At 60.2% G+C, this 57,239-nt stretch carries 53 protein-coding genes and 1 pseudogene (2 of these 54 cut by a window edge); 19 read left to right on the top strand and 35 right to left on the bottom strand.

Annotated features, from left to right (window positions below; genetic code table 11):
* The 5 genes from JQN68_RS04885 to JQN68_RS04860 all read right to left on the bottom strand — a co-directional run.
* Positions 1 to 422 carry the 5' portion of an Hsp20/alpha crystallin family protein gene (locus JQN68_RS04885; protein WP_225073161.1) on the bottom strand. It extends 25 nt beyond the left edge of the window, so only the first 422 of its 447 coding nucleotides appear in the window; its start codon is at positions 420 to 422; its stop codon lies off the left edge, out of view.
* A gap of 250 nt (positions 423 to 672) precedes the next feature.
* Complete coding sequence (locus JQN68_RS14595; RefSeq protein WP_349632298.1) at positions 673 to 2,133, bottom strand: sigma-54 interaction domain-containing protein; 1,461 nt, start codon at positions 2,131 to 2,133, stop codon at positions 673 to 675.
* Positions 2,134 to 2,281: 148 nt separating this feature from the next.
* Complete coding sequence (gene shc / locus JQN68_RS04870) at positions 2,282 to 4,363, bottom strand: squalene--hopene cyclase (RefSeq protein WP_225073160.1); 2,082 nt, start codon at positions 4,361 to 4,363, stop codon at positions 2,282 to 2,284.
* A 76-nt stretch (positions 4,364 to 4,439) separates the two neighbouring features.
* The gene (locus JQN68_RS04865; protein WP_225073159.1) at positions 4,440 to 5,195 is read right to left on the bottom strand and encodes a TetR/AcrR family transcriptional regulator; all 756 of its coding nucleotides are present in this window, start codon (positions 5,193 to 5,195) and stop codon (positions 4,440 to 4,442) included.
* A gap of 65 nt (positions 5,196 to 5,260) precedes the next feature.
* Positions 5,261 to 5,560 (bottom strand): hypothetical protein, encoded by a 300-nt coding sequence (locus JQN68_RS04860; protein WP_225073158.1) that lies wholly within the window; start codon positions 5,558 to 5,560, stop codon positions 5,261 to 5,263.
* Positions 5,561 to 5,657: 97 nt separating this feature from the next.
* Here JQN68_RS04860 and JQN68_RS04855 point away from each other — a divergent pair, with 97 nt between their 5' ends.
* The 6 genes from JQN68_RS04855 to JQN68_RS04830 all read left to right on the top strand — a co-directional run bounded on the left by JQN68_RS04855 (position 5,658) and on the right by JQN68_RS04830 (position 10,600).
* The gene (locus tag JQN68_RS04855; protein ID WP_225073157.1) at positions 5,658 to 6,410 is read left to right on the top strand and encodes an HAD family hydrolase; all 753 of its coding nucleotides are present in this window, start codon (positions 5,658 to 5,660) and stop codon (positions 6,408 to 6,410) included.
* A 234-nt stretch (positions 6,411 to 6,644) separates the two neighbouring features.
* Positions 6,645 to 8,072 carry a DegQ family serine endoprotease gene (locus tag JQN68_RS04850; protein ID WP_225073156.1) on the top strand — a complete coding sequence of 476 codons (1,428 nt, stop codon included), beginning with the start codon at positions 6,645 to 6,647 and terminating at the stop codon, positions 8,070 to 8,072.
* 84 nt (positions 8,073 to 8,156) lie between these two features.
* Positions 8,157 to 8,426, top strand: a complete 270-nt coding sequence (locus JQN68_RS04845; protein ID WP_225073155.1) for a hypothetical protein — start codon at positions 8,157 to 8,159, stop codon at positions 8,424 to 8,426.
* Positions 8,427 to 9,416 carry an RluA family pseudouridine synthase gene (locus tag JQN68_RS04840; protein ID WP_225073154.1) on the top strand — a complete coding sequence of 330 codons (990 nt, stop codon included), beginning with the start codon at positions 8,427 to 8,429 and terminating at the stop codon, positions 9,414 to 9,416.
* Between the two features lie 54 nt (positions 9,417 to 9,470).
* A complete protein-coding gene (gene pgeF / locus JQN68_RS04835) occupies positions 9,471 to 10,283 on the top strand; it encodes a peptidoglycan editing factor PgeF (RefSeq protein WP_225073153.1) in 813 nt (270 codons plus the stop codon).
* Between the two features lie 17 nt (positions 10,284 to 10,300).
* On the top strand, positions 10,301 to 10,600 hold the full coding sequence (locus JQN68_RS04830) for an HNH endonuclease (RefSeq protein WP_225073173.1): 300 nt from the start codon (positions 10,301 to 10,303) through the stop codon (positions 10,598 to 10,600).
* A 38-nt stretch (positions 10,601 to 10,638) separates the two neighbouring features.
* Here JQN68_RS04830 and JQN68_RS04825 read toward each other — a convergent pair whose 3' ends face one another.
* The 7 genes from JQN68_RS04825 to JQN68_RS04795 all read right to left on the bottom strand — a co-directional run bounded on the left by JQN68_RS04825 (position 10,639) and on the right by JQN68_RS04795 (position 21,889).
* A complete protein-coding gene (locus JQN68_RS04825) occupies positions 10,639 to 10,851 on the bottom strand; it encodes a hypothetical protein (protein WP_225073152.1) in 213 nt (70 codons plus the stop codon).
* Positions 10,844 to 12,298, bottom strand: a complete 1,455-nt coding sequence (gene glgA / locus JQN68_RS04820) for a glycogen synthase GlgA (RefSeq protein WP_225073151.1) — start codon at positions 12,296 to 12,298, stop codon at positions 10,844 to 10,846. Before glgA ends, JQN68_RS04825 begins: the two co-directional genes overlap by 8 nt.
* Before the next feature lie 84 nt (positions 12,299 to 12,382).
* Positions 12,383 to 15,715, bottom strand: a complete 3,333-nt coding sequence (locus tag JQN68_RS04815; protein ID WP_225073150.1) for an alpha-amylase family glycosyl hydrolase — start codon at positions 15,713 to 15,715, stop codon at positions 12,383 to 12,385.
* 63 nt (positions 15,716 to 15,778) lie between these two features.
* On the bottom strand, positions 15,779 to 16,819 hold the full coding sequence (locus tag JQN68_RS04810) for a galactose-1-phosphate uridylyltransferase (protein WP_225073149.1): 1,041 nt from the start codon (positions 16,817 to 16,819) through the stop codon (positions 15,779 to 15,781).
* 41 nt (positions 16,820 to 16,860) lie between these two features.
* Positions 16,861 to 18,963, bottom strand: a complete 2,103-nt coding sequence (locus JQN68_RS04805; RefSeq protein ID WP_225073148.1) for a glycoside hydrolase family 57 protein — start codon at positions 18,961 to 18,963, stop codon at positions 16,861 to 16,863.
* 20 nt (positions 18,964 to 18,983) lie between these two features.
* Positions 18,984 to 21,503: a mannose-1-phosphate guanyltransferase gene (locus JQN68_RS04800; RefSeq protein WP_249621036.1), complete on the bottom strand. Its 2,520-nt coding sequence runs from the start codon at positions 21,501 to 21,503 to the stop codon at positions 18,984 to 18,986.
* Positions 21,500 to 21,889: a response regulator gene (locus JQN68_RS04795; protein ID WP_225073146.1), complete on the bottom strand. Its 390-nt coding sequence runs from the start codon at positions 21,887 to 21,889 to the stop codon at positions 21,500 to 21,502. Before JQN68_RS04795 ends, JQN68_RS04800 begins: the two co-directional genes overlap by 4 nt.
* A 288-nt stretch (positions 21,890 to 22,177) precedes the next feature.
* On the opposite strand from JQN68_RS04795, the gene mnmL reads away from it, so the two are divergent.
* The 3 genes from mnmL (at position 22,178) to JQN68_RS04780 (ending at position 26,018) form a co-directional block, all read left to right on the top strand.
* Entirely contained in the window at positions 22,178 to 23,089 is a 912-nt protein-coding gene (gene mnmL / locus JQN68_RS04790; protein WP_225073145.1) for a tRNA modification radical SAM protein MnmL/YtqA, read from the top strand.
* Positions 23,090 to 23,483: 394 nt separating this feature from the next.
* Positions 23,484 to 25,517, top strand: a complete 2,034-nt coding sequence (locus JQN68_RS04785; RefSeq protein ID WP_225073670.1) for an ATP-dependent helicase — start codon at positions 23,484 to 23,486, stop codon at positions 25,515 to 25,517.
* A 78-nt stretch (positions 25,518 to 25,595) separates the two neighbouring features.
* Positions 25,596 to 26,018: a fasciclin domain-containing protein gene (locus JQN68_RS04780; protein ID WP_225073669.1), complete on the top strand. Its 423-nt coding sequence runs from the start codon at positions 25,596 to 25,598 to the stop codon at positions 26,016 to 26,018.
* Positions 26,019 to 26,096: 78 nt separating this feature from the next.
* Here JQN68_RS04780 and JQN68_RS04775 read toward each other — a convergent pair whose 3' ends face one another.
* Positions 26,097 to 26,321 (bottom strand): hypothetical protein, encoded by a 225-nt coding sequence (locus tag JQN68_RS04775; protein ID WP_225073668.1) that lies wholly within the window; start codon positions 26,319 to 26,321, stop codon positions 26,097 to 26,099.
* A 47-nt stretch (positions 26,322 to 26,368) separates the two neighbouring features.
* Here JQN68_RS04775 and JQN68_RS04770 point away from each other — a divergent pair, with 47 nt between their 5' ends.
* The 4 genes from JQN68_RS04770 to JQN68_RS04755 all read left to right on the top strand — a co-directional run bounded on the left by JQN68_RS04770 (position 26,369) and on the right by JQN68_RS04755 (position 31,423).
* Positions 26,369 to 27,061 (top strand): response regulator transcription factor, encoded by a 693-nt coding sequence (locus JQN68_RS04770; RefSeq protein WP_225073667.1) that lies wholly within the window; start codon positions 26,369 to 26,371, stop codon positions 27,059 to 27,061.
* Entirely contained in the window at positions 27,009 to 28,313 is a 1,305-nt protein-coding gene (locus JQN68_RS14700) for a sensor histidine kinase (RefSeq protein WP_349632299.1), read from the top strand. Before JQN68_RS04770 ends, JQN68_RS14700 begins: the two co-directional genes overlap by 53 nt.
* 96 nt (positions 28,314 to 28,409) lie before the next feature.
* Positions 28,410 to 30,041 (top strand): phosphoethanolamine transferase, encoded by a 1,632-nt coding sequence (locus JQN68_RS04760; protein WP_225073665.1) that lies wholly within the window; start codon positions 28,410 to 28,412, stop codon positions 30,039 to 30,041.
* 242 nt (positions 30,042 to 30,283) lie between these two features.
* Positions 30,284 to 31,423 carry an MFS transporter gene (locus JQN68_RS04755; RefSeq protein WP_225073664.1) on the top strand — a complete coding sequence of 380 codons (1,140 nt, stop codon included), beginning with the start codon at positions 30,284 to 30,286 and terminating at the stop codon, positions 31,421 to 31,423.
* A 518-nt stretch (positions 31,424 to 31,941) separates the two neighbouring features.
* Here JQN68_RS04755 and JQN68_RS04750 read toward each other — a convergent pair.
* The 12 genes and pseudogenes from JQN68_RS04750 to JQN68_RS04700 all read right to left on the bottom strand — a co-directional run bounded on the left by JQN68_RS04750 (position 31,942) and on the right by JQN68_RS04700 (position 40,895).
* Positions 31,942 to 33,324: an FAD-dependent oxidoreductase gene (locus JQN68_RS04750; RefSeq protein WP_225073663.1), complete on the bottom strand. Its 1,383-nt coding sequence runs from the start codon at positions 33,322 to 33,324 to the stop codon at positions 31,942 to 31,944.
* A gap of 515 nt (positions 33,325 to 33,839) precedes the next feature.
* Positions 33,840 to 34,649, bottom strand: a complete 810-nt coding sequence (locus JQN68_RS04745) for a penicillin-binding transpeptidase domain-containing protein (RefSeq protein WP_225073662.1) — start codon at positions 34,647 to 34,649, stop codon at positions 33,840 to 33,842.
* 68 nt (positions 34,650 to 34,717) lie between these two features.
* Entirely contained in the window at positions 34,718 to 35,164 is a 447-nt protein-coding gene (locus tag JQN68_RS04740; protein WP_225073798.1) for a putative signal transducing protein, read from the bottom strand.
* Positions 35,145 to 35,450 carry a type II toxin-antitoxin system RelE/ParE family toxin gene (locus JQN68_RS04735; protein WP_225073797.1) on the bottom strand — a complete coding sequence of 102 codons (306 nt, stop codon included), beginning with the start codon at positions 35,448 to 35,450 and terminating at the stop codon, positions 35,145 to 35,147. The genes JQN68_RS04740 and JQN68_RS04735 overlap by 20 nt, the downstream gene beginning before the upstream one ends.
* Entirely contained in the window at positions 35,447 to 35,725 is a 279-nt protein-coding gene (locus JQN68_RS04730) for a type II toxin-antitoxin system Phd/YefM family antitoxin (protein WP_225073796.1), read from the bottom strand. The genes JQN68_RS04735 and JQN68_RS04730 overlap by 4 nt, the downstream gene beginning before the upstream one ends.
* A 427-nt stretch (positions 35,726 to 36,152) precedes the next feature.
* Positions 36,153 to 36,914, bottom strand: coding sequence for an MBL fold metallo-hydrolase (locus JQN68_RS04725; protein WP_225073795.1), 762 nt, complete (start codon positions 36,912 to 36,914; stop codon positions 36,153 to 36,155).
* A gap of 29 nt (positions 36,915 to 36,943) precedes the next feature.
* On the bottom strand, positions 36,944 to 37,519 hold the full coding sequence (locus JQN68_RS04720) for an LOG family protein (RefSeq protein WP_225073794.1): 576 nt from the start codon (positions 37,517 to 37,519) through the stop codon (positions 36,944 to 36,946).
* A gap of 81 nt (positions 37,520 to 37,600) precedes the next feature.
* Positions 37,601 to 37,838, bottom strand: a pseudogene (locus JQN68_RS14695) (transposase); the annotation flags it as partial.
* Positions 37,839 to 37,901: 63 nt separating this feature from the next.
* Complete coding sequence (locus JQN68_RS04715) at positions 37,902 to 38,216, bottom strand: hypothetical protein (RefSeq protein ID WP_225073793.1); 315 nt, start codon at positions 38,214 to 38,216, stop codon at positions 37,902 to 37,904.
* Positions 38,217 to 38,371: 155 nt separating this feature from the next.
* Positions 38,372 to 38,701, bottom strand: a complete 330-nt coding sequence (locus tag JQN68_RS04710) for a hypothetical protein (protein WP_225073792.1) — start codon at positions 38,699 to 38,701, stop codon at positions 38,372 to 38,374.
* Positions 38,702 to 39,376 carry a hypothetical protein gene (locus tag JQN68_RS04705; protein ID WP_225073791.1) on the bottom strand — a complete coding sequence of 225 codons (675 nt, stop codon included), beginning with the start codon at positions 39,374 to 39,376 and terminating at the stop codon, positions 38,702 to 38,704.
* Positions 39,377 to 40,232: 856 nt separating this feature from the next.
* Positions 40,233 to 40,895 carry an HAD hydrolase-like protein gene (locus tag JQN68_RS04700; RefSeq protein WP_249621035.1) on the bottom strand — a complete coding sequence of 221 codons (663 nt, stop codon included), beginning with the start codon at positions 40,893 to 40,895 and terminating at the stop codon, positions 40,233 to 40,235.
* Positions 40,896 to 41,011: 116 nt separating this feature from the next.
* On the opposite strand from JQN68_RS04700, the gene JQN68_RS04695 reads away from it, so the two are divergent.
* Positions 41,012 to 41,329: a BrnT family toxin gene (locus JQN68_RS04695; RefSeq protein ID WP_225073103.1), complete on the top strand. Its 318-nt coding sequence runs from the start codon at positions 41,012 to 41,014 to the stop codon at positions 41,327 to 41,329.
* The gene (locus JQN68_RS04690) at positions 41,298 to 41,573 is read left to right on the top strand and encodes a BrnA antitoxin family protein (RefSeq protein ID WP_225073102.1); all 276 of its coding nucleotides are present in this window, start codon (positions 41,298 to 41,300) and stop codon (positions 41,571 to 41,573) included. The genes JQN68_RS04695 and JQN68_RS04690 overlap by 32 nt, the downstream gene beginning before the upstream one ends.
* Positions 41,574 to 41,805: 232 nt before the next feature.
* On the opposite strand, the gene JQN68_RS04685 is transcribed toward JQN68_RS04690, so the two are convergent.
* Positions 41,806 to 43,098 (bottom strand): B12-binding domain-containing radical SAM protein, encoded by a 1,293-nt coding sequence (locus JQN68_RS04685; RefSeq protein WP_249621034.1) that lies wholly within the window; start codon positions 43,096 to 43,098, stop codon positions 41,806 to 41,808.
* Between the two features lie 153 nt (positions 43,099 to 43,251).
* Here JQN68_RS04685 and JQN68_RS04680 point away from each other — a divergent pair, with 153 nt between their 5' ends.
* The 3 genes from JQN68_RS04680 to JQN68_RS14690 all read left to right on the top strand — a co-directional run bounded on the left by JQN68_RS04680 (position 43,252) and on the right by JQN68_RS14690 (position 45,510).
* Positions 43,252 to 43,644 carry a phage holin family protein gene (locus JQN68_RS04680; protein WP_225073100.1) on the top strand — a complete coding sequence of 131 codons (393 nt, stop codon included), beginning with the start codon at positions 43,252 to 43,254 and terminating at the stop codon, positions 43,642 to 43,644.
* 57 nt (positions 43,645 to 43,701) lie between these two features.
* Positions 43,702 to 44,097: a hypothetical protein gene (locus JQN68_RS04675; protein ID WP_225073099.1), complete on the top strand. Its 396-nt coding sequence runs from the start codon at positions 43,702 to 43,704 to the stop codon at positions 44,095 to 44,097.
* 99 nt (positions 44,098 to 44,196) lie between these two features.
* Positions 44,197 to 45,510, top strand: coding sequence for a M23 family metallopeptidase (locus JQN68_RS14690; protein ID WP_225073098.1), 1,314 nt, complete (start codon positions 44,197 to 44,199; stop codon positions 45,508 to 45,510).
* 41 nt (positions 45,511 to 45,551) lie between these two features.
* Here the strand turns inward: JQN68_RS14690 and JQN68_RS04665 are convergent, their stop codons facing one another.
* From JQN68_RS04665 to JQN68_RS04635, 7 genes are all read right to left on the bottom strand, one after another.
* Positions 45,552 to 46,667, bottom strand: a complete 1,116-nt coding sequence (locus tag JQN68_RS04665; RefSeq protein ID WP_225073097.1) for a hypothetical protein — start codon at positions 46,665 to 46,667, stop codon at positions 45,552 to 45,554.
* Between the two features lie 257 nt (positions 46,668 to 46,924).
* Positions 46,925 to 48,073 carry a MalY/PatB family protein gene (locus tag JQN68_RS04660; protein ID WP_225073096.1) on the bottom strand — a complete coding sequence of 383 codons (1,149 nt, stop codon included), beginning with the start codon at positions 48,071 to 48,073 and terminating at the stop codon, positions 46,925 to 46,927.
* The gene (locus JQN68_RS04655; protein ID WP_225073095.1) at positions 48,057 to 48,725 is read right to left on the bottom strand and encodes an L-fuculose-phosphate aldolase; all 669 of its coding nucleotides are present in this window, start codon (positions 48,723 to 48,725) and stop codon (positions 48,057 to 48,059) included. Before JQN68_RS04655 ends, JQN68_RS04660 begins: the two co-directional genes overlap by 17 nt.
* 131 nt (positions 48,726 to 48,856) lie before the next feature.
* A complete protein-coding gene (locus tag JQN68_RS04650; RefSeq protein ID WP_225073094.1) occupies positions 48,857 to 49,450 on the bottom strand; it encodes a MarC family protein in 594 nt (197 codons plus the stop codon).
* 20 nt (positions 49,451 to 49,470) lie between these two features.
* On the bottom strand, positions 49,471 to 49,944 hold the full coding sequence (locus tag JQN68_RS04645) for a YiiD C-terminal domain-containing protein (protein ID WP_225073093.1): 474 nt from the start codon (positions 49,942 to 49,944) through the stop codon (positions 49,471 to 49,473).
* Positions 49,945 to 49,995: 51 nt separating this feature from the next.
* Positions 49,996 to 53,196 (bottom strand): carbamoyl-phosphate synthase large subunit, encoded by a 3,201-nt coding sequence (carB, locus tag JQN68_RS04640; protein ID WP_225073092.1) that lies wholly within the window; start codon positions 53,194 to 53,196, stop codon positions 49,996 to 49,998.
* Positions 53,197 to 53,389: 193 nt separating this feature from the next.
* Positions 53,390 to 54,538: a S1C family serine protease gene (locus JQN68_RS04635; RefSeq protein ID WP_225073091.1), complete on the bottom strand. Its 1,149-nt coding sequence runs from the start codon at positions 54,536 to 54,538 to the stop codon at positions 53,390 to 53,392.
* Between the two features lie 182 nt (positions 54,539 to 54,720).
* Between JQN68_RS04635 and JQN68_RS04630 the strand changes: the two genes are divergently transcribed.
* Positions 54,721 to 55,425, top strand: coding sequence for an FKBP-type peptidyl-prolyl cis-trans isomerase (locus JQN68_RS04630; protein WP_225073090.1), 705 nt, complete (start codon positions 54,721 to 54,723; stop codon positions 55,423 to 55,425).
* A 62-nt stretch (positions 55,426 to 55,487) separates the two neighbouring features.
* Here the strand turns inward: JQN68_RS04630 and JQN68_RS04625 are convergent, their stop codons facing one another.
* Both JQN68_RS04625 and JQN68_RS04620 read right to left on the bottom strand, forming a co-directional pair.
* Positions 55,488 to 56,531 (bottom strand): hotdog domain-containing protein, encoded by a 1,044-nt coding sequence (locus tag JQN68_RS04625; protein WP_225073089.1) that lies wholly within the window; start codon positions 56,529 to 56,531, stop codon positions 55,488 to 55,490.
* Positions 56,532 to 56,567: 36 nt separating this feature from the next.
* A protein-coding gene (locus tag JQN68_RS04620) for a zinc ABC transporter substrate-binding protein (protein WP_225073088.1) crosses the window boundary here: on the bottom strand, positions 56,568 to 57,239 show its 3' portion. The gene runs 276 nt beyond the window's last position; the window shows 672 of its 948 coding nt (coding positions 277–948); its start codon lies off the right edge, out of view — the gene reads right to left on this strand; it ends in the stop codon at positions 56,568 to 56,570.

Here is a 57,239-nt window from a genome sequence, read left to right as displayed (position 1 = left end):
TTCGGCCGCGCCGCCATGGACTTCGGCAAGGTCACGGTGAGCACGCCGTCCCGATAGTTGGCCTTGACCTGATCCGCATCAACTTCGACGGGCAATTCCAGGGTCCGCATGAAGCGACCTGTTTCACGCTCCCGACGGTGCCACGTCTGGCCCTGCTCTTCCACGGCCTGGCGTTCGCCGGATATGGTCAGCACGTTGCCTTCCACGGTCACGTCCAGTTTTTCCGGAGCCACACCCGGCACCAGCGCTTCAACATAGAGTTTATCCGCGTCGCCATAGAGGTTCAGGCGCACCTGCCGGCGCAGCCCGGCAGCCGGCAGCAGCCTGGCGCCCCGCAGGCCGCGCCCGCCAAAACCACGAAACGCTTCATCGATTTCACGGCGCAGATTATCCATTTCCCTGAACAGATCCCAGTTGGCCATATGCTCCTCCTTGAATGGTGGTGATGACTGAGGTTTTTGTCTTTTCGACTGTTTGTCATAACAACCTTCGTGCCAAATTCGGCTTTGAGAAGTTTTTCTTGTGGTATTAACAGGTTAGCAGAAAAAGGCCGGTGCGCTGAAAAAACTTGCAACGTCGCAAATGCGTCGCAAACAAGTTTGCGACGTTGCAAGTTGACTCACTTGCAACATTCGCGGCGCCAGTCATCCACGTGGGAAATGGGGAAAAATTTCAGAAATCGGCGCGAGACAGACCGAGCTTGGAAAGATAGCGGTACAGGGTGGCGCGATGCACCCCGAGATAGCGGGCCGCTTCCGTCAGATTGCCGTTGGCGCGGTGCATGGCGGCGCGGATGGCAGCGACATCGAGACGCACCGGAGACGTCCGGCCCCGTCGCGAGCGGTCCGGCGGAAAGGGTTCCGACAGCCGCGAAAATTCGGCGGCATCCATGGGTGTCGACCTGCCGGCCAGGGCCGGATCATAGGGCAGCACTACCGTTGCCGGACGGGGTTGGGACTCCTCGGAGGACCAGGAACTGCCGACAAAATCCTGGCGCTCCCGGACCCATTCCAGGAAGGCTCGGCTGCCGATGACCTCGCCCTGGGTTTCAATGAACACCCGCTCCAGAACGTTGCGCAACTCACGAATGTTGCCGGGCCACAGATAAGCCTGCAGCAGACCGACCGCCTCCGGAGTCAGACGCTGAATGCGCCGCTGATATTTGCGACTGAAAAGCCGCAGGAAATGCTCAATTAGGAGGGGAATATCCTCGGGCCGTTCGCGCAGGGGCGGCAGATGAATGCGCAGCACCGACAGACGGTGGTAGAGGTCGGCCCGAAACCGCCCCGTTCCGACGGCCTGCTCCAGGGGAATATTGGTGGCCGCCACGATGCGCACATCGACGCGAACCCCCCGCTCGCTGCCGAGGCGCTCGACCACGCCTTCCTCCAGCACCCGCAGCAACTTGGCCTGGGTGGCTAAAGGCATGTCGCCGATCTCATCCAGGAACAGGGTCCCGCCATCGGCCCTTTCAAAGCGTCCATGATGGCTGCGCACCGCTCCGGTGAAGGCGCCCCGTTCGTGGCCGAACAGTTCCGACTCCAGCAATTCTTCGGAAATGGCCGCGCAATTCACGGCTATGAAGGGTCCGTCACTGCGCAGGCTCTGATCGTGCAGGGCGCGCGCCACCAACTCCTTGCCGGTTCCGGTTTCTCCCGTAACGACCACCGCCGCCGGGGACGGCGCATAGAGGGCAATCTTGCGAAAAACCTCGCGCATGGCCGGGCTGTCCCCGACCAGACCGTGCAAGGTCCGCGGCCTGAGCTGTTCGTCGGCAGGAGGCCGGTTCAGAAAAAAGGCAACCAACCGTTTCCCGTCCTCCTGCCTGCCGGCCGGCCGGACTTCCAGCGACCAGAGCGCCGCGCCATCCGTCAGATAGGTGCGAATATCGGACAGAGCCTGTCCGGTCTGCGCCACTTCCGTCGCCAGTTCGACCAACGACGGCACGCTGCGGGGCAGCAGCCGGGACAAGAAACTGCCGCGAGCGGCAAGCGGATCGAGGCCCAAGGCCTCAGCCAGCCGTGGCGAGACGCTGCGCACCCGCCACGTCCCACCCGGATCCTCAATCGCCAACAAATCCGGAGCGGGAACCGGAAGATGTGAGTCATCTGCGCTGCGCAGCCTTGCCGTCACTGCCTATCCTTTCCCATAATCGGCCCGCCCCAGCAGACCCCAAGGCCTGGCCTTGCCACGAAAAAAGCCGTCCGGCACCCTGGCAGACGGCTTTTCCCAAAACCTTCTCTTCACCGGCGGCCCGGCAACGACAAGCACGGCATGAGACCTAGCACTCGCCGCCGACCGCTCCCTTGACCCAGGCGTGCTCCATCGGAATCGGCTCGGTCCGCCCTTGCGGCGCCAAGCCGAAATGGCTCCGAGCCCGGCCGAGGGCGATGAGCGGAAAGTAGTGCCGGTACATATTGTAGTTGATCATAAATCCGCGGGCCAGTTCGGCGCCCTGATCGAGGGTGGACCCGACCTGTTTCAGATTGGTCCGCTCGCCGACGCCGTAACCGGGAAAGCCGGTGCCGGTATATTCGGGCTCCGCCCAGGAGCCATCGGACTGGCGGGCAAGCAGGAATTCCATGCCACGCCGCAGAGCCGGATCATAGTCGTGGCTGCCCGTGGCCAGCAGGGCCATCATCGCCCAACCGGTCTGGGAAGCGGTGCTGGCACCCCGTCCCCGCATGGCATCATCCATGTAGGAAGCGCAGCTCTCCCCCCAGCCGCCATCGGCGTTCTGGTGTTCGACCAGCCATTGGGCGGCTCGCCGCACATAGGGCGCCGACATATCTTCACCGACAGCGGCCAAGGCCGGCAGCACTGCGGCCGTGCCATAGATATGATTGACCCCCCAGCGCCCGAACCAGCTGCCTTCAGGCTCCTGCTCACGACGCACATAAGCCAGGGCCCGCGCCACGGCCGGATCGTCCATCCCGCGCCCGCGGGCTGCCAGGGCTTCAATGACGTGCGCCGTGACATCGACACTGGGCGGATCCAGAACCTCGCCGAAATCGCAGAAGGGGATCTTGGTGACGATGGCGCTACAGTTGTCACGGTCGAAGGCGGCCCAGCCGCCGTTGCGGCACTGCATGCCCAACAGCCAATCCTCGGCCCGGCCGATGGCCTCATCGATGGGACCCGGATCGGCCACCTGCTCGCGGGCCATGGACAACACAATCAGCGCCAGGGCCGTGTCATCGACATCGGGATAGCGGGTGTTGGCCCGTTCGAAGGCCCAGCCGCCGGAAGGCACGCCGCGGACCTTGACCTGCCAGTCCCCCCAGGTGGTGATCTGCTTGCTCAGCACCCAGTCCAGGGCCGGGCCCAGCATGGGCTGGTCGGTCAGGGTGTGGCCACACTCGAACATGGCCAACAGGGTGAACAGGGTGTCCCAGATGGGGGATTCGCTGCACTGCAGATAGGTGCCCCCGTTCTTTTCATAAGCCCAGGGCGGATTGAACGCGTCCAGGCCCTTGACCATCACCGGGTGATCCAAGGCATAGCCTTCGCCGTGCAGCGCCATCAGGGAGTAGATAAGGGGAGGCTGGATGCCGCCCCAACCGCCATCATAGTCCTGATGCCGCAGGATCCACTCAAGACACAGATGAATGGCTTTTTCCCGCCCAAACTGAACCGGCAAACGGTTGTAGCGCTTCAGGAGCCAGTCCACCACCAGGAAAAACCGCTCCATCAAGCCCTTTTCCACCTCGGGAAGGCTGTAATCGGCATTTTCGCGACCGGCCGGGAACAGTTCGTCCAGCCGCCGCTCGGCGGGCAGCGCCCGCACCGGCTGGCGTACCGAGAGGATGCACAGGGGGACCAGAGTGGCACGGGCCCAACTGGCGAAGTCGTAGATATTCAGGGGACACCAAGCCGGCAGATAGATGATTTCCGGGGCCAGAGCCGGTGTTTCATCCCACGGCCATTCGCCAATCAAAGCCAGCCAATAGCGGGTAAACACCCGCACCTGGCGCAATCCTCCGTGGGCGAAAATCCACTCCCGGGCACGTACCAGCCGCTCATCGTCCCGGCTGAAACCGGCCGCTCGCAAAGCGGCATAGCATTCCACCGTGGCATTGATGTCACCGGCCGGAGCATCGTGGTACACTTCCCAAGATCCGTCGGCCCGCTGCTCATTGAGAATGGCACGCAACACCCCGGAATACTTGGGATCATCCTTGATGCCCAGGATATGCATGAGCAGAATCCATTCTGCTTCAATGCAGGAATTGGATTCCAACTTGCCGACCCAGAAACCCGCCTCTTCCTGATGGCGGGCCAACCAGTCGATGGCGCTCGCAATACCATCATCCAGCCCACTTGCCGTGGAAATTTCCGATTTGAGCTGCCGAATGACGTTCAACTATGCCTCCCGTATCCAATCAATCATCAATATCCGCATCATAAATAGCATTCCACCAACCATCCGCTTGGTCGGCCTACCCCTCCATGCCTGAAACCAGGAGCCAGTCGGCTACGACCCCGGCGTCCGCGCCATGGGCCTGCAGCCGATGGAATTCATCGGCGAACAGATCAACGCGAATTCGCCGGATGGTTGCCGCGTAATCCCACTGACCGCTGAGGGGCTGCCAGCCCAGGCCATCCATGAACGCGTGATAATAATCCTGCAAACGGGCCATGATTCCGCCCATTGCCGCCTCGTCCAGCGCCTGGCCGGAAACCGGCATCCGCACCCCATAGGCCAAGGCACTGAAACCGTGCGTGACCCAGCCGATGGTCCGGTCCCCGGACAACACCAGATCGCCACCCGCCAAGGCTTCGCGCACCGGCGCAGCCGCCAATTCAAGGCACCGAAACAGCAGGCCGTCGTACTCCTGGCGCCGTGCCAGGGAAGTTTTCTCCCGAATGGACGCGGCCCCGATAATCCGCTCCATCTTGCAATGACGCGGAAAAAGAACCCCGAACAGCATATCCGCCACCGCCAGACCGATGATCCGCTCGCGCGCCAGACCCGGCAGCATGAGGGCCCGCCGAAACAACTCGACCCGCTTGCGCACACCCTCGATGGCCAGTGCCAGGACGATCTCTTCCTTGCAAGCGAAATGCCGATAGACCGTCGGCTTCGAGCAGCGCGCGGCCCGGGCAATCAGGTCCATGTTGGTGCCGAGATAGCCCCGCTGGACGAACAACTCCCGGGTCACCTCCAGAATCAGGCTTTCCCGCCGCTGTGTCATACTGATCCGGTCTGGCGCCATAGACTTAAAGACCTGTTCTTGCAAAGCAAAGTAATCTTTTACATTTAGTACAACAAATCAGCAATGTCAACCAAAGAGCCGTAACAGATTGAAAAAACAGCCCGCAAAACCCAAGCACGGCAGACAAAATAAAAACTCGGATCAAAAAAGATCACAACCCTTGGCTGCAACCCCCTGGCCGGGCCTGCACGGGCCGACCCGCAGCCAAGCCGCCCCCACCTCCACGCCGGAATGGGCAATTCCGGCAGGCTATTCACAGAAATACCAAATAGGAAACTATACGCCCCCAAGCCCTCCACCGCAACTCCAAATATTCTCTCCGCTTTACGCAGATCTTTTTTCAACAGCAGTACCAGGCAGGGTCTGTGGCACACCAGGCAGAGCTTTCCTCCCCCGGGCCGATATGCTATGTTGCCGGTAATTACCTGCCGGAAAGCTTGAATGAAGATGACCGACAAAACCGACACCTCGCGCCTTGATGGCATTTTGTTCGACCTGGATGGGACCCTGCTGAACATCCAGATGCAGCCCTATATCGATGGGTACATCGATGGCCTGTCCCGTTGTTTCGAGGATCTGGTCGACCGCATGGTGTTCGCCGAAGTGTTGGTCAGCTCCGCTTACGCCATGCTGTCGGTGGAAGACGAACACCAGACCAACGAGCAATTTTTCCTGGAATTGGTGGCGCGCCAGCTAGGCATAGCCACTCCGGAACTGCGACGGCGCCTGGAGCATTTCTGCCGCAACGGCCTGCATGTCCTGGAGCCCCTCATCGAGCCCTTTCCGGAAACCAACGAGATCCTGCAGCACTGTTTCCAGCAAGGCATGAAGGTCGCCCTGGCCACCAATCCGGTATTTCCCCTGCAGGTGATCGAGGCCCGCCTGCGCTGGGCCGGCATCGACCGCTTTCCCTTCCACCTGGTGGCCAGCTATGAATCCTGCCGCTTCTGCAAACCTCATCCCCGGTTTTTTGCAGACATCCTTGAAGACCTCGGTCTCACCCCCGAAAAAACCCTGATGGTGGGCAACGATACCCACTACGACCTGGCTGCCGGGCAACTCGGGATCTTGACCTACCTGGTGGACACCTGCCTGATCGATCAGGAACAACGCGCCAAGGAGGCGGATTTTCGCGGCGGACACCGTGATCTACTGCATTTTATCCGGCAACTGAAGGGTCCGGGAGGCGATTGACAGCCCTGCCGATTTCCGCTATTCTTCCGCTGGCTTAGCCTGATTTGTGGCGCCCGCGTCCGGCGGCCTGCCCGGATGGCGACCGTCAAGCGCCAAGGGTGGTTTCATGCAAACCTCGGCGTGGAGGGCGCCAGACCCTTCGCTACAGGCCCTGAATAGTTACTTTTTTTGACGGCACCAGGCTTGCTGGATGGCCAGGTTTGAACCGTGCATATCGACGAAGGACGCAGCTCTATGATTCCCCTATCGCATCTTGGCCGCAGCCTGCCGGCCGCGGCGCTCTGCCTGGCCCTGCTGCTGAGCGGCTGCCGCGAGCGGCAGACCGAGACGCGCATCCCCATCTCGGTGCGCGACGCCCGGGTGCGGCCACCGGTGGAAAAGCCGGCCAAGGAGTTGGTGGCCACCCAGGAAGCCTTTATCGAGGTCTCGGAAAAGGTGACGCCGGCCGTGGTCCACATCCAGGCCGCGCGCAGCGGCCAGTTACCCGGCTTCATGCCCATGTCCGGCTCCCCCTTCGGTGAACTGTTTGCCGAAGAAGTCCAACCTCGACGCCGCGCCCAGAGCATGGGGTCCGGATTCCTCATCACCACCGACGGCTACATCCTGACCAACGAACATGTGGTCAAGGGCGCCGAGGAGATCAAGGTCAAACTGTCCGACAATCGCGAATATGTCGGCCGACTGGTAGGCGCCGATCCGCGCACCGACGTGGCGGTGCTGAAAATTGAAAGCGAGGATCCGCTGCCGGTGACCGTGCTCGGCGATTCCGACAATCTCAAGGTCGGGCAATGGGCCCTGGCCATCGGCAACCCCTTCGGTCTCGACCGCACCCTAACCGTCGGTGTTATTTCCGCAACCGGCCGCAATGACATCAACATCAAGGATTTCGAGGACTTCATCCAGACCGATGCCTCCATCAACCCCGGCAACTCGGGCGGCCCGCTGCTCAATATCTTTGGCGAAGTCATCGGCATCAATACGGCCATCGTCGCCGCCGGCCAGGGCATCGGCTTCGCCATTCCCATCAACCTGGCCCGGGTCATTGCCAACCAGCTGATTGAGCGGGGCGAAGTGATTCGCGGCTGGCTGGGCGTCACCCTGCAGAACCTGACCCCGGATCTGGCCCGCTCCTTCGGCCTGGATCGGGCCACCGGCGCCCTGGTCATCCAGGTTGCACCCGAGTCTCCGGCGGCGCGGGCCGGCCTGCAGCGCGGCGATATCCTGCTGTCCTTCAACGGCAAGGCTCTTCGTAACGTGCGCGATTTGCAACTGTTGGTCGCCAGTGCACCGGCCGGCGAGCAGTCACAACTGGAGGTCCTGCGCAACAACCGCCGGCTGACTCTGCCGGTCACCATCGCCGCCCAGGAGAAAAAGGGTCCCCGCGCAGCCATCGCTTCGGGAGAGGAACGGCAGGCCCTGGGCCTGACCATGGCGCCGGTGGAGTCCGGTGCCGGGGTGCTGGTTACGGCGGTGGCGCCCAAATCCATGGCAGCCGCGGCAGGGGTGCGACGCGGCGACCTGTTGCTGGCCATCAATGATGTCGACATCACCGATGCGACCAGCTTTGAAGTGGCGCTGGAAGCCGTCAACCAGGCTCGGTACGTTCGCCTGCTGCTGCGGCGCGGCGACTCCATTCTTTATCTGGCGTTTCCCGCCTCCTGACGGTTTGGCACCGGGGAGGCCCTTACAGGAGCATCCATACGGCCGCCGGCCGAGCTCCAGACAGCAGTAATTCGGGAGGTTCTCATGGCACGAATCGTCGACAACCCGCAGCTCGCCTTTCGCCTGGCGCGCGCCATTGTCTCAGATATCGCCCTATACAATCAGAACAAGGTTCAGGAGGGCATCGAACACGACAACATCTTCGATCTGCTGAACGATGAGCTTCAGGAGGGGCTGGATCACTTTCTGGCGCGGGTTTCCACCGATATCGCCAACCGCGAGACGCTTTTCAACCGGGCCATCGTCGATGTCATGATCAAGCAGGCCGGCCGTATCAAAAGCCCCATCTGGTAAATGGAGCCGGTCCGTCACATCACCTTCGACCGCGGCCGGGCACCGGAGCGGTTGGACCGGTTTCTGGCCGACCAACTGCCCGATTTGAGCCGCTCGCAACTGAAAAAGCTTATCGACGAGGGTGGCGTGCTGCTGCAGGGCATACCGGCCAAAGCCGGGGTCAAACTGCGCGGCGGAGAAAGCCTGCAGGTCACGGTACCGGACCCCATCCCCGTCGCTACGGTTTCCCAGGACATCCCCCTCCGCATTCTTTACGAGGACCGCCATCTCATCGTGGTGGACAAACCGGCCGGGATGGTGGTGCATCCGGCGCCGGGGCATCAGCAGGACACCCTGGTCAATGCCCTGTTGTTTCACTGCCGGGATCTGTCCGGCATCGGCGGCGCACTGCGGCCGGGCATCGTTCATCGTCTGGACAAGGACACATCCGGGGTCATGGTGGCCACCAAAACCGACCTGGCCCATGGCCATCTGGCACAACAATTCAAGGATCACAGCGTTCACCGGCGCTACGTGGCCCTGCTGTACGGCCTGCTGACGACGGAACGCGGCACTATCGACCAGGCCATCGGCCGGCACCCCCGGCACCGCCAAAAAATGAGCACCACCTGCCGCAGCGGGCGTCGCGCCGTCACCCACTGGCAGGTATTGCGCAGTTTCGTTGACGACCGGCTCACTCTGGCCGAACTGGCCTTGGAGACCGGGCGCACCCACCAGATTCGGGTCCATCTGTCGGAACAGCAGCATCCGTTGGTGGGCGATCCGGTCTATGGCGGCGCCGGCCGTTGCAAGAATCTGGTCGATGACCAATTGCGCCGCTTGGTACAGGACCTGGGGCGCCAGGCCCTGCATGCCCGCCTGCTGGGATTTGTCCATCCCGAGACCGGCCGCTACCTGGAATTCAGCTCACCGCCGCCCCGGGACTTGACCGTGCTGCTCGACTATCTGACCACCAAATATCACCAGGCGCCCGTCGTCTGGTCGAAATGACCCTGCAAGCGCCCGCCGCCATCGTCGGCCGTCCGCGCGGAAAGCACAGACTTTATGAAACTCGTTCGTCAGGCAAAAATCAGCTATTTCGCGCCCGACTGGGCCACCGGCGACACCTTGCGGGCCGGATTCACCACCCGCAACGGCGGCGTCAGTCGGCCGCCCTACAATTCCCTCAACCTGGCTTATCATACGGATGATGCGCGGCACAACGTGGAAGGCAACCGCTCCACCCTGGCGCGGGCCTTCGGGTTGCAACCCCACCAGTTACTCACCGTGCGCCAGGTCCATGGCCTTGATATTTTGGTGGTCGATCAGCCCAACTACGACCTGTCCCATTTTCAATCGGTGGAATGCGATGCCATCATCACCAACCAACCCGGCATCATGATCGGCATTCTGGTAGCGGACTGCTACCCGGTTCTGCTGCACGATCCGGTGCAGAACGTCGCGGCGGTGATACACGTGGGCTGGCGCGGTGCGGCGGGAGGATTGTTGGGAAAAACGGTGCAGGCCATGCAGGCGACCTTCGGTTCCCGGCCCGAAGCCCTCCAGGCCGCCCTGGGGCCGGGCATCGGCCCGCAGCATTATGAGGTCGATCGACCGGTTCGGGATGCTTTCCGGCAGGGCAGCGGCTTCTGGGAACAGATCGCCAGCGAACAGAGCCTCGGCCGCTGGCGCCTGGATCTGGGTCGCAGCTGCCAGCTGCAACTGCAACAGGCCGGGGTCGAACCGCGCCGGACGGCCGTGGTCGAGGAGTGCACCTTCGAACACCGCGAACTGTTTTTCTCCTACCGGCGCGATGGCGGCGTCACCGGCCGACAGATGGGCTTCGTGATCCTCGGACCACCGTCCAAGGCGGCCTGAGCAGCGGGGTCGACATGATGGAATGGCCGGAAGTCTCGGAGCAGCAGGAACGACAGGAACGGGAGAAAGCACGGGAGTTGCGCCGCAGCCAATGGTGGAAAAACCGCATCGCCGCCGGAATCTGCCATTACTGCGGCAATCGGGTTCCGCCCCGCGAGCTGACCTTGGACCACATGGTGCCCATCGCTCGCGGCGGCCGCAGTACCCGCGGCAACTGCGTACCGGCCTGCAAGGAATGCAACAACCAGAAAAAGCACCTGCTGCCCGTGGAATGGGAGGCTTACCTGTCCCGCCTGGGCGTCAAGGAAGAAGACTAGCCCAGTCGCAAATCCGATGTTGAGGAAGAAAATATCCGTCAGAGTTCTTCGCAGCACTCCTCTTCTGCGGGGTCGACCTCGCCGTCGGCCCCGTCATCCTCTTCCAGCAATCCGGCCAGGAAACGCTGATTGTCCCGGATCTGACGCGCTATATCCCGGCGCAACTGTTCCAATTCCGGAAACTGCTCCGTCAGCCGGTCGACGGCCGCGGTCTGCTCCTCCCGGCCGGGCGCCGGAGACGACTCATCCATTTCGCACCTGCCGGGCCAGCTGGTAAACCTCCAGGTAGCGCCGGGCCGACTGGCGCCAGGAAAAGTCCTGGCTCATGGCGCGGCGCACCATCTGCCGCCAGGCCGAAGTATCGCCGAAATGGGCCAGGGCCCGATCCAGGGCCGCCAGCAGAGCCTGGCCGGTCGGCTCCCGAAAACAGAAACCATTGGCCTGCTCCCCGTTATCCAGGGGATCGTGGACCGTATCGGCCAATCCGCCGGTGCGACGCACCACCGGGATGGTACCGTAACGCAGGGCGATAAGTTGCCCCAGGCCACAGGGCTCGTAGTGGCTGGGCATCAGAAACAGATCGCTGCCGGCGTAGATATGGCGCGACAGGGCGTCGTCAAAGCCCAGACAGATAGCCACCCGGCCCGGATGGCGGCCGCGCTGGCCGGTGAAAAACTCCTCGTGGATCTTCTCGCCGCTGCCCAGCAGCACGAACTGCAGATGGCGATCCAGCAGCCCGCTCCAGGCCGCTTCCAGCAGATCCAACCCTTTCTGGGTGGCCAACCGGGTAACCATGGCCAGGATCGGCACATCGGGATCGCAGGTCAAACCCAGTCCGCGCTGCAAGGCCCGCTTGTTGCTGCCCTTCCCCGTCGGATCGGTGGCCGTGTAGTGCGCCGGCAGCACGCTGTCGTGCCCGGGGTCCCAGAGTCGGGTATCGATGCCGTTGACGATCCCCAGCAGATGCCCGGCCCGTTGCCGCAGGATCCCATCGAAACCGTGGCCGTGCGCCGGAGTCTGGATTTCCTGGCAGTAGGTTTCCGAAACGGTGCTGACCAGATCGGCAAACACGATACCGCCTTTGAGAAAGGAGATCTTCCCGTAGTACTCCATGGCATGCATGGAAAACAGGGCCGGGTCGAGACCGAGCTCCGCCAGGGCTGCGGGCGGAAACAACCCCTGGTAGCCGAGGTTGTGAATGGTCAGCAGGGTCGCCATCCCCCGATAGAAGGGATCTTCAGCCAATTCGGTGCGCAACAGCACCGGAATCAAGCCGGTCTGCCAATCGTTGAGATGCAGTACTTCGGGCTGGTAGTCTAGGACCTTCAGGGCCGCCAAGGCCGCCCGGCACAGAAATCCGAAACGCAGGGCATTGTCGGCGTAATCGCCATGTTCGTTGCCGTACAGACCATGCCGATCGAAAAATTCCGGCGCGTCGAGAAAATAGACCGGCAGGCCCTCCAATTCGCCCTGCCAAATCCGCCCGGTGTAGACGCGGCCCGCCATGGCTACGGAAACCTCCGCCGCCAGCGGCTGCAGGTGGGTGGCACGCTGTCGAACGATACGATACAACGGCATCAGAACCCGCACTTCGTGCCCCAGTTCGGCCACGGCATGGGGCAGGGAGCCCGCCACGTCGGCAAGGCCGCCGGTTTTGGCGAAGGGCACCACTTCGGATGCGACCAGCAGAATCTTCATGGATGGTTCCTCCCTCGGCTTTTGGTCGCCCGGCAATGGGTGCCAAAGGGGTTTGCAACGGCCTGCCGCTGCAGGCCGACCAGATTACTGGAGGGCCATAAATTTATCCAGCCGGTAACCGGCCTGTTCCGCCTTGGCCAGGATCGATGCCACCCGCTTGCGAATGGCCGGCAGGTCTTCGACATGGGCGGCGGAACGCTGCGTCGACGGTCGCGCAGCGTCAAATATTTCGCACCAGGCCAGCCCGGCTGCCAGCCAGGCCAACCGTTCCAGGTTGAACCATTCATGGTTCTGATAGAGGTGGATCTGCAGATAGGTTCGCAGTTCCTCGTCGGCCGTCAGGTGCAGCGCAGCCTGGCGCCAGCCCTGTCCCTCACCACCGTAGCGCAACAGCAGCTTCAGCCAGACCGCATCCTCTTCAGCCGTAGCCGGCGGCAAGCCGGGCCGAAGCCCTTCCTCCAGCAACATATCCAGAAGTCCGTCGAGGGCCCGGCTGGCCGACGGCACGTTGCCGCGCAAAGCCACCTGCCGTATCAGCAACAGGGGCCAGAGCAAAGAGGCCAGACGCGCCTCCGGCAACAGCGCATCAACCTGCGTCTCGTCCGGCTCTGCGGTTTCGGCCGCGGCCATCCATGGTTCCACCATAGACCACTGCGCCAGGATCTCAGCGGACAGACCGCGCCAGGCATTGGCCGGACCGCGGGCCTGACCCAACAATTGCGCCCAATCGGCGAGACCGGCCTCCAGCGCAACCTGCTCTTCGCCCTCTATTTCGCGCGGGGGCAGGCCGCGGCGCAGCAGGTCCCGAAACAGGACCAACAGGGGCCGCAGGCGCTGTCGCTGCACTTCCCGCTCCAGGTCGGCAACGGGCTGCCCGGCGAGATGCTGCCAGAGTTGCCGCCAGGTGCCGTCCTCATCATGCAATTCCGCGAAGTCGCGCAAGACCAGGTACTGGTAATCGCCGACCGCCAGGGTGATTCCCCCGGTGCACAATTCCTGCCCGCTGCGCAGGTACTCCAGGCCGCTGCCAAGATCACGAAAGCGGTAGAAGACGCCGTCCGCTCCGCTCAGGGCCAAGGCCTCGCCCAGGGTGCGGGCAACGGTCGGTTCCGCCGCGCCCGTCAGGACTCCGGCCTTGGGACAAGCCTGGTGAATGCGGCCGAACCCGCTGCCGGAGCGATTGCGGACGATGACCAGGGCCCGCTCGCTGCCGACCCGGTTGCTGTAGCAGAACACATCTTCATCCACCCCGCCTTCGACCACGAAATCGTACAGGGCGAAATTCTCCACGCCGCTGAACAGATAGCGCTGGTGCAGCAGGGGACATATCAAATGTTCATGGTAGGCCGCAAAACCTTCATCGAGGGCCTCCTCCCGCTGGGCGCGGGAAAATTCCATGCCGTATTTTTCCTCGAAGCCTTCGATCTGGCCGTGGCCGAACATGGGCAGACCCGGCATGGTTGCCAACAGCACCGCAGCGGCAAAATATTTGTCCCCCTTGCCGAACTGCTCGACTGCCGTCGCCTCGTCGGGATTGCTCATGAAATTGACGAAGCGCTTGAGGGTTTCCGGGCTGGCGGCCAGGGTGCTTTTCAACAGCTGGCGGTATTTTTCATTTTCTTCCCGCTTCAGCATGTTCATGAAGGCGCTGTTGTAGACCCGGTGCATGCCCAGGGTGCCGACGAAAAACCCCTCCATGAGCCAAAAGGCCTCCGCCAGCAACAGGGTATCCGGCGCTTCCGCCGCGACCCGGTCCACCACCTCGCGCCAGAACTCCCTGGGCAGCAGACGTTCGAATTCCTCCCGACTCATCCAATGCTCGGCCCGGGAAGGCACGCCGGCGCCGCCACCGGGAAGAGGGAACCAGAGCCTTTGAAAGTGCTTGCGCACCAGGGTCATGGCGGCATCGAAGCGGATGATGGGCATGCTGCGCGCAACCCGGAGAATGGTCTGGATCATGGCTTCGCGCACTTCAGGCAGCAGAAAATTGAGCTGCGCGGTGTCGTTCCAGGGCAGGTGGGTGCCGTCGTTGCCGTGGTAGATGTAGCGCTCCTGGCCGGTACGTCGATCCAGATGCTTGAAAACCACGGCGGCATCGCTGTGATCCCAATAGCCGTCCTCGAGAAACAGGCCGAGATCCGGATTCGGGGAAAGATCCGGTCCGCTGAAGCAATAGCCGGGATAAGGCGGATAGGACAATTGCACGAACCAGTCGGGATGCTCCTGCATCCAACGGGAATCGATGCCCGTATGGTTGGGCACCACGTCGCAGGCCAGGCGGATGCCCCGCTGCCGGCAGCGTTCGCACAACTGTTCCAGTTCCGCCCACCCGCCGAGATCCTCGGCCACCTGGTAATCGAACAGGGCATAGGCCGAGGCCATGGCATCGGGATTGCCGCGCAACTGTTTGACGCGTCGGGAAGCCGGGGAACGTTCCCAGATTCCGATGGGCCAGAGGGCGGTAAAACCCCGCCGGGCCAGCAGGTCGAGCTCCGCTTCGGGAATCGCCGCCAGGCTGCGAACCGGGCGCCGGTAGATGCGGGTCAACTGATCGAGCCAGACGTAAATCGATTTGGCAATGAGGACCACGTTGGGCATCCAGGCCTGATCCGCCGAAAATCGCGGCGCATCCCCGGGGCCGTATCCCAGATGGGGCGCCAGGGACGGCCCCGGTCCGAAACCGCGCGGCCGGTTCTGTTCGGCCAGCACAGCCATGCCGACGGCGATGGCATCCAGCAGTTCGGGCGGCAGCCATTGCCGCCAGTGGCGACGCACGTAGGCCAGCTGTTGCGCCAGGCTGTCGGGTGCGGCCGCCAGGGGCCGTCCGAGCAGTTCCAGCAGCGAGGCCGACGGCCAGTCCGTGCCGGTCGGGGGCAGCAGCACCCGATCCAGCTCGGTCACCAGACTTCGATAACCGACTTTTTCCTGCAGTTCGGCATCGTCGAACAAGGGCCGCAGGCGGCGGGCCGCCGGATTGCCGTTCTGCAGCAACAGCAGGGGCAATTCCAGCAAGGCCAGCCGGCGCCCGCGCGGCATGGCGAGCAGGATTTCGGGCGCCAGTCCCCGCAGGACGGCATCGGCCGGAAAAAGCCGGACGAAGGAAGACAGCACCGCGTCGAAACCGGGCAGGGTCACGGTACCACCGTCGAGAGCCAGACCGGAGGCCTCCACACGGCAGTGCCGGGCAGCCAGAAACCGGTCGGCAACCGCCCGCAGAGCCTCGTTCAGCAGGGCCAGCAGCTCCAGATCCACCGCACAGTCGGGCAGTTCGGGCCGTGCGGCCTGCAACCGCGACGCAACCTGGCGCAAACGAAAGAGCCGCGGGGCGGGTTGCGGCCCGCTGCCGGGTCCGGGCAGTTCCAGGATCTGCCGCGAGCGAGCCGAAAACTGGACCGAGAGGGTGAAATAAGGTTCCATTCCGCTTCTCGAGCTTAAATCAGGAGTCATTACGCCGGCCATGCCTGAGGTTCCGTTTCCCGTTCAGACGCCCGCCGAGATCTCCGCCTCGCGCAAAAAGCGGGCGGCGTCTTCGGGGGGCGTGGGATTGATGAAAAAGTCGCTGCTCCATTCAAATCCGGCCGGCCGGGCCAGACATGGCACCAGTTCCAGGTGCCAGTGAAAGTCCTGGGCCAGGGAGTGCCAAAGATCCGGTCGCCCCGGGCGCGGCACGGCGGTCGGGGAGGTATGCAAAACCAGGTTGAAAGGCGGATCGCGCAGCACCGACCGCTGCCGGCGCAGTACCTCCCGCAGGACCTCGCCGAGGGCCAGCAACACCGCGTCCGTGGCCTGGCAGAAGTCATGGCCGTGGCGACGCGGTGCAATCAGCACTTCGAAGGGATGGCGGCTGGCGAAAGGGGCCAGAGCGACAAAGTCGCGGTCGGCATGAATGATGCGCCGGCCATCGGCGAGTTCCTGCTCCAGCAAATCACAGAGCAGACAGCGCTCTTTGCGATGAAAAAACTCCCGGCAGGCATGCAGGGTCTGGCGCATGCGAGGGGGAATGACGGGCAGGGCCAGCAGTTGGGAATGAGCATGGGGGATGGTCGCGCCGGCTTCCAGCCCGTGATTCTTGAAGGGCATGATGTAGCGAAACCGTCCGTCCCGGCGCAGATCCATGATCCGCGCCCGAAAGGCCCGAAACACATCGGCCAGTTCCATGGCTCGAAAATCCGCCGGGTGGCGCTGATGATCCGGGGTTTCGATGATCACCTCGTGGGCGCCGATGCCGTTGAGCACATCATAAAGACCCACACCGCGCGGCGCCAACTCGCCCTCGATGCGCAGCAACGGATATTTGTTGGGAATGACCCGGACCCGCCAGCCCGGCTGGTTGGGCGGACTGCCATCCGGACGAAGGGCATACACCTCGGCCGGGGTGCGGCCTTCCTGGCCATAGCAGAAAGGACACAACGTTGTCGTAACGGTGCGCCACTCAGTAAAAAAATCACGGGGTTTGCGGCTCTGCTCATCGGCCATTATCACCCAGTGCAGTTTCAAAGGATCCCAGCGCAACTGCGACATTCCCCTTTACTCCTTTTCGCGACGGAGGCAACGCATCGGCGTCAAACCGGCCATTGCAGATCTTCCAGCCCGGCGCCCAGATAATTCAGCAATATTGCTCCATCCACCGGCCAGCTGGCCAGTTGGCGACCTTCATCCAGCAGCCGCCAGGACAGTTCCAACTGCGCGCCTGGCTGCAGCCCGAGCAATTGCAGGGGCACGGCCAATTCGGCTATCGCGGCAACCGCCCCCAACCCGCCATCGGCCCGGAACCCGTCGGAGGGCCGCTGGAGGATCAACGGTTGACCGCCTATCGGCAGGGTTGCCAGCCACTCCTCGCCGGCGTCCAGGCGTACTTCCAACTGACCGGAGGTTCCGGCGAGCTTGACCAGGCAACGGCGAAAATCGAACCGCAGATAAAAATAGTACTCATCGTAGCCGAACCAAAGTCCGGTCATCTCGCAACTGGCATCATGCATGGCGCTGCCGCCGGCCAATTCCACGGATCCGGCCAGCAGCCATTCAAAATAGTCCGTGATACGCCCATCGATCTCCGGGGAAATCAGGGCGGCCGGCTCCACCACGCGGCTGCGGCGCTGCGGTGCCTTGATCGGCACCAGCAGTTCGGCCGGCACCGGCTGCCCGCTGGCCTGGTAAACCGCCTGGAGATGATGCCGGAACAGGCGGTCAAAGGTGTCCGCCTGTTCCGTTCGGTGGTGCTCGCCGAACCACCAGAACCAGTCGCTGCCTTCAGCATGCAGCAAGTGTTCCAGAGCCGCCGACGGATTGCCATCCAGGCCGCCGGCTTCGAGGGCCGCCTGCCGGGCGGCGGCCAGCAGTTCCCAGGCCCGATTTTCTTCGTCGTGGCCGATCCAGATATCGAAATCGCCGTTAATCCAGGAGCCGGGGCTCAATCGCGACAGCGGCTCCAACGGCAGGTCGGCAAGTCCCTCACTGACCGTCACCATGGCCAACTCGGGCGCATCCAACAGACCCTGATACAAGGCTTTCAGAAACGGATAGCCGTTGTCTTCGTAGCGCTCCCAGCAGTTTTCCCCATCCAGGATCAGGGTCACCATCCCGCCCGGAGCCTGGCGAGCAATAGCCTGCAGGCGATCCAGGAGATCGGCGGCGGCTTCGGCGGCCGGCCACCGGGCATAGGCAAAACCGATGCGGTCCGACAGAGCCCGGTCCCGAAACAACAGCGGCAGACCGGCGTATTCATAGGGGCGGTAGAGACGGCGACGATCCTGCAGACCATCGGTCAGGCTGCGGGCCAGGATTTCCTCATCGGAGGCGGCCCACAGGGCACCCTCTTCGGCCATCAGGCGAACCGCGACTTCACTGACGGCGCCTTCCGCCGGCCAGACCCCACGCCGGCCGACGCCGAGATGCTGTTCGGCGCAGCGTGCGGAAAAACGCAGATGGGTGCGGGCATCCTCGGGATGCACAAAGGGGATTTGCGGAAGCTGGACGCCGCTGCGCGCCCGGGCGGCGACGGCCGTGTCGCACAGCAGCGGCAGGATGGGGTGCGCGTAAGGGGTAATGGACAGTTCCACCTTGCCGCTGGCTTCTGCCGCCCGATAGGCAGCCAGGACCTCGGCCACCAGCCGATCGTAAAGCTTCAGCAAGGCGCCCTTGTCCGGTTCGGTGAAGCCCCTGCCCTTGGCCACCAGGCGTTCGATGAGCCGATGCTCCCGGCGGGCGTGATGCCCCGCCCAGGACAGCAGAAACCAAACCTGCAGGTCGCGCAGGTCCTGAATGCCGAAACCTTCGGCCGCCCGACGGCCGCCGGCTTCCTTGAGGGCGGCCAGTTCGCGAAAACGGGCATAGGGCTGAATGTGGCGCTCGCCATGCACCGAAAAAAAAGAGTCGACGAGAAAGGTCCGTTCCTGGACATCCATGTCCTTCGGATCCCGGCGCGCCGTGTCCAGCCAGCGATCGGACAACTCGCCCCGGCCATAGGCAGCGAGCTGGTCCAGCAGAATCGGCACCAGGTTGAAAGTCAGGCGGACGCCGGGAATTTCCCGGGCCGTGGCCAGCATCTCTCCGTAATCCTTGACGGCATGCAGGTAAACCCAGGGCAGCAGGGCTTGCCCGGTCGCGGGATCCCGGTAGTCGGGCTGGTGCATGTGCCAAATTATGGCTACCTTAAGAGGCTGCATCGTTCTGCTCTCGTCGCCCATCAAGCCTGCAACAACTCCTTTTTCCAGCCATCCACCCGCTCGCGATATTCTTCGAGCAGGCGGTCGGCCCGCGCGGCATCCGTACAGTCGGCTACGATATGCACCACGGGGCGGAATTGATCGGGCAGCAGCAGTACCCAGTCTTCATCGAAATGAACCTTCACCCCATCGATGAAGGAGGCTTCGAGGTCGACGGAATGTTCGCTCATCTTACGCATCAGGCCGCCCTTCAGGTCCCAGGGGCAGGGCAACTGCTGCTGGCGATAGGCCCGCGCCGGCAGATTGCGACGCAGGCCGGACAGGGTCTGGCCGCTGCCGGCCAGCATTTCCAGAATTTTCGCCGCCGTAAACAATCCATCGAAATGGGCCTGGAAAGCGGGAAAGGCAAACCGACCGTCCAAGGTGGCCGCCAACAGCACCTGCCGCTCCGCGGCGACTTCGAGCAAGGCTCGCGGATCGTTCTTGGTGACCCTGACGGTAACGCCCCACTCACGGGCCACCCTTTCCACTACCCGCGGCGCCGCCACCGGCAGGACCAGGCTGCCGCCGCCGGCAGTCCGGCAGGCCAGCGCCGCCACCACGGCAAGGGCTTCGACCCGGGACAGCACCACGCCGGTTTCGTCGACGATACGCAGTTCTTCACCCGAGGGGCCCAGCCAGAAGCCCGCCGTCATCTCCAGGGTCGGGACAATCCGGGCCAATTGCTCCATGGCCCGGGCCGCCCGTTCGGGAGACTGACCGATGGTGCCGGTATCGACGTTGGAATTGAGCTCGATGGCCTCGCAGCCCAGGCTGTTGAGCAAACCCGGCAGCAACTCGCCGGCCGGGGAATGATTCAGGTCCACCACCACTTTGGGTGCCTGACGACGCAACCGGTCGACATCCAGGGCCCGCAGGAAACCCTCCCGGTAAAAATCCGCCAGTTGCGGCAATTCACGGATTTCGCCCGGCTCGGCGTAATGGACTCGCCGAAAATTTTCCTTGAAAAACAACCGTTCGATTCCCTTGGCCATGGACGATGACAATTCCAGACCGTCGGCATCGTAGAAAATGATTTCCGTCGCCACCGGGTCGTCCTCGGCCTGGCGGAAATGCACCCCGCCAACCTCGCCGAAGGTACTCAGCTTGTAGCGCATCATGGGCAGTGCGGACTGCTTCAGATCGCGCACGTTGATGCCGGCCGACAGCAGTCCCCCGATAAAGGAGCGCTTCAGCATCCGCGAAGACCGAACGCCGTCGCGCGCCGACAGAATAAAGGAGCCGCGCGGCAGCGTCGAGCCGTAGGCCGCGCCGAGCTTGGCGCAGAATTCCGGAGACAGCTCGACATTGGTCAGGCCTCGCACCGTCGCCCCTTCAAAAAGGGTCTTGCGCCATTTGTCGCCCCAGATGAGATTGGCGGAGACAATAGAGCCGTTTTCGATGGATTTGCCCGGCCAGATCTTGACATGTTGGCGCAGCAGCGCCTCGTCGCCGATGTTCGTTTCATCGCCGATGACGGTGCCTTCTTCCGCCGTGACTCCCCGTCCCAGCCGCACCCGGCTGCCCACCACGGCCCCGGTAAGTCGACAGCCGGGCTTGACATAGACGTTATCCCACAGGACGCAGTCCACCAACTCCGCGTCATCCTCGATAACACAGTTACGGCCGATGATGCAGTTCTTAAGCCGGGCGCCGCCGACCACCTGGGTGTTGTCCCCCACCACCACCATGCCTTCCATGCGCGCCAGCTGCTCCGCCGCAACCAGGGTGTCGGCGCCAAGAAAAACGCGGGCACCGCCGCGCCCGGCAACCGGCTCCCCCAGTTCGACGGCTACCCGACCGGCAAAGATGTCCCGGCAGGTTTCGAGATAGGCCTCCGTGTTGCCGATATCCGCCCAATAGCCGCTTTGCCGGCAACCGTAGAGGGCGGCGCCTTCGGCCAGCAGGCCGGGAAAGATGTCCTTCGACCAGTCACGGTTGGTATCCTCTGGAATTCTATCCAGCACCTCGGGTTCGAGCACATAAATGCCGGTATTGATGGTATCGGAAAACACCTCGCCCCAACCCGGTTTTTCCAGGAACTTGGTGATGCGTCCTTCGCGATCGGTGATGACCACGCCGAATTGCAGGGGATCCGTCACCGTGGTCAGGGTAATGGTCGCCAGAGCGTTTTGCTGTTCATGGAACCGCACCACGGCGGAGAGATCGAAATCGGTCAGCAGGTCGCCGCTGATGACCAGGAAGCGCTCCTGCAGATATTCCGCCGCCGCCTTGACGGCCCCGGCCGTACCGAAATCCTCCAACGGGGTGACATAGGTGATACGCACGCCGAATTCACTGCCGTCACCGAAATAGTTCTTGATAATCTCCGGCTGGTGATACAGCAACAGCACCAGTTCGGAGATGCCGTGGCGCTTCAAAAGACCGGTGATGTGGGCCATGATGGGCCGATTGAGCAGCGGCACCATGGGCTTGGGCAGATTGATGGTCAACGGTTGCATGCGGGTGCCGAACCCGCCGGCCATGATGACAGCCTTCATTGGGCCCCCTCGGCGGTTTTACCCGTCTGCGCTTTCTTGGCCAGCACCCGTGCCACCTCCTGTTTTAATTCCGTCAGATCGGAGCTTTTGACTACATAGCCATCGGCCAGCCAAGAGGAAAAATCCTCCTTGTAGCAACTGAAGGCCGTACATAAAATAACCGGCAGATCCTTCTGCCGGCCGATGATGTTCTGCAGGATTTCGAGGCCGTTCTCGCCGCCGATCTGCACGTCCAGCAAAACCAGATCGAACTGTTCCTCCTGCAGCCGGGCGGCCACCTCGCTGCCGGAGCCGGCGGTACGGACTTCATAACCGGCCTCTTCCAGCTCACAGGAATACAGATAGCGGATATCCTGCTCATCATCGACAATCAGCAATTTCGCCATGGGACATCTCCCTCGAAAAGTGCGCAAAAAAGGACTGCCCGCACCAGCGGCCAGGCCTGCTCCCCATCCAATTCGAATTATATGTAGGCAGATTCCTTTCAGTCCAGCCGACGTGCAGTGTGGAAAACCAGCCCCGGGCGGTGTCGCCGTCACGCCCCAGGAGGGCAAGGTTGTCTGATGCGGAAATGCCTGCAGATTATAGCAGGCCCCAAGGTGATTTCAATGCCGGACCGCGGCGACCAGGACCGGCTGCTTGTCACCGCCGGTGGAACGTGGCATAGTCGGTCCATGAGTGAAAAACCTTACCATTCCTTTTCCGCACATCTCAAACAACGCTTCGGCGGACGGGTACACAAGATTTCCGTGGATGCGGGCTTTTCCTGCCCCAATCGCGGCGGCACCCGCCACGAAGCGGGCTGCCTGTTCTGCGATCCGGACGGCTCCGGAGCGGTCGGCATCGAACGCCACCTGTCGATTGCGGAGCAGCTTGAGGCCGGCAAGGAGATCATGACCCGCAAATATAAGGCCAAGCACTTTCTGGCCTATTTTCAACCCTTTTCCAACACTTGGGGAGCACCGGAACTGCTGCGCGCCCGGTACGACGAAGCCCTCGACGTCACCGGGATGGTCGGCCTGGCGGTCGGCACGCGCCCCGACTGCCTGCCGCCGCCGGTCCTCGACCTGCTGGCCGAGTATCACCGGCGCACCTATTTCTGGCTGGAATTGGGCCTGCAGAGCTGCCACGATCGCACTCTGGCCCGCCTGCGGCGCGGGCACGACTACGCCGCCTTCCTGGCAGCCTACCAGGCGGCCAAGGAGCGCGGCCTGCGGGTCTGCGTGCACCTGATTCTCGGCCTCCCCGGGGAGAGCCATGCCGACATGCTGGACACGGTTGCGGAAATGGCCCGCCTGCAGGTGGACGGTGTCAAACTGCACCTGCTGCACATATTGGAAGGAACGGCTTTAGGCGATCTGTATCGCCGGGGGGAGGTCCCCGTTCTGCAGCGAGACGCATACATCCAACTGGTGGCGGATGTCTTGGAACGCCTGCCGGCGACCACCCTGATCCACCGGCTCACCGGCGACGGGCCACGCCAACGGCTGCTGGCACCCCTCTGGTCCCTGGATAAATGGGAGGTGCTCAACGCCATCGAAAACGAAATGGCGCTCCGCAACAGCCATCAGGGCTGCCGTTTTTAATGAGGATAAAAAATTTTTAAAGATTACAAAGCAGACACGTACCCGGCACTCGCCAAGGCTCTGCCGGCGGGTAAGACTGGGAGAAGGGAACAAGCAGGGCGAAGACGCCCTAGCGGTCCACAAACTCGGCCTTGGGCGCCACGACGGTCTGATCCCCACCACTCCAGGAGACCAGCAACAGTGAAGCCCAAAGAATACTGAAAAGGATAACGGCGGTTTTAAACATCCGCGGAACATAACCGAACCCGTCACAGAAATCAAGAGGGAAAATTGGTCAAAATTCTGGCTGGAAGCCGTCCGGCGCCCCCTTGTCCCGGTCAATGCACTGTGCTATGTTCCCCCCTCGGCCCTATCTCCGTTGCCCATTGACCCAACCAGCCATTATCTCGGCACCATGGACCTTGCCTCGCTCAACCCCCAACAGATCGAAGCGGTGCGACACACGGACGGACCGCTGCTGCTGCTGGCCGGCGCCGGCTCGGGCAAGACCCGCGTCATCACCACCCGCATCGTCTTTCTGCTGGAGACCTGCCAAGTCGCCCCGGAGCAGATTCTAGCGGTGACCTTCACCAACAAGGCCGCCCGCGAAATGCGCCAGCGCGTGGAGGACATGGCCGGCCGACGCCGAACCAAAGGCCTGACCATCGCCACCTTCCACGCCCTGTGCGTCCGCATGCTCAAGGAAGATATCGAACGGCTCGGCTACAAGAAAAACTTCTCCATTTACGGCAGCGCCGATCAACTGCGCCTGATGCGCGATCTGATCCAGGAACTGGGCGGCGAGCAGCGGCTCGATGCGGAGCGCATGTTGTGGCTCATCTCCGACGCCAAAAACCGGCTGCTTGCCGCCGATCAGATCACCCCCGGCCAGGGGGATCCGGCGGTGGCGGCCCTGGCCGGTATTTATGCCCGCTACCAGCGGGCCCTCAAGGCCTTCAACGCCCTTGATTTCGACGATCTCATCCTGCTGGGCGTGCGCCTGCTGCGAGAGCATCCCGCAGTGCTGGAAAAATACCGGCAGCGCTTCCGTTACCTGATGGTGGATGAATACCAGGACACCAACACCGCCCAATACACCCTGCTGCGCCTGCTCGCCGACGGCCACCGCAACCTCTGCGTGGTCGGCGACGACGACCAGTCCATCTACGGCTGGCGCGGCGCCGATCTCGGCAATATCCTTAATTTCGAAAAGGATTTCCCCGGTACCCGGGTGATCCGACTGGAACAAAACTACCGCTCCAGCGGCAACATCCTGACGGCGGCCAACGCCGTCATCCGCCATAACCGCAAGCGCAAGGCCAAGGCCCTGTGGACCGCCGACGGTCCCGGAGTTGCCATCGACTACATCCTCTGCGCCGACGATGAAGACGAGGCCCGTACCGTGGTGGACCGGATCCTGACCGATTGCTTCCGCGACGGCCTCGGCTATCGGGATTTCGCCATCCTGTTTCGCACCAATGCCCAGTCGCGACCCTTCGAGGAACAGCTGCGCTATCAGAACATCCCCTACGTGCTCATCGGCGGTCAGCAGTTTTTCGACCGCAAGGAGGTCAAGGACATCCTTGCCTACCTGCGGGTGCTGCTCAACCCGAGCGACGAGGTCAACCTGTTGCGCATCCTCAACGTGCCCCGCCGGGGCATCGGCGACACCACCGCCGATCGCCTGATCCGTCATTCGGCGGAACTCCGGCTGCCCCTCTGGGAGGTCCTGAAAAATCCCGCCGAGGTGCCGGAACTGGGGGACAAGGCCCAGGCGGCCATCACCGGGTTCGTGCAGTTGCTGGACTCCTTCCGCCACCGCTTCCGGGTCGGCAGCCTGAGCGCCACCGGGCGGGAACTCATCGAAGAGCTGAAATACGAGGATGAATTGCTGCGCACCGCCCAGGATCCGGACCGGGCGCGACGACGCCTGTCCTACGTCGCCGAAGTCGTCAACGCCATGGCTTCCTATGAAGACCGCGAGGCCCAGGCCAGCCTGGAAGGTTTCCTTGACAAGGTTTCCCTGCTCGATCAGGACGAGCCGCCGCGTCAGGACAAGGAAAGCAAGCTGCAGCGGGATGCGGTGGTGCTCATGAGCCTGCACTCCAGCAAGGGCCTGGAATTCAAGCAGGTGTTTCTGGTCGGCATGGAAGAGGATCTGTTGCCCCACAAAAAGACCTTGAGCGAAGGCTTCGATCTCGAGGAGGAGCGGCGCCTGTGCTACGTCGGCATCACCCGGGCGCAACGCAAACTCACCCTGCTGGGAGCGGCCCGCCGCCGCAAATACGGGGTCATGCAGCCTCGCACGGGCAGTCGCTTCCTGGAGGAGATTCCCGCCGAGGTGTTAAAGCGCCATGACAGCGACGCCCTGCCGGCGGCCGACGACCAGGCTCAGGATCGCATGGCGGAAGACTTTTTTGCCAAAATGCGCGCCAAGCTGGCAACCTGACCCTCCTTTTCCGATTCCTGCGATGTGGTATAATAGTTGACAAACAAGGTCATCATTTGCCAACCGCAGGAGATACCCATGAAAGACATTCTGACCACCCTACGCGAGGACGGAAATTTCGAAACCCTGCTGCACTGCCTGAACCAGGCCGGCCTGCTGGAGAAACTGGCGGGGTCGGAATCCCTGACCCTGTTCGCCCCCGACGACCAGGCCTGCACCAAGATTAACGTCGAAGAAATCCTGGCCGACCGGGACAAACTCTCCGGAATCCTTACCTACCATGTGGTGACGGGCAACCTGGCCTGGGCCGATGTGGATAAAACGGAAAATATCGACACCCTCAACGGCAAACACCTGACCGTCCACATGGAAAACGGCGTCAACCGCATTGACAATGCCGGCGTCACCCGCAAGGATATCCAATGCAGCAACGGCATCATTCACGTCATCGACAACGTCTTCCTGCCGCAGTTCTCCGGCTGGTATTGTGCCTGCTGCTGAGGCTAAAACGGCGGACCGCTTAGGCGGTCCGCCGTCCCGGTTTTTGAGCTGATGGTGATCGTCCGACAACAAATCACCCTAAACCCTTTTCTTCACCGCCTCATAATCCAGGCCGACCACCTTCAGGATGGCGGTCAGGATAAAATTGAAGGGCTTGTTGAAGTGCGGCAGGAAGTAGACATCCGTAAAGGCGATGTCCAAAAGGCCCATGCTTTTCAAGTCGAACTGGTTGGGCCGGGCCAAGGGTTCAATAACCCCGCCCTGGACTAAATATTCGCCTTGCAGACCGAAGGGTGATATCATGCCCCGAGAATATACTTGTATTTACCTCCATCATTCCTGATAACGCCATGCGAATTTTGGTCATTGAGGATCAGGAAGAAATCCTCCAAAATATTGCAGATTATCTTCAACTGCAAGGCTTTACGGTGGACTGCGCCCAAAATGGGCTAGGCGGCCTGCATTTAGCGGTCACTCTCGAATTCGACCTGATCATCCTTGACATCATGCTTCCAGGTATGGACGGTTTGACTCTCTGCCGAAAACTGCGCCAGGAAGCAGGAATTCACACCCCGGTAATCTTTCTGACGGCGCGTGACAGTCTTGAAGACAAATTGGCCGGCTTCAAGGCCGGATCGGACGACTATCTGGTCAAGCCATTTTCGTTACCCGAACTTCACGCCCGGGTGGAAGCAGTGCTGCGTCGCAGCCAGCCTTTCCAGGGCAACCGACTGCAGGTCGCCGATTTGCTTTACGACCTCGATACCCTGCAGGTCACCCGGCAGGGAAGGAACCTGAAACTAAGTCCCATCGGACTGAAACTGCTCGAGAGGCTGATGAAAAGCAGCCCTCATGTTGTTCGGCGCGAGGTTCTCCAAGGCATCCTTTGGGGCGACGATGTCCCGGACAGCGACAGCCTGCGCAGTCATATCCACCTGTTGCGCCACACCATCGACAAGCATTTCGACACGCCGCTGCTCCACACGGTTCATGGCATCGGCTACTGCCTCAAAGCCTTCAAAGAAGACGCCGATGAAGTTTAATCTTCGGCTTTCGCAACGCATCATCCTGTCTTTTGTCCTGCTCACCGGCATCGTGAGCGGCCTCTTCGCTGTCGGCCTCATAACCACCATTGACTTTGTCGAAGAAAACCTCGTCACGAACGAATTACAGAAGGATTTCTCACGGCTCCTTGAGGATTACAGGAAGGGTCGGGAACTGCGCCTGGATGAGGGAGAAGCCTTTTTCCCTGCCGGCCCAGACCTGCCGGAATATCTGTGTGCCATCCCGGAGGGTTACACAGAAATTGTTCTGAAGGAAAGCGACAGCGCCTATCACGTCTTTCACCAAGTGGAGGGAACTACATCCTATTTTTTGGTCAAGGACCAGACGGACTTCGAAAAGGCGGAAATTCTTCTGAAAAGAGTAGTTGGCGGGGGGTTCGTTCTATCTGTAGTCGCCTCGCTGGTGATCGGCGTGGTCATGGTCAGGCAGGTTATCGCTCCGATGCGAAAATTGACGGAACAAGTGGCCCTTCGGGAAGATCTGCAGTCCGTGCCGCCTTCTCTGGCTTCGGAGTATGCCGATGACGAGGTGGGCGCCCTGGCCAAAGCTTTCGATGCAACCTTCATCGGACTGCACCAGGCCCTGGTCCGGGAAGCGCTGTTTACCAGCGATGTCAGTCATGAATTGCGCACGCCCCTCATGGTCATTCAAAGCACCTGCGAGGTCCTGGCTGCCGGAAAGGAACTGGACGATCACTCCCGGCAGAAAATCGAAGCTATTCGGCGCGCAGTGAAGGATATAAAGTCGCTCATCGAGGCGTTTTTGGCCCTCGCCCGAGGCAAGGACAATCAAACGGAAACGGCCACCCTGAAGGCCGTCGTTCAAGAAGAATTTCCAAACTGGGAACGGATGGCGATGCGCAAGGGCAATCGCCTGCTGCTTCTTGAGGAGACAGGAAGTCCGGCGCAAAGGGAACCCTTGTATCCTGCCGTATTGCTGCGCACGGTCATGGACAACCTGGTTCGCAACGCCGTCTATCACACGGCCGGAGGTGACATCTTCCTGGCCTTGAAAACCGGGGGCTTTGAGGTCCGGGACACCGGGTCGGGAATTGCGGCAGATGAAATGCAAAAGGTCTTTCAACCCTATTACCGCGGCCCGGATTCCCCACGCGAAGGTCTGGGCCTGGGGTTATCCTTGGTGCAGCGCATCTGCGAACGGGAACATTGGACGGTTGCTCTTGAGCAAAATCAGCCGCGAGGGTGTTGTTTCAGGGTCAATCTCGCATAAACTGCAACTTTTGACGTTTTTTTGATCTTTTCTTCACTTTTCCGCGACGCCGGAATTTCTAAGATGCCTGCATTTCCAGCATAGGGAGTCGCAGGCATGCATCCTTTCCTCGCAGGCAAATTTCAGCGTCCATCGCTCAGCACGAGCACGGTATCGTTCACCGCCGCCCTGTTCATTGCCCTGGCGGACAATCGTCTTTTCTGGAACCTGTTCATCTCCCGGCTCGGCCTGGATTCCTTCGAAAACTGGACTTTCTTGCTCGCCGTGGCCACGGTTTTCATTCTGCTGCTGAACGTTCTCATCTCCTTGTTCGCTTTCCGTCCGGTCTTCAAGCCATTCCTGATCACCCTGTTGGTGCTCACGGCCGCCATCAGCTATTTCGCCGCGACTTACGGCGTGGTCATCGACAAATCGATGATTCACAATGTCCTAGAAACCGACCCCAACGAAGCCTCCGAGCTTCTGACCTGGCCGCTGTTCAGGCACATGCTGTGGTTCGGCGTCCTACCGGCCGCCCTGGTCGGCCTGACGAGAATACGGATCCGCTCCGGAAAAAGGGAATTTCTGATCCGAAGCGGTGTTGTTCTCGGCAGCCTGGTCATTCTATTGGGCGTCGGCATGGCGCAATACAAGAAGTTCGTCCTTTTCGGCCGGGAAAACCTAGACCTCAGGGTGTACCTGAACCCCTCCTATCCCATTTATTCCCTGCAAAAGGTCCTTTGCGAGAAAAATTTTGTCTTAGCCCAAGAACCGCTGCACGCTGTTGCGCCCGATGCGGTCAAAAGCCAAGAGGGCCCCAGAACGGTTGTGGTTCTGGCGCTGGGAGAAACCGCCCGGGCTCGGCAATTCGCCTTCAACGGATATGAGCGCAATACCAACCCGCAACTCGCTAACCGTGGCATCATCAATTTTTCCCAGGTACAGGCGTGCGGCACCTCCACCGCCGAATCTCTTCCCTGCATCTTTTCAGCCCTTGAGCGGAAAAACTTCAGCAGGGAAAAGGCGGCCCGGCAGGAAAACCTCCTCGATATCCTCCAACGGGTTGGAGTCAAGGTCTTATGGCGGGACAACAACTCGGGAAGTAAAGGCATCGCCGACCGCATCGCCTACGAGGATCTGTCCCGGCAGACCGACGCCGAGTTCTGCAGCAGCGACAACTGTTTCGACGAAATCCTGCTGCAGGACCTTGACCGGCGACTGACGGAAACCACGGGGGACATGCTCATCGTATTGCACATGAAAGGAAGTCACGGCCCCTCTTATTACAAGCGGACCCCGGCTGCCTTCAAGATCTTTTCCCCCGAGTGCACCCAAGACAACATTCAGGATTGTCCGCAGCAGACGATCGTCAACGCCTACGACAACACGATCGTCTACACCGACCAGGTTCTGGCGAAACTCATTGACCTGCTGCGATCGCAGAATTTCGCCACCGCGATGCTCTACGTATCCGACCATGGCGAATCACTGGGAGAAAACGGGTTGTACCTGCACGGCCTCCCTTACGCACTGGCCCCCGACGAGCAGAAACAGGTGCCGATGATCTTCTGGGCCTCCGACAGTTTTGTGGCCCAAAAATCCCTCAATATTGCGGAGCTCAATGCCCATCGCGCTGCGTTCTACAGCCATGACACCATATTCCACAGCATTTTCGGGCTGTTCGACATCGATAGCAAAATTTATCGCCAGGATCTGGATATTTTTTCTGCCTGCCGCACCCCTGGCTAAGCTTTTTCCTCTGCGAACCCGTCCTTGACAAACTGGCTTGAATAGGTTCGTCTCTCCTCATTGACCTTATTGATCGACGGACACGGTATTTCCCCTCTGTTGATTCCTCAGGATACCTCAATGCATTCCTGGACGGGGGTTAACCGCGAGGTCATCCATGGCAACCCTTTCCCACCTGGTACAAGGCATTGAGCAGCGCAACGTCTAAAATCACACTTGGCCAAATCCCTGCCGGCGTGTGGGTGCTCGGCTTCGTCAGTGCCCTGATGGACATCTCATCGGAGATGATCCACAGTCTACTCCCCCTCTTTCTGGTTACCACCCTGGGGGCGAGTGCCCTCACCGTCGGCCTAATTGAGGGGATGGCCGAGGCCACGGCCTTGATCGTCAGAGTATTTTCCGGGGCTTTCAGCGATTACATCGGCCGGCGCAAAACGTTGGCAGTGTTCGGCTATGCCCTGGGGGCGCTGACGAAACCGCTTTTCGCCCTGGCTAACTCCACCGGGGTCGTACTGACGGCCCGATTGTTCGATCGGATCGGCAAAGGGATACGCGGGGCACCGCGAGACGCCTTGGTTGCGGATATCGCCCCGCAGCATCTTCGTGGTGCCGCCTTCGGCCTGCGCCAATCCCTCGATACCGTGGGCGCCTTTCTCGGGCCACTGGTGGCGGTCGGCCTGATGCTGTTGTGGTCCGACAATTTTCGGGCCGTCTTCTGGGTGTCCGTGCTCCCCGGGCTGGCCGCCGTCGGCCTGCTGCTGGTCGGCGTACGCGAACCGCAACGGCAAGAGGCTGGCCGGCGCATCAATCCGATCCGCCGGGAAAACCTGAAGCGGCTCGGCGCCTCATATTGGTGGGTGGTCGGCATCGGTGCGGTATTTACCCTGGCCCGATTCAGTGAGGCCTTTCTGGTCCTGCGCGCCCGTCAAGCGGGAATTCCCCTGGCCCTGGTGCCGCTCGTCATGGTGGCGATGAACCTGGTCTACGCTGCGACGGCCTACCCCTTCGGGCGGCTATCCGACCGAATGAGCCATACCTGCCTCCTGCGGCTCGGGCTCGTTATCCTGATCGGCGCGGATCTGGTCCTGGCCGTCAACAATCACTGGGGCGTGATACTGGTCGGCGTCGTCCTCTGGGGCGTTCACATGGGAATCACCCAGGGCCTGCTGGCAAGAATGATTGCCGATAACGCACCAGCGGATTTGCGGGGCACCGCCTACGGGTTTTTCAATCTGCTCAGCGGGATCGCCATGCTGCTTGCCAGCGTCATAGCCGGCCTGCTCTGGGATCGGCTCGGTGCTTCCTTCACCTTTTACGCCGGAGCGGGGTTCTGTCTGCTGGCGCTGCTGGGATTGGCCATGGTCCGTCGTTCGGCCGGTTAACTGTTCCGGATCTGCGAAAGAAAACCTTGGACTATCGCCCTTGACGAGAACCAGCCGCGAGCCTGTAATCCGGGTGGCCTGGAATGAATTGAAAACTTCGACATTTTTCGATCATAATAAGATTGGCAATGGCTGCTTCCATTCATCCCCGATGCTGCTGCCTTGCCGCTGATTCACGACCAACAGGTAGGCACCCGGCATGTGCTGCTCATCGCCAACGGTCAGGAGGCTCTTCGGTTGGCAGCTACGGGAATTTGAGCTATCACCTTTTTCCTGGTCATTGAAAAAAGCCCGCTCGGTTTGCCAAGCGGGCTTTGATTGTTCAAGCAAGGGTATTTTGGGGGAAAATTTTCATGCCGTGCCAACGTTGCCCCGCACCCGCGACTTTAATCCGGGGCGCACTGACGCAGTTCTCCGGCTGGTATTGTGCCTGCTGCTGAGGCTAAAACGGCGGACCGCTTAGGCGGTCCGCCGTCCCGGTTTTTGAGCTGATGGTGATCGTCCGACAACAAATCACCCTAAACCCTTTTCTTCACCGCCTCATAATCCAGGCCGACCACCTTCAGGATGGCGGTCAGGATAAAATTGAAGGGCTTGTTGAAGTGCGGCAGGAAGTAGACATCCGTAAAGGCGATGTCCAAAAGGCCCATGCTTTTCTGAATAGCCAGCGCCAGAAAGTAAATGACCTCCGTGTGATTCACCTCGCCACGGGAGCCGATTTGGGCGCCTACCAGCCGCAGGGTGGATTTTTCATAGACCAGCTTGATCCAGGTTACGCCATAATCCTGCATGAATTCCGGCCGGTCGGCATCTTCGATAAAACTGGAGCCCACATCCATTCCCATGGCTTTCGCCACCGTTTCGCACAAACCCGTACTGGCCAGGTTGTTACCAAAAACACAGAGCGCATTGGTTCCGGCAACGCTTTCAATCTGCACGCCCGCAACGCCGTTGACGGCACAGGCCGCGGCCAGGCCGGATTTTACCGCATTGGTTGCCAGGGCAACCTGCATGGGCTGCCGCAGGGCCGCATGGTACATGGCCGCCGCGTCGCCGATGGCATAGATATCAGGCAGGCTGGTTTCCATGCGGCCATTGACTTTGATGGCCCCGTTGGACACTTTTTCAGCATCGGGGAGCAGTTCCGTATTGGGTTTGAAGCCGATGGCTTTGACCACCAGGTCGGCCGGATACTCCCCTTTGTCGGTGACAACGGCCGCAACCCGGCCCCCTTCGCCCCGAAAATCAACCACCCGTTCACCCAAGGCCAAGGTCACACCCGACGCCCGGATATCTTCCTCCAGGCGGTCCGTAAACTCCGGGTCATAATAGCGGGCGGTGACCCGGTTTTCAAAGTCGATGAGAGTGACCTTTTTGCCTTTCTGGCGGTAAGCTTCAGCCAGTTCGATTCCGATATACCCGGCACCGATAACCGCGACACTGCGAATTTCCGGTTCATCGGCCTTTTTAACCAACTCCGCCGCGTGCTGATAGAGCTTGCACAACATCACATTTTCCAGATGGGCATTTTTTTCCGGGATACCGGGGATATCCATGGGCCACGAACCGGCGGCGTAGATCAGCTTGTCATAGGAGTCCTGCTTGGCCGCTCCGGTCTTCAAATCCACAACCGTGACCGTTTTGTTTCGATAATCGATGGATGTGACATCATGCTCCATATGTACTTCGGCACCCATGTCTTCCAGTCGGATCTGATCGCAGTAAAACAGATCCTGCATATTTTTTACCATTCCTCCGACAGCCAGAGCGATACCGCACCCCAGAAAGGAAATATTGGTATTCCGGTCATAGGCGGTAACCTTCAGTTCCGGATTTTGCGTAAGCAGGGTCCGGATGGCCGACGTCCCGGCATGATTGATGCCAACGACAATAACTTTCATATAATTCCTCCCAGTAATAGCTGAAAAGAGTGAACTGCCCTTAGGTCCGTCTCACGCCTCGGCAGAGACGAATCATTCATGAAAATTGCACCGCCGCAGGGTTTCGCAATCCACGGTCCAGGGAAAATCGCGATGCCGAAACGCAGGTAGCGATGGAAAGACTGCAAACGGAAAAGGAACGCGTTTTTTCGTGGACGTCCGGAACGTATTGCAGAGGGTTCGGCAGATGGGTTCGGGCTGTCCTTGACATGCAGCTCAGTGTAGCAGCAGGTATCAACAATTCAACAAGTCAAGTACCTTATATTGCTTGTCGGGAGGGCCAAGCCAAAAGCGGCGGTTTCGGATGCAAGCACGGCGATGGCAACAACGCTCGCAAGCGGGTGCGGGAACAGGTGGTGGTTCGGGACCGATATCGGGCAAAAGGCGGGGAAAGCAGCTTGCTGTCATTCTGCCCGAAGCGCTGCCGCCGGCCATGTTCGCAGCCTTCCAGCAGATCAAGGGCAGCCATTCATCGCTTACAGGAGCCCTGCCTGCCGGAAAAAACGCTCGACTATCGCGCCGGCGTCCTTGCCCATGACATGGTCGCCCGATGCGGCACAGGCGAAGGCATAGGTCTTGCCTTTGCTCTCGACGTAACCAACGAACCAGCCCAGAACGAAGGTACCGTATTCATCCGTACCCGACCCGGTTTTGCCATAGAGACGCCCGTTATCGGTCGCCTTGATGAACATGAGATTTTTCAGCACGGCAAGCGATTGCCTGGAAAATGCCACGTCACCTTTGATGATCCTCTGAACCATTCTGGCTTGTTCCGTCGGCGAGATCAGGATGGTTCGCCTTCCCTTCGACGGAAGCCAGAAGACATCAATCCCCGCCGAGATGTCTTGATTACCGTAGCCAATCCTGGCAATCCAGTTCCGCATTTGCTCTGCCCCGATCTGGCGCGCCAGGTTCTGGAACGCAGGGACACAGGAAACCTGAAACGCATCCCGAAGGGAAAGATCCCGATTCCATGCGGGGATCGACCTCTCAACGCTGTCCCACTGGTAGAACCGCTCGTCCGGAGCACCGATGATGCCAGTTTCAAGCCCTATGAGCGCGTTGACTATCTTGAAAGTGGAGCACGGCGGAAGAGGTGTGTCGGCAACCTCGGGCCGGTACGTCTTAGTATGGCCGGACGAACAGTCAATCACCACCAAGGCGCCGTCGAGCCCGCCAAAGATTTCTTCATGCAGGGATTCCGAGAACTGAGCGGTGCGACACGAGGCCAACAACGCCGGCACCAGCATCACGCACAGAAAGATTATGCTCAAAGATTGTTTCATCTCTCGCTTGCCGAACTGGGGGGCTTAAGCGGGCGCGTCAACGATCCGCTGGAATGGATATGCGCGACTCATTTCCACTTGTGACCGCACTCTTGGCAGCTATTCCTCTTCAAAAAGAAGAATAGGGGCAATGAAAGCAAAAGGCTAATCGCGGCAAATTTTCGCGTGTAGTTTTTGGTGATGATTTTTGATGAACCACAAACGGGGCAAGTTGCCTCGGAGGTCAATGTCTCCTCGTCCAATTCTTCAGAGCAACCCATCTCGAAAGTTTTAAGAATTTCGTTTGCCCGCGGCACATCATCCTCATGAACCTTCAGTTTAATGCCGCCGACAGCTGTCGAGTACAACCAATTAACACCAACCATATACTGATTTTCAAGGAAACTTTGGACGCCGTTTGCCTCAAGCTTGGACTGAGCTAAACCCGCCTGAGGAAGGTCGCGATATTCAGCTATAACAACCAATTTTCCATCCATGTCCGCACACGCATAAAGATTAAGTGTTAGCCGGTTCATCTGGTGGCTCTTCGGGCATCTGTGCGCCGTGCCATACTGCCACAATCCAGACGGTATTATCTTTGACCCGGTAGAAAAACCGATAGGGTGTAACGATGACCTCGCGAAAGTGAATGTCTGGAAACTCCGGAAGGGTCCGCCCAGATTCGGGATGGTCCTGCAGGCGCAAGAGAACCTTCTCAGCCTTTTGCCGAAAAGAAATCGCCGCGGACGGTTTGTCGCGGCGGATATAGGCTAATGCTCTCAGAAACTGATCGCGGGCTGATGGGGTAAAAAGGATCTTCATTGTTGTTCCGCGAGCAAAGCATCGGCTTCGGCCATTACTTCTTCTAAGCTGAAGCCAACCCCTGCCTCGATGTCCTTCTCGCCGCGAGCAAGCAAGCGCAGAATTTCGAGTTCATGCTGCGTATTCTCATACTCTTTCATGCTGACCATAACGGCAGCGGCTCTTCCGCGCTGCGTGATGAACAGGGGTTCGCGGGAAGCGGATATACGCTTGATGACACCGCTGGCGTCCTGGCGGAGATCTGAGATAGGGATAATTTTCGGTGTTTTTGGCATTGGACGTACCTCCTATTATACGTCTAAGAGTATCACTTGGAGACAGGTGACGCAACGATGCTTTTTTCGCCTAACGACTAAAAACAAGCGGGGACGACGTTCTGTGACGGCCTAGTGGGTTGCTGATCATCGAGGAGAGAGGTGGTCCCCGACTTTCGGACAGTGTTAAGGTGCAGAGAGGTGGACCCCGTCATTATAGGACAGGTTGGCGGCGGGAATAAGCAACCAAGGGGGCCGCACATCAAATTATGCGTTTATCAATTCTTCCATACTCCATCCCTTTTCTCTGGCCAAGGCTGCCGTGCCGTCAGGTCGTGCACCAGGGGCGGTCTTGCATCCAATTGCGCAGCATCGGATCAATCCAACCCTCAAGCCCCCGAGCCAACGTTGCAACCGAGTTAATTTGCATTGCTAGGCATCTTTCCTTTTATAGCCATACAGACCAGTCGCCGTAGTCATATGTTCCGCTGCCATGGTGCAATTTTCCCTCGTCCCGCAACTGCCGAAAAACATCACGCATTTGAACCAGAATCTCAGGCTTAATATTCAAAGTGTGATGCGCTGGAAAAACCTGTTTCACTGGCAGTGCCGACACCCGTTCCAGAGAGTTGAGATACGCCTCTGGATCAGTGGATGGAAAATAGGCAAAAAGCGTGTCTTTATAAACCAAGTCACCGGTAAAAAGATAGCCACGCTCCCTTTCCAAAAAACACATATGCCCCGGCGAATGGCCGGGCGTATGTACTATTTGCACAAAGCGATCTCCAATATCAATAATTTCATTATCATCAAGTACCTTTTTTGGTTTTCCCTGAAAAAATTCATACCTGTTTACATCATAACCTTCCGGCAGATCACAGCGATCAACAACCATGCCCTTGATCTGTTCCAACGTCAGAGGAAATTCTCCACTCAGCCAGTTCAGTTCATTCTTATGAGCATAAAAGTCTGGGAAAAATTTATGACCACCAATATGATCCCAGTGAATGTGGGTCGCTACAGCAACAATTGGCTTATCAGTCATCTTTATGACCTGTTCATTAATATCACAGATTCCAAGGCCTGTATCAATCAACAAACTGCGCTCAGAGCCATTCAAGAGATAACAATGCGTTTCCTCCCAGTGGCGATATTCGCTTATGATAAATGTTTCCTTGTCAATTTGATTTGTTGTAAACCAATCATTCATATAGATTTTTATTCCTGCTAATTATAAATTTAGTCCGAAAATAATAACCATTTCTCTACGGATGGAACATTGTAATCATTGATTTTATTCAATATTCCTTCTGGAGAAATGTCTTCCAAAAGCATATCCCTGTGCTCTTGCTTGATAAACCCTTCCTTGACAGCGAAATCAAAAAACGAAAGTAGCGAATTAAAGTAGCCACTTACATTTATGATACCACATGGTTTGCTACTCAAACCAAGCTGAGACCAGGTCAATAATTCCGTCACTTCTTCTATTGTCCCATATCCCCCAGGAAGGGCGATAAACCCGTCTGACAGCTCAAACATCATTGCTTTTCTGTCATGCATTGAATCAACAACATGCAACTCCGTCAGCCCCCGATGAGAGACCTTGTGGGCAAATGATTTAGGTATGACCCCAACGACGGTTCCTCCTGCCTGTAAAACAGTGTCCGCTACCTTGCCCATCAGGCCAACATCCGCGCCGCCGTATACAAGACCGATATTTCTTTTAGCCAAAACAGAACCCAGTTCTTCCGCAACTTTCATGTAAACAGGAGAGGAACCAGGGTTTGAACCACAATTGACGCATATCCTTTTCATAAACATTCCTTTTTTGCCATAACGACACGGCTCAGCCTTTGCCTATAGCGCGCCAGCGCTGTTGGCAATCCGTCTGTAGGCGTTTGATAAAACTCCGGCGCGAACCATGTTTAAATCGATGTACATCATACAACGGGCCAAATGGCAATCGGCAAAAACGGCCGTCGCATGATAGCGGCCTTCTCCAAAATTCCAAAGCCCCTTTGTTTTATTTTCTCTGATTGAATTCCTGCGCAACTCGCCCAGCCGCCAACTGCATGCTTGTGGCAATCTCGTTGCGCCCTCCATCTCTTACCAACAGATGGACGTGGTAAGAGGTAGCTGTTGATTCAACCTACCCCACTGAGCCGAATCATTGGCAGATTCCAGGGCACCGGAATCGTTAAAATGATTTTTTTCGCGCCACGAACATGTAGTTGCCGCCATGGACCGGTGGATCGGGCAGGGGGAAGTTTTCAGAACAAAAGCCGTGACGTGCGAGTAGTTTCGCGGCGCCATCGTAGGTTACGCCGGCAATGGTATCCGTTCTTTCGGGGCGGGATCTGGCCAGGTATCTGAAAGCGGCATGGATCACCCGGCATTTTTCCTCTTCGGGGAAGCGTTGCTCCATTTCCTCAATCAGTCTGTCGCAACGCTGGACCAGAAGCTGTTGGTCAAAACTTCCATCCACCAGAGTCGCACCAAAAAAAATGGCCACTCGCAGTTCCGATGCCCAAAAAAAAAGCTTCTTCTCGGTTGGTTTCGGAATCTGTCATTGCCGAGGCTTCAAATGCCTCGATCAGGGCCTCTTTGGTGCTTTCGTAGTGCAACCCCAAGTATTCCATAGACAATCGTCCGTACCTCCCTTCCCCGCTATGGGTACATGCCTTCCGATGCCAGATATATGGTTTGCTTCCAGTTGTAAGCGCCGCCGTATTGGCACGCCTCATATATCCCCTCATGATTCATGGCTCGCCTAGCCATGTCGCGCAGTTGGCGACGCAAATAGGATAAGTCCGGCATAAATCCTGCGGGACGCGGCGTAACATCTATTGCTTTAGAACAGGTTTTACTAGCCGCAAGCATTTTCCCGGTCGCACTGAGCGTTCCCATGTTCATCTTCCAGGTGTTGGCTTCCTGACCAAAGATATGAACTAATATAATACGCAAGTCTTTTTGTTCTCTTTCTGTCAGCTCAGCCATTTACTCCACCTCACTTTGTACATTAGTTGTTTTAACCGTACTCAGTATTTGCTTAAAACCATCAAAAGTCATGCCATTAGAAGCAATCCTGATGTACCTATTGTCAATCAAATCGGATATAACGTGGGCGAAATGCATTCCACTTACCGGGAAGTCAGAGCAATAAAATATAACTTGGCCACCCTTTTCTGATTTATAAACTTTTCGATTATTGCCGAACACCTGCTCCTTGATTAGCAAGGCTCGTTTTATTACCCAAGCGTCTTGAGAGTTTGTAGCTTTATCTAAATCGTCATTTGTCTTGTCAAAAATAAATCGGCTGTAGTCGGCGACTGAATATTGGCTATCCGCAGGCCAAGCGCCGTCAGCCAATAAACCCTCAGAGTCCAAACTGAAACTGATAAAGCTACCGTCTTCACTGAAGATGTAGAGATCACCGCCAAGCAGTCTATAGATGCGCTTAGGTGGATACGGCAGGGTAAAACTGAATTGGTCTATATCAACTAAATAGCGTCCATCACGCAGCAAGACAGGCCAAGGTGCTGGCTGCGCGACCTCATAGCAGGCACTACCCTCGCAGCTTGGAAGACCTGAAAGTGCCTGCTTGCCGATGCAGCCAGACAAAAAAGTCCCCAATAGGAGCAGTGCCAGGAAAATACGCGTAACACGATTCATACCCACATCCTCCTCGAATCCACTTCCATTCCGTTCCTGGAATCCGCAACAGGGCCCTTTTCGAATTCTCCTGTTTTCGTTGCGATTCATCGGTTACCTGGGCCAGGAAAGAGGGGGCCGAGTCGACAACCCCAGCACCGCCTCTGATTTTCTCTTTGGCTGAAGTCAGGGGATAAGGCATCATGGAGAGCCCGAGGAGCTTCTCTTCAAAATATCTGGTACAGGCAAGTAGACAGGTAAGTATCACATCTTTTTCTAATTATCAACAACTTAGTTATGGCAAAGACATGGTCCCGATCGAAGTCAGGAGCTGTGACCCTTGATCTTGACGACCCGGCAATGGTGCTGCAAACGGTCGAGAATGGAATATGGTTGGAGGTGGTTCAGGATTTGCGGGGAGAACCGCTTGCGAGCTTCGAGGAGCCAGGCAACGAACCGGGAGCGATCGTGGGCCAACTTCAGCAAAAACTCTTTTTTACGGCAGCAATGGGTGATGTGCCAGATGCAGCCTGGAATGTGATGACGAAGAGCTCTTGCACGCCCCCCCCCTCAAAGAATTACGTGGTATGTTGCGCCCGGCGCGTGTATGCGTGGTTTTCGTGCCATGGCAAGATGATATCCGGGATATTCAAGCTATCAGGTCCCGACCCTATTGTTCCTACGACCCTATTGTTCCTATTGTTCACTCCTACTGCTCACTCATCCCGCCTGAGGAAGGCCGCGATATTCAGCTATGACAACCAATTTTTCATCCATGTCCGTGCACACATAAGCATTAGGGCATCCGGATAACGTAGCAAGAAACATCAACGTAGGCGCTCAAAAAGGTGCCAGGGATACTCGTCTGGCTTAGCGCCTAATTCAGGTCTCGTCTTGTCTGAAAAAAATTCCAAATATCAGATGGAAATTCAAAAACAAAATCGGACTCTGCCGCTTCGAGCTCGCGCGGGCTTCCATAACCGTATTTCACGATTGCGGTCATTATACCGTTTCTTTTTCCTCCAATCACATCATGTATCCGGTCGCCCACCATAAGAGTCAAGCTGGGAACTAAATTCCATACTTGGATAATATGCGCCACCAGATCGCCTTTGTCACATAAGCGACCATCCAGTTCACTGCCGTGAATTCCATGAAAAAACTGCGTCAGACCAAAATGTTCAAGAATTCGGGTGGCAAAAATTGTCGGCTTGGAGGTGGCCAAAAACAACCGGCAATCTGATTCTCGTATTTTTTGAAGAGTCTGATCAATATCTGGATATACCTGGTTGTCGTAAATTCCAGATTCCGTGTATCTTTCCCGATAGTGGCTCAAAGCCAAATCCAACAATGCACCATCATTGCTTTCGAGCAATCGGGCGAAGGAATTTTTCAGAGGCGGACCAATACACCATAAAAGATCATCTTCAGATGGCGGTACCCTGCCAAGCCGCGCAAGAGAGAATTGAATACAACGAGTTATCCCTTCCCTGGGGTCAGTTAAAGTACCATCCAGATCAAAAAGCACGTTATGAATCATGGAAGATTTCCTTTACCGAACGTTTGGCATGAGAGGCGCGCGGCTTTCTGCGCGTCCTGTTCAATGCCGTGTTTAGCGCCGATTGACAACTGTGTATATTTTGATAATATACAACCATGATCGACTGGGCGCAGATAACGGGCTTTGACTGGGACCAAGGAAATTCGCGTAAGAACGCGAAAAAACATGGTGTTATCCAATCCGAAACTGAGCAAATTTTCTTCAATGAACCACTGCTGGTACTAGAAGATAGCAAGCATAGTCAAAGAGAGACTCGCTATCACGCCCTCGGTGAAACCGACGATGCACGCATGCTGCATATTACCTTCACATTGCGAGGTAACGGCACTCTGGTCCGAGTGATTTCCGCTCGTGATATGCACCGTAAAGAGAGAGCAATTTATGAGCAAATTAAAAAAGATGCCCGAGTTTAAATCTGAAGCAGAGGAAAGAGCATTCTGGGAAAGCCATGATTCCACCGACTACGTGGATTGGAGCCAGGCTCGGCCCGCTTCTTTTCCAAACCTGAAGCCCTCAACCAAAACAATATCGCTCCGCTTGCCGGAAGCTCTGCTTGATCGCATCAAAATCGAAGCGAACAAACGTGATATGCCTTATCAGTCGCTTATCAAGGCTTGGCTCGCAGAAGATGTGGAAGAAAGCCGCCATGCGCGATAATGCGCTCACGTTTCAGAGTTTTGGCGGCGGCAGAGCGCCGCCAAAACTCTGAAGCGTTATATTGCGCCGATGAAAAGTTAAGTCAATATTTCTAATAATTCCGATAACAATTTTCCACCCCCATTAGAATTGCTACCCGGAAACGCAAAACAGCCACCCGGCAAGAATGCCAGGTGGCTGACTTCATGACCCCGGCACCGAATCACGGGAAGCAACTCCAGGTGCCGTGCCGTCAGGTCGTGCACCAGGGTCGTTCTTGCATCCAATCGCGCAACATCGGCTCAATCCAACCCTCAAGCCCCCGAGCCAGGTAGAAACGGGGCAGGAGCAGGTCGTCACCGGGGGTTATCACGCCTTCTTTCCGAGCCGTCCGCTCCAGGGCCGTTCCCGGATAGATGCGGATTCCCGTCGTCAGCTTTAGCTGGTCGAGGGCCAGGGAATCGGCGAAAACCAGGCTTTCCTCTATGGACTCCCTGGTCTCGCCGGGTCCGCCCAGCAAAAGAAAGCCGGTCCGGCGGATACCATGGTCCCTGAGCAGGGCCGCGGCCGTCCGTACCTGGTCCAGGTCAAACTGTTTGTGGAAATTTCTCAGCATGGCGGGGCAGCCGCTTTCGAAGCCCAGGCTCGCCTCGACGCAGCCTGCCGCCGCCATCTTTGTCACCAGATCTGCATCCACCGAGCCCGGATAGAGAATGCAACGCCAGCGGATGCCAAGCCCGGCGGCGCCAAGAGCCGCGCAGAGTTCACGGGCGTAGGCTGGGGGCAAATTGAAGGTGCTGTCGACAAAGTAGAAGTGCTGGAAACCGGCGGCCACATGCGCGGCAATCCCCTGCAGGACCCCGGCAATGGGACGCTGCCTGATGACCGCCCCTTCGATGGCCGGGGTGCTGCAGTAGCTGCAGTCCATGGGACAGCCGCGCCGGGTCTGGAACGGCAGCCAGATCTCCGGCCGCAGACCGGCGGGTACGGTCCAGAGCGCCGGATCGGGCAGCGGCTGGGCGGCAAGCTCCGAACGCGCGGCGGCGCCGTTTTGGGGTAGCGCCCCGGGGCGCCAGAGACCGGCGATGCCGCCTGGGGGTTCGCCCCGCTCCAGGGCCCGAAGCAGGGCCGGAAACGCCTCTTCCCCGTCGCCGCAGATTCCAAAGTCGGCCCGCAGATAGCGCAGCGCCGCCTCGGGAAAGATGCTGTAGCCGGCACCGCCGACGACAATGGTCGCCGCGGACAGGGCTCGGCAGGTGGCGATGGTGGTGCGGGCCGTTTCCAGGAGGAAGCGCGGCTGTGCCCGGTTCTGGTCGTCGATGTTGCGAACGGAAATGCCGATCACCTGGGGAGCGCTTGCAGCAACGGCCTCCCTGATAAGGGACGGGCAGTCGTCACCCCCCATCAGATCGAGCATCCGCACGGCATGCCCGGCATTCCGGGTCGCCACGGCCACGCAGTTGAGCCCCAGCGGCAGGGGCGCCATGGCAATCGGTTCCGTATTAATGGAAATCAGCAGTACCCTCATGGAATACAAGAGTACCACAGTTCCTTGGCCAACGCTGTTCGTCGCCGCTGCCGTCCCCCTACCCCCTTCCCTCCCCCATCGTTTTAGGCTATCCTTCAAATTCCCTTGACAGCAGGGCATTATGCCCGGCATGCGACTTTATTTTTTTACAGCAAGGATCGGAGGTAATCCATGCGCGGTCTGCTCATCCGCTGGCTGGTTCTGACCCTGGCCATTCTGGCGGCGGCTTACCTGGTGGAAGGCATATCCGTAGCGGGCTTTTTCTCGGCCTTCTTCGCCGCGGCCATCCTTGGCATCCTCAATGCGCTGCTTAGGCCCTTTCTGCTGCTGGTGACCCTGCCCCTGAACATCCTGACCCTGGGGCTGTTTACCTTCGTCATCAATGCCCTGATGCTGCTCATGGCCTCGGGGGTCATCGGCGGCTTTCATGTCGCCGGTTTCTGGTGGGCGGTGTTCGGCTCCCTGATTATCAGCGCGGTCAGCTGGCTGCTGTCCACCCTGATCAACGACCAGGGTCGCATCGAGGTCATCGTACTGCGCAACCGTCGGGGACGCTGGCAATGATTGGCCCCACGCCGGTCCCCAACTCCAAGCCCACCTGCCGGTAAGCAAGGATTCGTCATGTTTCGTTCCCTCAGCGCTGCCTTTACCGGCGGCATCCTCGGCGCCCTGACGGTTTCCCTGCTGTACTGGGAACTGGTCCGTGACGGGGTCACGGCCTGGCTGGGCATCAGCCTGCGGCTGCCCCTCGATTTTGCCTCCCTCAGCCAACGACTGATCATCGGCGGTCTCTGGGGTCTGCTGCTGGCGCCGCCCTATTGGAAAAACCGCCCGGTCTGGCGCGGCCTGCTGGCCGGCGGAATCCTGGCCGCCTGGCTGCTGCTGTATTATCTGCCGCGCCATGGCCGCGGCCTCGGCGGCACCGGCTACGGCCGCATGACCCCGGTCGTGCTGCTGGCCATCAGCCTGCTGTGGGGTCTGGTGGCCGCCTTCTGGAACCGGCAGGCGGCGCGCTGATGCCCGCGTTGGAGCCAATGCTCCAATCCTTATACCCTTCGACTGGCGCCGAGGCCGACCCGGCGCCACACTTTTTGAGCCAAACACCTGGAGGTAAAAGTGAAACAAAAAGCTCTGTCGATCCTGATCCTGATGGTTATCGGTCTGGGGACCGGCTTTCTGTTCCTGCGCGACAAGCACGCCCCCGCCCTCACCCTGCAGCCCGAGAACGGTCTGGTTTCGGTTCGCCGCCCGCCGGTGCTGACCCTCGAGGACCCGGGTACCGGACTGAAAAGCCTGGCCATCACCCTGTCCCAGAACGGCAAGGTCACCGAATTGGTCAATGAATCCTTTGCCAAGGGCACGGAGCGCCATCAGGTCACCCTGGATCTGGCCAAATCCGGCATCCAGGAAGGACCCTTCAGCCTGCAGGTGGAGGCTCGGGATCATGCTTTCTGGAGGAACAAAACCAGCCAGCGCCTCGATTTGAAGAGCGATTTGCGCCCGCCCAGCATTTCGGTGCTGTCCACCGCCCACAATGTCTATCAGGGCGGCAGCGGGCTGGTCCTGTATCGTGTTTCCAAGGAGGTCGAACGCACCGGGGTGCAGATCGGCAAGCATTTTTTCCCCGCCTTCCAGCAAGAAAACGGGGTCTGGGCCTGCCTGTTCCCCTTTCCCCATGACCTGGAGCGCGGCGATTTCGTCCCCCGCCTGGTGGCAACGGACCTGGCCGGCAACGAACGCACCGGCGGCTTTTTCTACAATACCCTGGGGCGTCCGGCGCGCGCCGACCGGATCAACATCAGCCGCCAGTTCCTGGACAACAAGATGCCGGAATTCCAGCACTATTTCCCGGGAACCACCGATTCTCTGGAACTCTTCCTGCGCGTCAACCGGGAAATGCGCGACAGCAACCGGGCCCGACTCAACAAGTTGGCGGCCCAGACCGCGCCGCGCCCCCTCTGGCAGGGTCCGTTTCTGCGCCTGCCCAACTCCGCCCAAAGGGCCGATTTCGCCGACCGGCGCAGCTACTACCTGGACGGCCAGTTGATCGACGAACAGACCCACATGGGCATCGACCTGGCGTCCCTGGCCAACTCCCCGGTGCCGGCCGCCAACAGCGGCGTGGTGGTCATGACCGAGGATCTGGGCATCTACGGCCAATGCATCGTCATCGATCACGGACTGGGTCTGCAGAGCCTGTATGCCCACCTTAGCAGCATGGCGGTGAAAGTCGGCGACCAGGTGGAAAAGGGCCAGATTATCGGCAACACCGGAGCCACCGGCATGGCCGCCGGCGATCACCTCCATTACGAAATGCTGGTGGGCGGCCTGTCGGTACATCCCCGGGAATGGTGGGATGCCGGCTGGGTGACCAACAACTTCACCGCCAAGTGGGACCAGGCCATGGGACAAGCCGCCGGGCAGCAGTAATGTTCCTGTAAAACGCAGAAGGGCTGCCTTTCGGCAGCCCTTCAAACCACCCGCACCCGGGCGAACCCGCCGCCGGGAGTGCGCAGGTTGGTCACCTGCCCCCGATACAGCCGGGCGCCCAATCCCAGCACCTGGTCGCGATAGGCATAAAGCCGCAGATCGGTTTTCATCGGCTCGCCATGGGAACCGCCGGGGGTCAGGGAAGGCGGCACCAGATCCTGCACCAGGGTCTGATCCGCCGGCAGCGCCTCGAAACGACCCCGGGTCAGCTTGTCCCCCACCAGCACGCCGCGGCTGCCGTAGCGATCGACTGGCTTGAATACCAGCGACTTTCTCTGCGGCCACAGCTCGTTCGCCGCCAGATCGGCCAGCAGGCGACTGCGCGGCACCACCTGAAGCAACAACTCCTGTTCCGTCTGACTCAAGCCCAACTGCGCCAAAATTTCCACGTCGGACCACAGGACCATACGCCGCTTGTCCCCCAACAGCCCGTAGACGAAGGGATTGGGTGACAGACACACCTCGCCCGTCAGGTAGGCGGCCCGAATACCCGCCATGGCGGCGCTTTCCAGATAGAAATCACAATGCCGATTGTAAATCAGGTCGATGCGCTCGCCGTCCAGCCAGACACCGCCGCCATCGGCATGCAGTCGAACCGGATCGACCACCTGGGCCGCCGTGCCCCATTCCTGAAACAGCTCGGCGAAGGCCTGCATTTCGGCATACAGGAATTGCGTCTCCGGCTCTTCGTCCAGGATGACGACGCGGCGCGGACGCGCCAGCGCCCCGCCACTGAAACGGGCCATCTCGGCAGCGAAGGGTTCCAGAAAGGCTCGCCGCAACCGACCGGTGGCCCGTCGCGCGTCCTGCAGCGAGGGGAAATGGGCGAGGGCGGCCAGCAGGCCGCCGCCGGCATTGGTATTGACCTCGATGAGCCGCGGTCCGTCGGCGGTCAGGTGAAAATCGTAGCCCATCATGACTGCGTCGTGACCGGGGTCGAAACGGGCCGATTCCGGCACCAGGGGGAGCACCGTCGCCCGGTAGGCCGGCAGCCCGCTAAGGCGGAACAGGGTTCGCACGGTGCGCAGCATGGTGCGCAAATCCCGACGCGGCAGGTCCACGGTCAGATCGCTGATAACGTCACGGTATAGGGGCATGGGTCAGACTGAAGTCCGAAGGCTGAAGGGCATAATCAGACTGAAGGCTGAAGTCCGAAGGCTGAAGTAAAGGCAGGATACGTGCCCTACCTGCTGCCTGATTGCAACGAATGGATAGCCTTTATTCATCTTTGCACCTCTTGAAACTGTCATAACCAACGCGCCCTTCCGCCTTCCGCCTTCCGCCTTCCGCCTTCCGCCTTCCGCCTTCAGGCTTCAGGCTTCAGGCTTCAGACTTCAGCCTGCCTTATCATCCTTCAGCCTGCCCTTAACCTTCTTGCCATCCGCTCCAAAGCTTCCTGCAGAACCGGACGGGGACAGCCGAAATTGAGGCGTACGAAACCGGGAGCGCCGAACTCGCGGCCATCGGAAAGCCCCACGCCGCCTTCTTCAAAAACCTGTGCCGGGTTTTCCCAGCCCGTATCCCGGGCGTCGATCCAGGTCAGGTAGGTGGCCTCTACGGGCGTGGTGCGCAAGCCAGGCATGGTTGCCACGGCCGCTTCCACCAGATCGCGGTTGCCGCGCAGGTAGTCGAGCAGGGCGGCGAGCCAGTCGGCGCTGTCGCGGTAGGCGGCCAGGGCGGCGGCGTACCCGAACAGGTTGACGTGGGGGACGATGCCGGCCATGGCCCGCCGGAACCGGGCCCGCAAGGCGGGGTCGGGAATTAGGGCGAAGGCGCAGTTGAGGCCCGGCAGATTGAAAGACTTGCTGGGTGCCATGAGGGTGATGGTACGCCGCGCCACGGCCGCATCAAGGGTGGCCGTCGGCAAGTGCCTGCAGCCCGGCTCCAGGACCAGATCGGCGTGAATTTCGTCGGAGCACAGCACCAGGTCGTGGCGCAGGCATAAATCGGCCAGGCGTTCCAATTCGTCCCGAGACCAGACCCGGCCGGTGGGATTGTGGGGACTGCACCAGAGCAACAGCCGACTGGCCGGCGTCAGGGCCCTTTCCAGGGCGACGAAATCGATGCCCCAGCGTTCTGCCTCACGTACCATGGGCACCGTAACCAAGCGGCGCCCGGACAATTCCGGAGCGGAGAGAAAGGGCGGGTAGATGGGGGTCAGGGTCAGTACCTCGGCGCCCTCGCCGCCCACCGCCCGGCAGGCCACGTTCAGCCCCACCACCAAACCGGGCAACCAGACCAGTTCCTCGGCCGCAACCCGCCAGCCGTAGCGCTCCAGGAGCCAGGCCTGAACCGCTTCCACCAAGGCGGCGGGAGCATGGCTGTAGCCGAAAACGCCATGGGCGGCCCGCTCCTGCAAGGCCTCGATAACCGCCGGCGGCGAGGCGAAATCCATGTCCGCCACCCACAGGGGCAGCACGTCGCGGCCGGCATAGCGATCCCACTTGAGGGAACCGGTGCCCCGACGGTCGACGAGGCGGTTGAAATCAAATCTGGTTGTCACCGAAACCTCGCTGCGGCTGGCCGTAGCTGGCGAACTTGGCCAGCACCCGCTCCATCTCCGCTTCGGGCAGAATCACCGGCTCGCCCACGGACCGCGCCTGATAATAGATGCGCGCCACCAGTTCGATCTCCTCGGCGACGTTGAAGGCCCGCGCCAGGTCCGTCCCCACCGACACCAAGCCATGGTTGGCCAGCAGCACGGCATTGAAGCTGCCGATGCCGCGCACCACATGCTCCGCAAGTTGCGGGGTACCGAAGGTGGCATAGGGCGCCAGGGGCACCTTGTGCCCGGAAAATCCCACCAGGTAATGCACCGCCGGGATCTCCCAGCCCAGACAGGCCATGGTGGTGGCATAGACGGAATGGGTATGCACCACGGCCGCGATCTCGGGCCGGCTGCGGTACAGGGCCAGGTGAAAATCCAGTTCGCTGGACGGCTTGCAACGTCCCTCCACCACATAGCCGTCGCCGTCGACTACCACCACGTCCTTGGCCTGCAGATCGAAATAGTCGATGCCGCTCGGGCTGATGGCGATAAGGCCGGCGGCCCGGTCGCAAACGCTCAAATTGCCGCCGGCGCCGGTGGTCAGCTGCGAGGTGATGAGTTTGCGTCCAAAACGGACGATGGCTTCCCGCTGGGGTTGCAGGCGCATGCGTTCTCCTCAAACCTGGATGTCGATATTTTTTTTAACCGTTCAGCAGCGGTGGAGAAGGGTCTCGCGCCCCCCACACCGAGACCCTTTGTAAACCATTGCCGTTCTTAATAGGCAGCGACAAAGCCGCATCAAGCCAGAAAATTTTTCAGGCCGGTAAAGAAGATCTGCGCGGCGATGGCCGACACGAACAGGCCGGTGAGCTTGGTCAGGATGTTCAACCCCTGCTGCCCGATGAGACGCTCCAGACGTCCGGCCATAACCAGCAGCAGGCCGACGGTCAGCACCGCCGCCAGCATGGCGCCGGCCGAAACCAGGCGCTCGGCCAGTGTCAGGGGCTCGGCCGCCATGACCAGCAGGGCGCCGATGGTGCCGGGACCGACGGCGATGGGGATGGCCAGGGGCACCACGGCCACATCCTCGCCCGGACCGGGCGGCGTCACCGAGGCCGGTCCGCGCACCATGCCCACTGCGGACAGAAACAGCACCGCCCCGGCGCCGATGCGAAAGGCATCAAGGGTGATGCCGAACAGGGCGAAAATCCGCTGCCCGAACAGGTAAAGAACGAACAGGGCGGCAATGATGGCCACCGTCACCTTGCCGGCGATGCGCTGCCGCTCCCCCGGCGACATGCCCCGGGTCAGGGACAGAAAGGCCGAGCTGACGAAAAACGGCGTCAGGATGACGAACAGTTTGAGATAGACCTGTAAAAACATGGCAGCCATCGGAGGTTAACCTTCAGTCATCAGTCTTCAGCCTGCCTTTGATCAGCCTTCCACACCGCATAACGACCGCGAAAATTCACCTTGACCTCATCCCCCTGCAGCACCTCCACGGTCAGGGCCACCCGGCCCCGTCCGCGCGCTCTCAAGGTTGTGGATAACCTTTCGCACGCCACCTCGTCCGGCACCGTGCAGCGCGCCGTGAAGTCCCCGGTGACGGGACGCAGATAGCGCAGTTCGCTTTCGAAGATCGCCACTTGGCAAGGACCGGCCAATTTTTCGGCCAGCAGGGTGGCCAGGGCCCAGCCGGCCAAAGTCGCCAGGGTTGCCAGGGAACCGGCGAAACCGGTCCCCTTGTCGTTGTGGTTGGGCGCCAGGGGCGCGCCCAGGAGCAGGGCCCGCCCATCCCAGGCGACGACTTCAACCCCCATGACCCGCGCCATGGGGATGGCGGCGAACAGGCGCTCGGTCAAACTCTGGAGTAAGAGGCTCGACATGGGGTATTTCCTGCAGTCCCCTTCCCCCTGGCGCGACGGAAATCGCCCGTGTCAGATAATGTCACCATGATAGTCCTGCAGGCTGCGCACCTCGCCCTTGCCGGCCAGTTTGGCGGCAATGCCCTTGGCCGCCGCAATGGCCGCCGCCGTAGTGGTCATGTAGGCCACCTTGTAGCGAATCGCCGTTTTGCGGATATAGCTGTCGTCATGCGCACTGAGCTTGCCGCTGGGCGTGTTGACCACCAGCTGGATTTCGCCGTTCTTGATGGCATCGCTGATATTGGGCCGACCTTCGTGTTCCTTGAGAATCACCTCAGCGGCGATACCGTGCTCCTGCAGATACTGGCAGGTGCCGCGCGTGGCGCGCAGGCTGAAGCCCAGTTCGGCGAAGCGCCGCGCCGCTTCCAGTCCGCCGGCCCGCTCCCGCTCCGAAACGCTGATGAGCACCGCTCCAGCCAGCGGCAAAGGCGAATTTGCCGCCTCCTGGGCTTTGAAGAAGGCCAGGCCGGGGTTGTCCGCCAGCCCCAGCACCTCGCCCGTGGAACGCATTTCCGGGCCCAACACCGGATCCACCTCGGGGAACATGTTGAAGGGGAAAACCGCTTCCTTGACCCCGAAATGGGGCACCGGCCGGCGCTGCAGATGGAGATCGGCCAACCGGGCGCCCAACATCACCTGGGTGGCCAGGCGCGCCATGGGAATGTTGCAGACCTTGCTGACCAAGGGTACGGTGCGGCTGGCGCGGGGGTTGGCCTCAAGAATGTAGACCGTATCGCCGGCGATGGCATACTGGATGTTCATCAGCCCGACCACGCCCATGGCCACGGCGATCTTGCGGGTATATTCCTCGATGGTTTCCAGGTGCTTCTGGGGGATGCTGACCGGCGGAATGACGCAGGCCGAGTCCCCGGAATGGATGCCGGCCAGCTCGATGTGCTCCATGACCGCCGGCACGAAGGCGTCCTGGCCGTCGGCGATGGCGTCGGCCTCGGCCTCGATGGCGTCTTCGAGAAACTGGTCGATGAGAATCGGCCGCTCGGGCGACACGTCCACCGCCTTGTCCATGTATTCCCGCAGCATGGCCTCGTCATGCACCACTTCCATGGCCCGACCGCCGAGCACGTAGGAGGGCCGGACGATGAGGGGATAGCCGATATCGGCGGCGATGGTCAGGGCTTGATCGACGGTGCTGGCCATGCCGGAGCGCGGCTGGGGGATGCCGAGTTGCTGCATGACCCGGTTGAACTGGTCCCGATCCTCGGCCAGGTCGATGGTCTGCGGCGAGGTGCCGATGATGCGCACGCCGTTGGCCGCCAGTTCGGCCGCCACGTTCAGGGGCGTCTGGCCGCCGAACTGGACGATGACCCCTTCCGGCTGCTCCTTTTCGTAGATGGCCAGTACATCCTCGACGGTCAGGGGCTCGAAGTAGAGCTTGTTGGAGGTGTCGTAGTCGGTGGACACCGTCTCCGGGTTGCAGTTGACCATGATGGATTCGTAGCCCAGATCGCGCAGAGCGAAGGCGGCATGCACGCAGCAGTAGTCGAACTCGATGCCCTGACCGATGCGGTTGGGACCGCCGCCGAGCACCATGATCTTGCGGCCCGGCCCGGCGGAGGTCCGGTCCTCGGCATTGTAGGTGGAATAGTAATAGGCGGCATCCTCCACGCCGCTGACCGGCACCGGTTCCCAAGCCTCGGCAACGCCCAGTTCCAGGCGACGGCGACGCAGGTCGGCTTCCGCCAGGCCGAGGATTTTCGCCAGGTAGCGATCGGCGAAACCATCGCGCTTGGCGGCGATGAGCAGCTCATCCGCCGGCATTGTGCCCTTGGCGGCCAGCAGCCGCTCCTCGAGTTCGACCAGTTCCCGCATCTGCTCGATGAACCAGGCCTTGATATGGGTCAGCCGCTGCAGCGTTTCCGTATCGGCCCCTTTGCGCAGGGCCTCGTAGAGGATGAACTGCCGCTCGCTGGTCGGTTCGACCAGCAGATCGAGCAACTCCGGCAGGCCGCGGGCGTTGTAATCCTTGGCAAAGCCCAGACCGTAGCGGCCCGATTCCAGGGAACGGATGGCTTTCTGCAGGGCTTCCTTGTAGTTCTTGCCGATGCTCATGACCTCGCCCACGGCACGCATCTGGGTCCCCAGCTTGTCCTGCACGCCGCGGAATTTCTCGAAGGCCCAGCGGGCGAACTTGACCACCACGTAGTCGCCGCTCGGCGTGTATTTTTCCAGGGTCCCGTCCCGCCAGTAGGGGATTTCATCCAGAGTCAGGCCGGCCGCCAGCAGGGCGGATACCAGGGCGATGGGAAAGCCCGTCGCCTTGGAGGCCAGAGCCGAGGAGCGCGAAGTGCGGGGATTGATTTCGATGACCACCACCCGGCCGGTCTGCGGATCGTGGGCGAACTGGACATTGGTGCCGCCGATGACCTCGATGGCCTCGACAATGTCGTAGGCGTATTTCTGCAGGCGCTGCTGCAACGCCTCGCCGATGGTCAGCATGGGCGCGGTGCAGAAGGAATCGCCGGTATGTACCCCCATGGCATCGACGTTTTCGATAAAGCAGACCGTGATCTTCTGGTTCTTGGCGTCGCGCACCACCTCCAGTTCCAATTCTTCCCAGCCGATAACCGATTCCTCGACCAGCACCTGGCCGACCAGGCTGGCCGACAGACCGCGGGCCATGACGGTGCGCAGTTCCTCCATGTTGTAGACGATGCCGCCGCCGGTACCGCCCATGGTGTAGGCCGGCCGCAGCACCACCGGCAGGCCGAGGCGGTCGGCAATCTGTTCGGCTTCCTCGATACTGGTGGCGATTTCGCTGCGCGCCACCTCGATGCCGAGACGGGCCATGGTGTCCTTGAAGGCCTGACGGTCCTCGCCACGCTCGATGGCATCGATATTGACGCCGATGACCTTGACGCCGTACTGCTCCAACACCCCCTGCTTGGCCAGTGCCGAGGCCAGGTTCAGGGCCGACTGGCCGCCCAGGTTGGGCAGCAGGGCATCCGGCCGTTCCTTGGCGATGATTTCCGTAATGGTCGGTACGTTTAGGGCTTCGATGTAGGTGACATCGGCCATGACCGGATCGGTCATGATGGTGGCCGGATTGGAATTGACCAGTACGATTTCATAACCGAGCTTTTTCAGGGCTTTGCAGGCCTGAGTGCCGGAATAATCGAACTCGCAGGCCTGGCCGATGATGATCGGCCCGGACCCGATGATGAGAATTTTCCTGATGTCTTCACGCTTGGGCATGCACGCCTCCCTGAAAAAAACCCTGCCAACAATCAGCTACCCCGGTAACACAACCATACACAACAAGGGAACCTCGCCGGTTCCGGAAATCAATGCAAAACGCCGCCTCGAAAGAATCTTCCGGGGCGGCGTTCAGTCTAGCCGAAAAGGGACCGTAACCTCAAACAAAAATCGGCGGTCGCGGCTCCGGACGTCAGGGGGCTATCCGTCCGGAAAACTCCTGCCAGACCTCCCGGGCGGCAATGGCAAAGCCGATCCCCTGGGCGTCCTGCAACAGCAGGGTATTGACACCGACCACCCGGCCCTCTTCATCGATGAGGGGGCCGCCGCTGTTGCCGGGATTGATGGGCGCGTCGGTCTGCACCAGCAGACCCCGTTCGGTGCGCCGATAGCCGGAGACGATGCCGGATGTCACCGTGTGCCGCAGGCCGGAGGGGTTGCCGATGGTATAGACCCGGGCCCCCTGAGGCAGGGGGTGCGGATTGGGGCGCAGGGGCGCTATACCGCCGCTGCCGCCCTGCAGGGACAGCAGTGCCAGATCGAGATTGCGGCTGAGGTGCACCGCGTTGATGCGGTGTTCGCGACCGTCCACCAGGATCACGCGCAGATCCGACAAAGGGGTGTAATATTCCACCGTGCGCCGGGTGCTTTCCATTTGATCGTGAAGTTCCTGGTACTTGCGAATCTGTTCCCGACCATGGGCGATGCGGCTCTCGACCTGGCGGCGCCAGTCCTGATTGGTGATGCCTGCCAGGTCGCGCTGCAGTTGCTCCATCCTTCGTTTTTCTTCGGCCAGGGCCTTTTCCAGCCGGCTCAAATGCTCGCGCAAGGCGTTCAGTTTGCTCCCATCGAATTCCACCACATGGCGGTTGGTGATGATATGGCCTTGACCGTCCACGAAAAAACCGGCGCCGCTGCCCCAGGGGGTGCGAATGACCACCGTCGCATCCCGGGCCCGCTCGATGGGGTTATCGAGCACCGCCGACGCGGCCGAAGCCGCCGGTTCGGCGCCCGGCTTTTCAACGGGCGATCCTACGCTCCGCGGGCCCTCGCCAGGCGCAACGGCATCGGCGACGGAAGCCGGTTCCGCGCTATCGGCCACCATGACCGGCGGCGGCCCCGCCGGCCGCCACAGCCAGCGTCCGGCACCCAGGCCCAACAAGACGGCCAAGCCCACCAGCCACCAGATCCGCAACCCGCGTCCGTCAGGCCGGATTTCCGCCGGCGGGGGAGCGGCATGGTGCAACATTTCCTGCCGGCGTTCGAATTTGGCAAACACCAGGCCGCAGGCTTCGCAACTGGCCGTCGACTCCTGTTCATGGCCGCATTTGGGGCACTGCATGACGCTTCTCCGCAGCAGGATTTGAAAATAAATTCGGACCGGCTGTTACAAACGGACTTTTCATGCTATACCACAGACACAGCTTCCGGACCAGTCGCAATATTAACAATTGAAAATAATCGACACTTTTTCCTGCACGGCCAGGGCCTTTCTGCCCCGGTCGAAGTTGAAAGGAACTTCCCATGTCCCGACCCGCCATCCCGTCGGTTCTGGCCGCCCTGGCCGCCGCCCTGCCCCTGCTTTTGACCGCTGTCCCGACGCGGGCGCAAGGCGCGCCGGCCAACGACCGGGAACGAGCCGGCTACAGCCTGGGCCATAAAATCGGCAGCGATTTTCGTGCTCAGGGCATCGAGGTCGAAACGGAAATGCTGATGCGCGGACTGCGGGATGCTCTGCAGGATGCGCCTCCCGCCATGAGCGAGGAGGAAATGCGTGAAGCCCGGGAAACCCTGCGGCAAAGCCTCTCCGCCCGGTCGCAAAACAAGGCCATGTCGGCCGCCGAGCGCAATCTTTACGAAGGACGGGCGTTCCTCAGCAAAAACCGTCAGCAGCCCGGCGTCAGCACCAGCATCAGCGGCCTGCAATACCGCATCATCGCCCCGGGCAACGGCAAAAAACCCGGTCCCCAGGACCGGGTGACGGTCCATTATCGCGGCCAATTGCTGGACGGCACGGAATTCGACAGCTCCTATCGCCGCGGCCAGCCGGCGACCTTTCCCTTGCAGGGCGTGATTCCGGGCTGGACCGAAGCCTTGCAGATGATGCGGCCGGGTGCCAAATGGCAGCTGTTCATCCCCTCGGATCTCGCCTACCGCGACAAGGACATGCCCGGCATCGGCCCCAACGCCACCCTGATCTTCGAACTGGAACTGCTTTCCATTCAGTAGCAAGGCTCAGGCTTGATCTGTCAGGCACTCCTCGGCGGGAGAACTCCCAAACGGCCTGGCCCTCACAGGGTCAGGCCGTCCTGCATAAGAACCCGGGAGCTGCGGGCCGCGGCAAGATAGCGGGCATCTTCGGCGTAGGTATTGGGGTAAACCCGCGGCACCGGTCGATGCACCATCTGGTGGTCCACGTTGACGAAGGTGAAAAAACAGGAATTGGACAGGGCCTTGGTGGTCCGGTCGCGGCTGATGCGCTCGATGCCGGCCTCCACGCAGACGAAACTGTCATCGGTGTATACCACCCGCGCGGTGTAATGCAGCGTGTCGCCCATGCGCACCGGGTGAAAAAAGTTGATACGGTTGACGGCGGCGGCCATGGGCCGGTTCGGCGCCACCAGTTCCGAACAGATGGAGGACAGTTCAAAGGCGCGCCGGATCAGGTAGCCGCCGAAGATTTTCTGTGGCACGTTCTCCTGCTCCGGATACATGCGCTCCCAGGCGTCGGTGATCAGATTACTCACCAGCAACCCGTCGAAACCGGGCTGTTCCTGGGCCTGGTGCAGGTCGGCCAGCATCAGGTATTCCTCCCGGCTCGGCGGTTCCAGCAGCGCGGCCTGCTGACGCTTGTACTCCTGCCGTCGCTCCAGGGCCTTGTCGGCCCGTTGCCGCTCGATGTCCTCCGCATACTCCAGGGGCGGCAGGGTGACGCTGACCGCGTCCTCGCCGGTTCCGGAGCGGGCGACCATGGTGAAATAGCAGGAAGCGATATGATTTTGGGGTTCGCCCGGCTGCTCGACCCGGATGCCGATTTCCAGGGACGAGCGGCCGACATGGTTGATGCGCGCGGCAAACCGCACGTCACGGGTTACATCCGCCACATGGCGCACCACGATATTGTCGATGGCCGCCGTCACCACCCGCGCCTCGGGAAAGAAGCGGTTGACGTACTTCAGGGCCGTCTCTTCGGCAATCTTGTCGAGCACTTCCAGCAGCAGACCGAAGCGCAGGTTGCCGGCAATGGGCTCGTCGAGGACCATGAAACGCCGTCGCAGGGCCGAATCGGAAGCCAGGGGCAGAGTTTGGGAAAAGGATGTTTCAAGGGGTCGCATGGCAAGTTTCTCCTCAACAGGTGTCGTCGACATGTTTCAGCGAGATACCAGGGTGCCGCGCAGGTTGTCGGCCATATGTCGCATCAGCTGAAACCATGCCTCCTCGCCTGGAGGCAGGTCCGCTCCAAGGGGATCGAGCAGGCCAACCCGAGCCTTGCTGCCCTCCACCACCGTTGCCACCAGGCGGGGTTCGAATTGGGGTTCCGCAAAAACGGCCGCCACCCCCAATTCCCGCACCTTGGTGCGGATTTCCCGCAACCGGCGGGCGCCCGGCCGGCGTTCCGGATCGACCGTGATGGAGCCGACGGCGTTGAGCCCGAAGGTTTCTTCAAAATATTGGTAGGCATCGTGAAAGACCAGGTAGGGCACGCCCTGCACCGGTTTCAGCTGCAGTGCCAGCTCCTTTTCCAACTGCTGAATCCGGCGCAACAGGCGCTGTTCGTTGGCCCGGTAGGCGGCCGCACTCTGGGGATGCAGTTCTGCCAACTCCGCAGCCACTCGGCGCACGATGGTCGCCGCGTTGGCCGGGCTCAGCCACAGATGAGCGTCCATCGCCTCACCTGCATCGGCTTTGGCGTGGTGATGATGGCCGTCGCCGTGACCATGATGGTGATGAGCTTCGCTTTCCCACCCACCCCCGGTTCGCGCCGGCAGCAGTTTCATGCCCGGCGTATCCAGTAAAGTCAGAACGCGGGCCCGGCGGCCATG

This window comes from Desulfuromonas sp. CSMB_57, from assembly GCF_020194955.2.
Lineage (GTDB): Bacteria > Desulfobacterota > Desulfuromonadia > Desulfuromonadales > Syntrophotaleaceae > JAFCIY02.
The sequence above is the reverse complement of the archived record's forward strand: the minus strand, read 5'-3'. Positions and strand labels throughout refer to the sequence as shown.

Bases quoted from the DNA above. Each gene is read 5' to 3' on its own strand.
- JQN68_RS04865 (WP_225073159.1), bottom strand. From the start codon at position 5,195: ATGACACAGCGGCGGGAAAGCCTGATTCTGGAGGTGACCCGGGAGTTG.
- JQN68_RS04855 (WP_225073157.1), top strand. From the start codon at position 5,658: ATGAAGATGACCGACAAAACCGACACCTCGCGCCTTGATGGCATTTTG.
- JQN68_RS04850 (WP_225073156.1), top strand. From the start codon at position 6,645: ATGATTCCCCTATCGCATCTTGGCCGCAGCCTGCCGGCCGCGGCGCTC.
- JQN68_RS04845 (WP_225073155.1), top strand. From the start codon at position 8,157: ATGGCACGAATCGTCGACAACCCGCAGCTCGCCTTTCGCCTGGCGCGC.
- JQN68_RS04840 (WP_225073154.1), top strand. From the start codon at position 8,427: ATGGAGCCGGTCCGTCACATCACCTTCGACCGCGGCCGGGCACCGGAG.
- pgeF (WP_225073153.1), top strand. From the start codon at position 9,471: ATGAAACTCGTTCGTCAGGCAAAAATCAGCTATTTCGCGCCCGACTGG.
- JQN68_RS04830 (WP_225073173.1), top strand. From the start codon at position 10,301: ATGGAATGGCCGGAAGTCTCGGAGCAGCAGGAACGACAGGAACGGGAG.
- JQN68_RS04825 (WP_225073152.1), bottom strand. From the start codon at position 10,851: ATGGATGAGTCGTCTCCGGCGCCCGGCCGGGAGGAGCAGACCGCGGCC.
- glgA (WP_225073151.1), bottom strand. From the start codon at position 12,298: ATGAAGATTCTGCTGGTCGCATCCGAAGTGGTGCCCTTCGCCAAAACC.
- JQN68_RS04815 (WP_225073150.1), bottom strand. From the start codon at position 15,715: ATGGAACCTTATTTCACCCTCTCGGTCCAGTTTTCGGCTCGCTCGCGG.
- JQN68_RS04810 (WP_225073149.1), bottom strand. From the start codon at position 16,819: ATGTCGCAGTTGCGCTGGGATCCTTTGAAACTGCACTGGGTGATAATG.
- JQN68_RS04805 (WP_225073148.1), bottom strand. From the start codon at position 18,963: ATGCAGCCTCTTAAGGTAGCCATAATTTGGCACATGCACCAGCCCGAC.
- JQN68_RS04800 (WP_249621036.1), bottom strand. From the start codon at position 21,503: ATGAAGGCTGTCATCATGGCCGGCGGGTTCGGCACCCGCATGCAACCG.
- JQN68_RS04795 (WP_225073146.1), bottom strand. From the start codon at position 21,889: ATGGCGAAATTGCTGATTGTCGATGATGAGCAGGATATCCGCTATCTG.
- mnmL (WP_225073145.1), top strand. From the start codon at position 22,178: ATGAGTGAAAAACCTTACCATTCCTTTTCCGCACATCTCAAACAACGC.
- JQN68_RS04785 (WP_225073670.1), top strand. From the start codon at position 23,484: ATGGACCTTGCCTCGCTCAACCCCCAACAGATCGAAGCGGTGCGACAC.
- JQN68_RS04780 (WP_225073669.1), top strand. From the start codon at position 25,596: ATGAAAGACATTCTGACCACCCTACGCGAGGACGGAAATTTCGAAACC.
- JQN68_RS04775 (WP_225073668.1), bottom strand. From the start codon at position 26,321: ATGATATCACCCTTCGGTCTGCAAGGCGAATATTTAGTCCAGGGCGGG.
- JQN68_RS04770 (WP_225073667.1), top strand. From the start codon at position 26,369: ATGCGAATTTTGGTCATTGAGGATCAGGAAGAAATCCTCCAAAATATT.
- JQN68_RS14700 (WP_349632299.1), top strand. From the start codon at position 27,009: ATGGCATCGGCTACTGCCTCAAAGCCTTCAAAGAAGACGCCGATGAAG.
- JQN68_RS04760 (WP_225073665.1), top strand. From the start codon at position 28,410: ATGCATCCTTTCCTCGCAGGCAAATTTCAGCGTCCATCGCTCAGCACG.
- JQN68_RS04750 (WP_225073663.1), bottom strand. From the start codon at position 33,324: ATGAAAGTTATTGTCGTTGGCATCAATCATGCCGGGACGTCGGCCATC.
- JQN68_RS04745 (WP_225073662.1), bottom strand. From the start codon at position 34,649: ATGAAACAATCTTTGAGCATAATCTTTCTGTGCGTGATGCTGGTGCCG.
- JQN68_RS04740 (WP_225073798.1), bottom strand. From the start codon at position 35,164: ATGAACCGGCTAACACTTAATCTTTATGCGTGTGCGGACATGGATGGA.
- JQN68_RS04735 (WP_225073797.1), bottom strand. From the start codon at position 35,450: ATGAAGATCCTTTTTACCCCATCAGCCCGCGATCAGTTTCTGAGAGCA.
- JQN68_RS04730 (WP_225073796.1), bottom strand. From the start codon at position 35,725: ATGCCAAAAACACCGAAAATTATCCCTATCTCAGATCTCCGCCAGGAC.
- JQN68_RS04725 (WP_225073795.1), bottom strand. From the start codon at position 36,914: ATGAATGATTGGTTTACAACAAATCAAATTGACAAGGAAACATTTATC.
- JQN68_RS04720 (WP_225073794.1), bottom strand. From the start codon at position 37,519: ATGAAAAGGATATGCGTCAATTGTGGTTCAAACCCTGGTTCCTCTCCT.
- JQN68_RS04710 (WP_225073792.1), bottom strand. From the start codon at position 38,701: ATGGCTGAGCTGACAGAAAGAGAACAAAAAGACTTGCGTATTATATTA.
- JQN68_RS04705 (WP_225073791.1), bottom strand. From the start codon at position 39,376: ATGAATCGTGTTACGCGTATTTTCCTGGCACTGCTCCTATTGGGGACT.
- JQN68_RS04700 (WP_249621035.1), bottom strand. From the start codon at position 40,895: ATGATTCATAACGTGCTTTTTGATCTGGATGGTACTTTAACTGACCCC.
- JQN68_RS04695 (WP_225073103.1), top strand. From the start codon at position 41,012: ATGATCGACTGGGCGCAGATAACGGGCTTTGACTGGGACCAAGGAAAT.
- JQN68_RS04690 (WP_225073102.1), top strand. From the start codon at position 41,298: ATGAGCAAATTAAAAAAGATGCCCGAGTTTAAATCTGAAGCAGAGGAA.
- JQN68_RS04680 (WP_225073100.1), top strand. From the start codon at position 43,252: ATGCGCGGTCTGCTCATCCGCTGGCTGGTTCTGACCCTGGCCATTCTG.
- JQN68_RS04675 (WP_225073099.1), top strand. From the start codon at position 43,702: ATGTTTCGTTCCCTCAGCGCTGCCTTTACCGGCGGCATCCTCGGCGCC.
- JQN68_RS04665 (WP_225073097.1), bottom strand. From the start codon at position 46,667: ATGCCCCTATACCGTGACGTTATCAGCGATCTGACCGTGGACCTGCCG.
- JQN68_RS04655 (WP_225073095.1), bottom strand. From the start codon at position 48,725: ATGCGCCTGCAACCCCAGCGGGAAGCCATCGTCCGTTTTGGACGCAAA.
- JQN68_RS04650 (WP_225073094.1), bottom strand. From the start codon at position 49,450: ATGGCTGCCATGTTTTTACAGGTCTATCTCAAACTGTTCGTCATCCTG.
- JQN68_RS04645 (WP_225073093.1), bottom strand. From the start codon at position 49,944: ATGTCGAGCCTCTTACTCCAGAGTTTGACCGAGCGCCTGTTCGCCGCC.
- carB (WP_225073092.1), bottom strand. From the start codon at position 53,196: ATGCCCAAGCGTGAAGACATCAGGAAAATTCTCATCATCGGGTCCGGG.
- JQN68_RS04635 (WP_225073091.1), bottom strand. From the start codon at position 54,538: ATGCAGTGCCCCAAATGCGGCCATGAACAGGAGTCGACGGCCAGTTGC.
- JQN68_RS04630 (WP_225073090.1), top strand. From the start codon at position 54,721: ATGTCCCGACCCGCCATCCCGTCGGTTCTGGCCGCCCTGGCCGCCGCC.
- JQN68_RS04625 (WP_225073089.1), bottom strand. From the start codon at position 56,531: ATGCGACCCCTTGAAACATCCTTTTCCCAAACTCTGCCCCTGGCTTCC.